This window comes from Acrocarpospora sp. B8E8, assembly GCF_039871605.1.
Classification (GTDB): domain Bacteria; phylum Actinomycetota; class Actinomycetes; order Streptosporangiales; family Streptosporangiaceae; genus Acrocarpospora; species Acrocarpospora macrocephala.
Genome location: NZ_JBDPLV010000022.1, coordinates 57,031 through 114,701, shown reverse-complemented (window position 1 = coordinate 114,701; position 57,671 = coordinate 57,031). Strand labels below are relative to the sequence as shown.

45 protein-coding genes (2 of these 45 only partly in view) are annotated in these 57,671 nt (G+C 70.0%); 27 read left to right on the top strand and 18 right to left on the bottom strand.

What is annotated here, in order from left to right; all coding sequences use genetic code 11:
• Positions 1 to 672, bottom strand: the 5' portion of a protein-coding gene (locus tag ABGB08_RS22620) for a maleylpyruvate isomerase N-terminal domain-containing protein (RefSeq protein ID WP_347593346.1). Its footprint begins 204 nt before the window's first position; only the first 672 of its 876 coding nucleotides appear in the window; the start codon lies at positions 670 to 672; its stop codon lies beyond the left edge, outside the window.
• 214 nt (positions 673 to 886) lie between these two features.
• On the opposite strand from ABGB08_RS22620, the gene ABGB08_RS22615 reads away from it, so the two are divergent.
• From ABGB08_RS22615 to ABGB08_RS22590, 6 genes are all read left to right on the top strand, one after another.
• Complete coding sequence (locus ABGB08_RS22615; RefSeq protein ID WP_347593344.1) at positions 887 to 1,810, top strand: hypothetical protein; 924 nt, start codon at positions 887 to 889, stop codon at positions 1,808 to 1,810.
• A gap of 317 nt (positions 1,811 to 2,127) precedes the next feature.
• Positions 2,128 to 2,355 (top strand): hypothetical protein, encoded by a 228-nt coding sequence (locus ABGB08_RS22610; RefSeq protein ID WP_347593342.1) that lies wholly within the window; start codon positions 2,128 to 2,130, stop codon positions 2,353 to 2,355.
• A 9-nt stretch (positions 2,356 to 2,364) separates the two neighbouring features.
• On the top strand, positions 2,365 to 3,126 hold the full coding sequence (locus ABGB08_RS22605; RefSeq protein ID WP_347593340.1) for an AAA family ATPase: 762 nt from the start codon (positions 2,365 to 2,367) through the stop codon (positions 3,124 to 3,126).
• Between the two features lie 173 nt (positions 3,127 to 3,299).
• Positions 3,300 to 5,216: a hypothetical protein gene (locus ABGB08_RS22600; protein ID WP_347593338.1), complete on the top strand. Its 1,917-nt coding sequence runs from the start codon at positions 3,300 to 3,302 to the stop codon at positions 5,214 to 5,216.
• Between the two features lie 198 nt (positions 5,217 to 5,414).
• Positions 5,415 to 6,530, top strand: coding sequence for an inorganic phosphate transporter (locus ABGB08_RS22595; protein WP_347593336.1), 1,116 nt, complete (start codon positions 5,415 to 5,417; stop codon positions 6,528 to 6,530).
• Complete coding sequence (locus ABGB08_RS22590; protein ID WP_347593335.1) at positions 6,527 to 6,730, top strand: hypothetical protein; 204 nt, start codon at positions 6,527 to 6,529, stop codon at positions 6,728 to 6,730. The genes ABGB08_RS22595 and ABGB08_RS22590 overlap by 4 nt, the downstream gene beginning before the upstream one ends.
• On the opposite strand, the gene ABGB08_RS22585 is transcribed toward ABGB08_RS22590, so the two are convergent.
• Positions 6,731 to 9,682 carry a bifunctional [glutamine synthetase] adenylyltransferase/[glutamine synthetase]-adenylyl-L-tyrosine phosphorylase gene (locus ABGB08_RS22585; RefSeq protein WP_347593427.1) on the bottom strand — a complete coding sequence of 984 codons (2,952 nt, stop codon included), beginning with the start codon at positions 9,680 to 9,682 and terminating at the stop codon, positions 6,731 to 6,733.
• 188 nt (positions 9,683 to 9,870) lie between these two features.
• A complete protein-coding gene (locus tag ABGB08_RS22580; RefSeq protein ID WP_347593333.1) occupies positions 9,871 to 10,587 on the bottom strand; it encodes a type 1 glutamine amidotransferase in 717 nt (238 codons plus the stop codon).
• 63 nt (positions 10,588 to 10,650) lie between these two features.
• Between ABGB08_RS22580 and ABGB08_RS22575 the strand changes: the two genes are divergently transcribed.
• The 3 genes from ABGB08_RS22575 to ABGB08_RS22565 are packed head-to-tail and all read left to right on the top strand — an operon-like array spanning position 10,651 to position 12,902.
• Positions 10,651 to 11,562 (top strand): alpha/beta hydrolase, encoded by a 912-nt coding sequence (locus ABGB08_RS22575; RefSeq protein WP_347593331.1) that lies wholly within the window; start codon positions 10,651 to 10,653, stop codon positions 11,560 to 11,562.
• A gap of 39 nt (positions 11,563 to 11,601) precedes the next feature.
• Positions 11,602 to 12,225, top strand: coding sequence for a hypothetical protein (locus tag ABGB08_RS22570; RefSeq protein ID WP_347593329.1), 624 nt, complete (start codon positions 11,602 to 11,604; stop codon positions 12,223 to 12,225).
• On the top strand, positions 12,225 to 12,902 hold the full coding sequence (locus ABGB08_RS22565; RefSeq protein ID WP_347593327.1) for an RES family NAD+ phosphorylase: 678 nt from the start codon (positions 12,225 to 12,227) through the stop codon (positions 12,900 to 12,902). The genes ABGB08_RS22570 and ABGB08_RS22565 overlap by 1 nt, the downstream gene beginning before the upstream one ends.
• Here ABGB08_RS22565 and ABGB08_RS22560 read toward each other — a convergent pair.
• Positions 12,880 to 17,265 (bottom strand): CHAT domain-containing protein, encoded by a 4,386-nt coding sequence (locus tag ABGB08_RS22560; protein ID WP_347593325.1) that lies wholly within the window; start codon positions 17,263 to 17,265, stop codon positions 12,880 to 12,882. The genes ABGB08_RS22565 and ABGB08_RS22560 overlap by 23 nt on opposite strands.
• Positions 17,266 to 17,434: 169 nt before the next feature.
• Here ABGB08_RS22560 and grpE point away from each other — a divergent pair, with 169 nt between their 5' ends.
• The 6 genes from grpE to ABGB08_RS22530 all read left to right on the top strand — a co-directional run bounded on the left by grpE (position 17,435) and on the right by ABGB08_RS22530 (position 27,605).
• Positions 17,435 to 17,935, top strand: a complete 501-nt coding sequence (grpE, locus tag ABGB08_RS22555; protein ID WP_347593323.1) for a nucleotide exchange factor GrpE — start codon at positions 17,435 to 17,437, stop codon at positions 17,933 to 17,935.
• On the top strand, positions 17,935 to 19,518 hold the full coding sequence (locus ABGB08_RS22550; protein ID WP_347593321.1) for an Hsp70 family protein: 1,584 nt from the start codon (positions 17,935 to 17,937) through the stop codon (positions 19,516 to 19,518). Before grpE ends, ABGB08_RS22550 begins: the two co-directional genes overlap by 1 nt.
• A 3-nt stretch (positions 19,519 to 19,521) precedes the next feature.
• Positions 19,522 to 22,008: a hypothetical protein gene (locus tag ABGB08_RS22545; protein ID WP_347593319.1), complete on the top strand. Its 2,487-nt coding sequence runs from the start codon at positions 19,522 to 19,524 to the stop codon at positions 22,006 to 22,008.
• Between the two features lie 3 nt (positions 22,009 to 22,011).
• Positions 22,012 to 23,166: a hypothetical protein gene (locus ABGB08_RS22540; RefSeq protein WP_347593317.1), complete on the top strand. Its 1,155-nt coding sequence runs from the start codon at positions 22,012 to 22,014 to the stop codon at positions 23,164 to 23,166.
• A gap of 205 nt (positions 23,167 to 23,371) precedes the next feature.
• The gene (locus ABGB08_RS22535; protein ID WP_347593315.1) at positions 23,372 to 25,714 is read left to right on the top strand and encodes a hypothetical protein; all 2,343 of its coding nucleotides are present in this window, start codon (positions 23,372 to 23,374) and stop codon (positions 25,712 to 25,714) included.
• Positions 25,715 to 25,952: 238 nt separating this feature from the next.
• A complete protein-coding gene (locus ABGB08_RS22530) occupies positions 25,953 to 27,605 on the top strand; it encodes a hypothetical protein (protein WP_347593313.1) in 1,653 nt (550 codons plus the stop codon).
• Between the two features lie 6 nt (positions 27,606 to 27,611).
• Here ABGB08_RS22530 and ABGB08_RS22525 read toward each other — a convergent pair whose 3' ends face one another.
• The 3 genes from ABGB08_RS22525 to glnA all read right to left on the bottom strand — a co-directional run bounded on the left by ABGB08_RS22525 (position 27,612) and on the right by glnA (position 31,501).
• Positions 27,612 to 29,147, bottom strand: a complete 1,536-nt coding sequence (locus ABGB08_RS22525; protein WP_347593311.1) for a hypothetical protein — start codon at positions 29,145 to 29,147, stop codon at positions 27,612 to 27,614.
• 76 nt (positions 29,148 to 29,223) lie between these two features.
• Positions 29,224 to 29,952 (bottom strand): hypothetical protein, encoded by a 729-nt coding sequence (locus ABGB08_RS22520; protein WP_347593309.1) that lies wholly within the window; start codon positions 29,950 to 29,952, stop codon positions 29,224 to 29,226.
• 187 nt (positions 29,953 to 30,139) lie between these two features.
• On the bottom strand, positions 30,140 to 31,501 hold the full coding sequence (gene glnA / locus ABGB08_RS22515; RefSeq protein WP_155356030.1) for a type I glutamate--ammonia ligase: 1,362 nt from the start codon (positions 31,499 to 31,501) through the stop codon (positions 30,140 to 30,142).
• Positions 31,502 to 31,642: 141 nt separating this feature from the next.
• Here glnA and ABGB08_RS22510 point away from each other — a divergent pair, with 141 nt between their 5' ends.
• Positions 31,643 to 32,554 (top strand): terpene synthase family protein, encoded by a 912-nt coding sequence (locus ABGB08_RS22510; RefSeq protein ID WP_347593307.1) that lies wholly within the window; start codon positions 31,643 to 31,645, stop codon positions 32,552 to 32,554.
• A 565-nt stretch (positions 32,555 to 33,119) separates the two neighbouring features.
• Entirely contained in the window at positions 33,120 to 35,213 is a 2,094-nt protein-coding gene (locus ABGB08_RS22505; RefSeq protein WP_347593305.1) for a sensor histidine kinase, read from the top strand.
• A 136-nt stretch (positions 35,214 to 35,349) separates the two neighbouring features.
• Here the strand turns inward: ABGB08_RS22505 and ABGB08_RS22500 are convergent, their stop codons facing one another.
• Positions 35,350 to 36,312, bottom strand: a complete 963-nt coding sequence (locus ABGB08_RS22500) for a DUF5937 family protein (RefSeq protein WP_347593303.1) — start codon at positions 36,310 to 36,312, stop codon at positions 35,350 to 35,352.
• Positions 36,313 to 36,370: 58 nt separating this feature from the next.
• On the opposite strand from ABGB08_RS22500, the gene ABGB08_RS22495 reads away from it, so the two are divergent.
• From ABGB08_RS22495 to ABGB08_RS22480, 4 genes are all read left to right on the top strand, one after another.
• The gene (locus ABGB08_RS22495) at positions 36,371 to 37,558 is read left to right on the top strand and encodes an MFS transporter (protein ID WP_347593301.1); all 1,188 of its coding nucleotides are present in this window, start codon (positions 36,371 to 36,373) and stop codon (positions 37,556 to 37,558) included.
• 172 nt (positions 37,559 to 37,730) lie between these two features.
• On the top strand, positions 37,731 to 39,707 hold the full coding sequence (locus ABGB08_RS22490; protein ID WP_347593299.1) for a sensor histidine kinase: 1,977 nt from the start codon (positions 37,731 to 37,733) through the stop codon (positions 39,705 to 39,707).
• A gap of 46 nt (positions 39,708 to 39,753) precedes the next feature.
• Entirely contained in the window at positions 39,754 to 41,193 is a 1,440-nt protein-coding gene (locus ABGB08_RS22485; protein ID WP_347593297.1) for a BTAD domain-containing putative transcriptional regulator, read from the top strand.
• Positions 41,194 to 41,242: 49 nt separating this feature from the next.
• A complete protein-coding gene (locus tag ABGB08_RS22480; protein ID WP_347593295.1) occupies positions 41,243 to 42,985 on the top strand; it encodes an NAD+ synthase in 1,743 nt (580 codons plus the stop codon).
• Between the two features lie 114 nt (positions 42,986 to 43,099).
• Here ABGB08_RS22480 and ABGB08_RS22475 read toward each other — a convergent pair whose 3' ends face one another.
• From ABGB08_RS22475 to ABGB08_RS22465, 3 genes are all read right to left on the bottom strand, one after another.
• Positions 43,100 to 43,708 (bottom strand): TetR/AcrR family transcriptional regulator, encoded by a 609-nt coding sequence (locus tag ABGB08_RS22475; protein ID WP_347593293.1) that lies wholly within the window; start codon positions 43,706 to 43,708, stop codon positions 43,100 to 43,102.
• Positions 43,709 to 43,737: 29 nt separating this feature from the next.
• A complete protein-coding gene (locus ABGB08_RS22470; protein WP_347593291.1) occupies positions 43,738 to 45,300 on the bottom strand; it encodes an MFS transporter in 1,563 nt (520 codons plus the stop codon).
• A gap of 113 nt (positions 45,301 to 45,413) precedes the next feature.
• Positions 45,414 to 46,595 (bottom strand): MFS transporter, encoded by a 1,182-nt coding sequence (locus tag ABGB08_RS22465; RefSeq protein ID WP_347593289.1) that lies wholly within the window; start codon positions 46,593 to 46,595, stop codon positions 45,414 to 45,416.
• Between the two features lie 159 nt (positions 46,596 to 46,754).
• On the opposite strand from ABGB08_RS22465, the gene panB reads away from it, so the two are divergent.
• Positions 46,755 to 47,594 (top strand): 3-methyl-2-oxobutanoate hydroxymethyltransferase, encoded by an 840-nt coding sequence (gene panB, locus ABGB08_RS22460; protein ID WP_347593287.1) that lies wholly within the window; start codon positions 46,755 to 46,757, stop codon positions 47,592 to 47,594.
• Between the two features lie 39 nt (positions 47,595 to 47,633).
• On the opposite strand, the gene ABGB08_RS22455 is transcribed toward panB, so the two are convergent.
• On the bottom strand, positions 47,634 to 48,314 hold the full coding sequence (locus ABGB08_RS22455) for an alpha/beta hydrolase (RefSeq protein ID WP_347593285.1): 681 nt from the start codon (positions 48,312 to 48,314) through the stop codon (positions 47,634 to 47,636).
• 138 nt (positions 48,315 to 48,452) lie between these two features.
• Between ABGB08_RS22455 and ABGB08_RS22450 the strand changes: the two genes are divergently transcribed.
• The gene (locus ABGB08_RS22450) at positions 48,453 to 49,274 is read left to right on the top strand and encodes a peptidylprolyl isomerase (RefSeq protein ID WP_347593283.1); all 822 of its coding nucleotides are present in this window, start codon (positions 48,453 to 48,455) and stop codon (positions 49,272 to 49,274) included.
• 4 nt (positions 49,275 to 49,278) lie between these two features.
• Here ABGB08_RS22450 and ABGB08_RS22445 read toward each other — a convergent pair whose 3' ends face one another.
• Positions 49,279 to 50,724 (bottom strand): PLP-dependent aminotransferase family protein, encoded by a 1,446-nt coding sequence (locus tag ABGB08_RS22445; RefSeq protein WP_347593281.1) that lies wholly within the window; start codon positions 50,722 to 50,724, stop codon positions 49,279 to 49,281.
• Between the two features lie 91 nt (positions 50,725 to 50,815).
• Here ABGB08_RS22445 and ABGB08_RS22440 point away from each other — a divergent pair, with 91 nt between their 5' ends.
• The gene (locus ABGB08_RS22440) at positions 50,816 to 51,988 is read left to right on the top strand and encodes an aminotransferase class I/II-fold pyridoxal phosphate-dependent enzyme (RefSeq protein ID WP_347593279.1); all 1,173 of its coding nucleotides are present in this window, start codon (positions 50,816 to 50,818) and stop codon (positions 51,986 to 51,988) included.
• A gap of 9 nt (positions 51,989 to 51,997) precedes the next feature.
• The gene (locus tag ABGB08_RS22435; RefSeq protein ID WP_347593277.1) at positions 51,998 to 52,915 is read left to right on the top strand and encodes a threonine/serine dehydratase; all 918 of its coding nucleotides are present in this window, start codon (positions 51,998 to 52,000) and stop codon (positions 52,913 to 52,915) included.
• Here ABGB08_RS22435 and npdG read toward each other — a convergent pair.
• Together npdG and ABGB08_RS22425 are read right to left on the bottom strand one after the other, a co-directional pair.
• On the bottom strand, positions 52,902 to 53,570 hold the full coding sequence (npdG, locus tag ABGB08_RS22430; RefSeq protein WP_347593275.1) for an NADPH-dependent F420 reductase: 669 nt from the start codon (positions 53,568 to 53,570) through the stop codon (positions 52,902 to 52,904). The genes ABGB08_RS22435 and npdG overlap by 14 nt on opposite strands.
• Positions 53,571 to 53,617: 47 nt before the next feature.
• Positions 53,618 to 54,748, bottom strand: a complete 1,131-nt coding sequence (locus tag ABGB08_RS22425) for a lipase family protein (protein WP_347593273.1) — start codon at positions 54,746 to 54,748, stop codon at positions 53,618 to 53,620.
• A gap of 271 nt (positions 54,749 to 55,019) precedes the next feature.
• Here ABGB08_RS22425 and ABGB08_RS22420 point away from each other — a divergent pair, with 271 nt between their 5' ends.
• Complete coding sequence (locus ABGB08_RS22420) at positions 55,020 to 55,610, top strand: hypothetical protein (protein WP_347593425.1); 591 nt, start codon at positions 55,020 to 55,022, stop codon at positions 55,608 to 55,610.
• Positions 55,611 to 55,612: 2 nt separating this feature from the next.
• Here the strand turns inward: ABGB08_RS22420 and ABGB08_RS22415 are convergent, their stop codons facing one another.
• Positions 55,613 to 56,548 (bottom strand): LysR family transcriptional regulator, encoded by a 936-nt coding sequence (locus tag ABGB08_RS22415; RefSeq protein WP_347593271.1) that lies wholly within the window; start codon positions 56,546 to 56,548, stop codon positions 55,613 to 55,615.
• A 74-nt stretch (positions 56,549 to 56,622) separates the two neighbouring features.
• On the opposite strand from ABGB08_RS22415, the gene ABGB08_RS22410 reads away from it, so the two are divergent.
• Positions 56,623 to 56,892 carry a hypothetical protein gene (locus ABGB08_RS22410; protein WP_347593269.1) on the top strand — a complete coding sequence of 90 codons (270 nt, stop codon included), beginning with the start codon at positions 56,623 to 56,625 and terminating at the stop codon, positions 56,890 to 56,892.
• 155 nt (positions 56,893 to 57,047) lie between these two features.
• Here ABGB08_RS22410 and ABGB08_RS22405 read toward each other — a convergent pair whose 3' ends face one another.
• Together ABGB08_RS22405 and ABGB08_RS22400 are read right to left on the bottom strand one after the other, a co-directional pair.
• Complete coding sequence (locus ABGB08_RS22405) at positions 57,048 to 57,476, bottom strand: hypothetical protein (protein WP_347593267.1); 429 nt, start codon at positions 57,474 to 57,476, stop codon at positions 57,048 to 57,050.
• A 53-nt stretch (positions 57,477 to 57,529) separates the two neighbouring features.
• On the bottom strand, positions 57,530 to 57,671 hold the 3' portion of the coding sequence (locus ABGB08_RS22400) for a hypothetical protein (RefSeq protein ID WP_347593265.1). It continues 38 nt past the right edge of the window; 142 of the gene's 180 nt are visible here — the last part of the coding sequence; the start codon falls outside the window, past its right edge; its stop codon occupies positions 57,530 to 57,532.

The window sequence follows — 57,671 nt, the reverse complement described above, 5'->3', positions numbered from 1 at the left end:
TTCGAGGGTTACCCGGCGGTCTTGGAGCACGAGGGTGACGGGGGTTGTGTGGGCGGAATGGAATTCGACCGCGATCCGGCGGCCGGGGACCGGGGGGCCGAGCAGTCCGCCCGCGTGGTTGCGCAGCATTCCGACGAGGAACAGTTCGAAGAACAGGGCGGCATCCTGGGGCGGTAACTCCCAGCGGGTTTTGGCCGCGCGGGCGATATCCCAGCCGTGGATCAGGAGTTCGTTGACCAGGTGGGCGAGGACACCGGCGATCGGGACGCGGGAATCGCCCAGCCATGGGACCGGAGCGGCGGGGTCGGCGTTCTCGGTGGCGTGCAGAATGTCGTCGATGTCGCCGGCGAGAAGGTCGTGGAGAACGCGGAGGTCCCGTTCGGTGAACTGGCGCAGGACTACGTCGTTGATCTCGGCGACGGTGTCCACCGTGGTGGTCATGATCTGGTGTTCGACGTCGGGGAACGGGTGCGCGACCTTGTCCGGTTGCAGGATCGAGGTGTAGAGGGAGGCGATGCTGCGCACGTGGGCGACGCTGTCGGCCACCGTCCACTCCGCGGTGGCCATCGCCTCGGGATCGGGCACGGATCCGACCAGCGTGAGAAACCGGTCGCCTGTCCGCCGCAGCGCATCCCGGCATGTCTGCCACTGCCCTAGCGTGATCGTCCCCACCACGACGCACCTCCAGAACTCAGCTGGAACACCAGCAGATTAACAATCGCCTTCCCATTCGGCTTTACTCAGAAGTGCGATGATCAGGACATCTGCGGATTTGCCCTTACGGGCCTGAAGCTTTCAGCTCGTAAGGGGCTGTGGATAACAACGAGCATCCACAGAATGAGGTTCGGGGGGTCAAGGGCGGTCGCGGAGATGACACCTTGCGGGGGTGATTCTGCTGCCTCTGCCGAAGTCCCTGACCGCTGCCTTTCTGGTCGTCGCGCCCAAGACCTTGCGAACTTCGCCCACCGTCGCGGTGTCCGACCTCTCGGTCGAGCAGGTGACGGCGGCGGACCCGCGTGTCATGGCTGTGGCCGAGCTGTTGTGCTGCGCCACCTGCTCGCCCGAACTCGAACCCTTGCTTCCTCTGCTGGAAAGCTCATCCCATCTCCTGGTGAGCTGCACATCGCCGCCGGGCTGGCCCTTCACCCACCTCTGGGCCGGAGCGTCCGCCGCCACAGCGCTCGCCTCCTCCCTCGGAGGCACTCCCATCGACGCGGACACCGCCCGCCCGCTCCCCTCAGCACACCCGCTTCCCTCAGCACACCCGCTTCCCTCAGCACACCCGCTTCCCTCAGCGCGCCCGCTTCCGCGTGCACCACAACCGATCACCCGCCCAGAATCCAGCCAGACCATCCCGTCCAGTCCTCCTCCGCCGGCGTCATTCAAGGACTTCGCGGTGGCATCGTGGTTGCGCGCCTCATCGGGATTCGATGCCGGAGGCGTGCGGCTCGCCACCCACGGAATGGCTCGCCTCGGCCTCCCGGAGCTTCGCGTCTTCGCCGTCCCCGACCGTCACGTGCCCACCTGGACGACCGCCCTCCACGGCCTCGCCCACATCCTCCTCACCCGCCAGCTCACCGCCATCGCCACCCACCCCACCCGAGGCAGCCACCTGCTCCCCACCGAACTCACCGTCACCACCACCGACATCACCACAGCCGAAGGCCTCACCCCACCCGTCGCGCATGGCGGCGAAGCGGGGGACGTTGGTGAGGGCCGAATGTGGTGGAGGAAGGTTGGGGTGCGTTATGAGGTCTTGCGGGGTGGGGCGCAGTTCCTCAATGTGTGGGCGTTGGATCAGGGGGATTAGAGCGTTCACCCAGCTGCGCAACAACTACGACAAGGGCGCGGCCGGGGTCTTCAACGGCACCGTTCGGCGTCGTCACCGGCATCGTCGGAGAAGACGACAGTGAAGCCGGCGGCGCCGGTCCTAGCAACGGGCCAGTGGCTCTCTTTGGTTTGTGGCATATCCTCCCCGCTCTGGGGCGGCGCCGGTCCTAGCAACGGGCCAGTGCTAACGGGAACGTGGTGCGGCGCTCGATCGATGGACAGCCGCGGACGACGCTGCTGGTCATCTACAGCATCTAGGCAAACGCGTGCCGCGCTTTCCAGCAGGAGCACGTCGGGTTGGTCTTCGACGTGGAGCGGCACGGCAACGGCCCGCAGCATCATGCTGCCGTTCTGCCCAACGGCGCTGTGCTCGAGATTGACCCAGCGGCCCTGACCGTGCCGGGGGCGCACTGCGGCTCGGCTTCGCGGTGGCCGCGGCGGCAACTGCCCTGGAACCCGGTCAACTGCCTGCTCCGCAGGCTGGCGGGCGCACCGTGGAAGGCCACGTTGCGCAGGGCTGGCTAGGCTGACCAGGTGGGCACGAACCAGCCGGGATTCGTCCGGGGACTGCGAATCGACACTCGGCAGATCGGGTCCGGCTACCCATTCGATCTGCCTGCCGTCTCCTGGCTGGTCACGTCCGGCGGCGTTGAGTTATCGCCGACGGCGACCTTCCTCGTCGGCGAGAACGGCTCCGGCAAGTCGACCCTCGTCGAGGCTATCGCGGTGGCCTGCGGCTTCAATCCCGAAGGCGGCAGCCAGAATTTCCGATTCGCGACTCGGGCCAGCGAATCCTCCCTCGCCGATCACCTCGTCCTGACCTGGGGGCTGGCCAAGCCACGCACCGGCTTCTTTCTGCGGGCCGAGTCGTACTACAACGTCGCCACCGAGATCGAACGACTCGACCGCGAACCAGGGCCGTCACTGCTGGCCTCCTACGGGGGCGTCTCACCCCACGAGCGATCGCACGGCGAGTCGTTCCTGGACCTCGTCGTCCACCGGTTCGGTCCGCAGGGCCTCTACGTGCTCGACGAACCTGAGGCCGCCCTGTCCGTACGCGGATGCATGGCTGTACTTCGCCGGATCCATGATCTGGTCGGGCAGGAATCCCAGTTCATCATCGCCACCCACTCACCGATCCTGCTCTCCCTCCCCGGCGCGACCATCTTGCAGATAGACGCTGACGGGTCCATCCAGCAGGTCACTTACGACGAAGCCCTCCCGGTCGCCCTCACGCGCGACTTTCTCACGGCGCCCGACCGCTTTCTCCGGCATCTCCTCGCCGAGGACACCTGATCGAGGGCGATGGCTGATGGGCTCGTGACTGAAGGCGATATAGACCGGGTTGCCGTCCTGGCCCCTGTCTGGTATTGACCCGAGCTTGTTCCTGAGGCTTTCGGTGGCCGCGAAATACAAGGTGTCCCAGGTCTGGATGGTTTGGAGAGCTGATTTGTTGAAATCGTTGCGGGTTGGCGGTGGACGGTGTATCAACGACGCGGGTGATCACTTTGGTTTCGTATTATGTCGACCTTGCCATCGGTCTCATTCTTGCCTTTCTGTTGCTGTCGCTTCTGGTCAGCGGGCTGAATGAAGGTCTTGTCCGGCTGCTCGGGATCCGTAGTAAATTCCTGTGGGCCTATCTGCGTGACACGCTCGATGGTGGCGAGGTGGTGGAGAAGGTCCCGCGGGTTCTGCGGTGGCTGGATGCCCGGCTCAAGGGCTTCAGCCGGTTCAGCAGAAGGCTGCGCAGCGCGCTCTCCGATCTTCTGCCACCCCCGAAGCTGATCCGCTCGCGCTTGCCCGCGACCCTTCTCGGCGTCTTCGCGAAACTCCCCTTCGGCAAGGACCCGCGCCCTGCCTTCAGCCCTTACCCGGCCCCCGTCCACAGCCCGCCCCTGGCCGCGGCCGCCGACTCCCTCGTCGCCGCCGAGGTCAAAGCCGCGGAATCATTGGCAGGTTTAGCAGAAACAGCTGATTCAGTACGAACGGCTGGTTCGGCAGGAACAGGGGACCCAGCAGGAACGACGGAGGCATCCGGAGCGACAAGCACGACATCAACGACGGGGACGCCGGTGTCCGTCGGACCGGATGGTTCCACGGGGGCGCCCGAAGCGGCGGGAACAGCGGAGCCCATCAGAACAGACGCGACGGCGGAATCACCCTTAACGGCGGGGACAGCTGGCGCGGCGGGGACGCCGGACTCCATCAGACTGGACGGAACGGCGGAGGAACACAGATCGGGAACGGCGGGGGGACACGGGTCGGAAACGGTGGGGGCAGCTGGATCGGTGGGAATGGGCGGGTCGACAGGCTCTGTGCTTCCGTCGGAGATCTTGATCGCTAGTACGCCTGCCGACCAAACGCTCGGTTCCCTTGGGATCGTGGATTCGTCGCAGGCCGCTGGCGGCGGGTTCGCCGGGGCGGTTGCGGGCTCGGCCGTCGATTCGGCGCATGGTGCGGAGCATGCCGATCCGCGGGAGCACGGTGAGTCCCTTACCGACCTGCTGCATGAGCGCCTTCAGGAAATCGACGAGGCCAAGCAGGGCAAGACGACCATCGCTGAGATTCCGCCGTCACGCTTCTCTGTGGCTCTGCTGGAAATTGCTTCCGACCGTGGGGGCATCGAACCTCTGCTCAGCCAGCTTCAAAGGCTCAAGAGCCCGCTCTACCGCCCCATGGCCGCTATCTGGGAAAAATCCGGCGGCACCCTCCCATCCCTGACCCCTGTGCCGCCAACACCGGCGACCCTCGTAACCACACCACCCGCGTCCGCTCATTCCCCTTTCACCGACTCCGGCGTGCCTACGCCCGGCACGGCAACCGCGCCCGGCGAGGTGGCCGCCGCCAGCGCGGTCGACATGGAAGCGTTCCGCAAGGGCGTCGAGGACTGGTTCGACGGCGAGATGACACGGCTCACGCTGCTCTATCGCAGATATGTCCGATGGGCGGTCGGCGTCCTCAGCCTGCTGGTCACGCTTCTGTTCAGCATGGACGCCCTGGAATACGGCAAGACCCTGCTCAACGACAACGCCTACCGGAGCGCGGTGGCCGCCTTCGCCGATCAGGGCGAACAGGCTCTCGCCCCCATCAAGGCGCAGTGCGAACCCGACAAGGACATCTACACCTGCGTCACCGATGTCCTCAGCACCCCAGCCTTCGTCAAGATCTTCGCGCACGCCCCCGTCAGCGCCGCCATCCCCCCGTCCGGCAGTCCTGCCTGGACCTGGCGCGGCGGCGACTGGTGGGACCGCCTGGTAACCCCCAGCCACTGGCCGGGCTTCCTCCTCACCCTCGTCGCCCTCCTGTTCGGCGCCCCCTTCTGGTGGGACATGTTCCGCCGGGTGACAGGTCTGAAATCCCGCTCCACCACCTCCACCACGAAGTAGTCCCCGCACGGAGACGGCTCGGCGCGGGCAGATATCGGGGGCAAGGGGGAGGGCGCAAAGGAGTGGTCATAGGGGGTGAGATCTTCGTGGGGGTCGGTTGTTTGGGGGTTTTTGGGGGGTGATATTTCGGGCTTGTGATCGCCTGGCCGCATACTTCGGGGCTGGGGTGCCAAGTAGGGCGGTATGGATGTTGGGGGCGTGCTGCTGGTGGTTGTGGTCGTCACGGCGTTGTCCTTTGACTTCACCAATGGGTTTCATGACACGGCGAACGCGATGGCGACATCGATCGCGACGGGGGCGTTGCGGCCGAAGGTAGCGGTGGGGTTGTCGGCGGTGTTGAACTTCGCGGGGGCGTTTCTGTCGTTGAAGGTGGCGGCGACGATCGCGACGGGGATCGTGGAGACGGGGGCGATCACGCTTACCGTGGTGTTCGCGGGGTTGATCGGGGGGCTCGCCTGGAATCTGTTGACCTGGTATTTCGGGATTCCGTCGAGCTCGTCGCATGCGCTGATCGGCGGGGTGGTGGGGGCGACGCTGATCGCGGCGGGGGCTTCGGCGGTCAAGGGGAAGGAGCTGGTCTCGCACGTGCTGATCCCGGCCGTGCTCGCCCCGCTGACGGCGATCGTGGCGGCCACCCTCGGCACCTTCCTCGTGTACGTCATCACCAGAAGAGTCCCGGAAGGCATCCGGAGCCAGGGGTTCAGGCTGGGGCAGATCGGATCCGCGTCGCTGGTCTCGCTGGCGCACGGAACCAACGACGCGCAGAAGACCATGGGCGTCATCACGCTCGCGCTGATCACCGGTGGGGTGATCAGCCCGGACGCGGGGGTGCCGTTCTGGGTGATCGTGGCCAGTGCGACCTCGATCTCGCTGGGCACGTATCTGGGCGGCTGGCGAGTGATCCGTACCTTGGGCAAGGGCCTGACGGAGATCGAGACGCCGCAGGGGTTCGCGGCCGAGAGCTCCTCGGCGGCGGTGATCTTCTCCTCGTCGCACTTCGGGTTCCCGCTGTCCACCACCCAGGTGTGCGCCGGTTCGGTGATCGGCGCCGGTCTCGGGAAGCGGCTGGCCGAGGTGCGCTGGGGGGTCGCCGCCCGGATGGGCGTGGCCTGGCTGATCACCCTCCCGGCGGCCGCGCTGGTCGGCGCGCTGGCGTGGGCGAGCGCGAACGGCATCGGCGGCAGCCTGGGCGTGCTCACGGTCTTCTGCGTCTCCGCAGTGCTGTCCGGCGGTCTCTACCTGTTGTCCCGCCGCGCCCCGGTCAACGCCGGCAACGTCAACGACAAGTGGACCGCGAAGGAGCGGTCGGCATGAACGACTGGCTCGACCTGGCCGCCCTGGGGCGCGTCCTGGTCGCCTCCTTGGTGGCAGGTGCGGGCCTGGCCACCGTGTTCTCCCTCGCGCTCGTCGGCTTGTCCTCCGGGAAGCTCATCGGCCGTGCCGGAGCGGGCCTGTGCCTGCTGGTGGTCGTGGCGGGTGTCGCCCTCGGCCTGCACGTGATGCTGCAGAAGTGACTAATCCTCGTAGAACACCCGCTCGACGACGAGGCGGGCGCGGCGGGTGGCGCGGCGGTAGTCGTCGATGAAGTCCTCGGAGCCGTCGGGTGGGTAGCCCAGGGTGCGGGAGATGAGGGCGCGTTCCTTGACCAGGCCGGGGATGCTGTCGGCGGCGCGCCCGCGGACCAGCATGATGGCGTCGCGGACGCGGGAGGCGAAGCGCCAGGCGTCGATGAGGGTGGTCTCGTCGCCGGGGTCGAGCAGGCCGGCGGCGACGGCGGCGCGCAGGGTGTTCAGGGTGGTGGTGGTGCGCAGGGCGGGGACGCGCCCGGCGTGCCGGAGCTGGAGCAGCTGGGCGACCCATTCCACGTCGGAGAGACCGCCGCGGCCGAGCTTGGTGTGCAGGGTGGGGTCGGCGCCGCGCGGGAGGCGCTCGGCCTCCATCCGGGCCTTGAGCTTGCGGATCTGGAGCACGGCTTCGGCGGAGATGCCGTCGGCGGGGTAGCGGAGCGGGTCGATGAGGTCGACGAACTCGGCGCCGAGGGCGGGGTCGCCGGCGCAGAAGCGGGCGCGCAGCAGGGCCTGGGCTTCCCAGTGGGAGGACCAGCGGTCGTAGTAGGCGCGGTAGGACGACAGCGTCCGTACCAGAGGGCCTTGGCGGCCTTCGGGGCGCAGGCCCGCGTCGACGCCGAGGGGTGGGTCGGGGGCGGGGAGGGAGAGCAGGCGGCGCAGTTCCTCGGCGACGGCGTGGGCGGCGTCGGTGGCGTCCTTCTCCTCGGCGCCGGGGATCGGGGAGTGCACGAACATGACGTCGGCGTCGCTGCTGTAGGAGCATTCGAAGCCGCCGAGGCGGCCCATCGCGATGACCGCGATCCGGGTGGGGAACTCGCCGCGGCGTTCCACCGCGACCTTGTTGATGGCGGCGTCCAGGGCGCCCTGGATGGTGACGTCGTTGAGCGCGGACAGGGCCTGGCCCACGGTTTCGATGTCGATGTAGCCGGCCAGGTCCGCGCCTGCCGTACGGAAGAGTTCGCGGCGGCGGAGGGCGCGGATGGAGGCGACGGCGGTTTCGGCGTCGGAACCGTGGCGGGCGACGGTGGCGGCGATCTCGGCGTGCAGCGCCTCGACGGGGCGGACGGCGAGGTCGGTAGCGGAGCCGAGCATGGCGACCGCGTCGGGGGCGTGCAGCAGCAGGCCGGTGATGTAGCGGCTGGTGCCGAGCAGGAGGGCGAGTTGCTCGGCGACGGCGGTCTCGTCGCGGAGCAGGCGCAGGTACCACGGCGTGGTGCCGAGTTTGTCGCTGATCTGGCGGAAGCCGAGCAATCCCGCGTCGGGGTCGGGGGCGTTGGCGAACCAGCCGAGCATGACCGGGAGCAGGGTCCGCTGGATCGCGGCGCGGCGGGAGACGCCGCTGGTCAGCGCGCTGATGTGGCGCAGCGCCCCGGCCGGGTCGGCGTAGCCGAGGGCTTCCAGGCGGGCTTGGGCGGCGGTGGTGGACAGGCGGGTCTCCTCGGAGGGGAGCCGGGCGGCGGCCTGGAGCAGCGGTCGGTAGAAGAGCTTCTCGTGCAGTCGCCGGACTTCGAGGGCGTGCCGCTTCCAGGTGGTCGTGAACTGGCCGACCGGATCGGTCGCCATGCCGAGGCCGCGCCCGATCCGGCGCAGGTCGGCGACGTCCGACGGCACCATGTGGGTACGGCGCAGCCGGTGCAGCTGGATCAGATGCTCGACCTGCCGGAGGAACGTGTACGCCTCCGCCAGCGCCTTCGCGTCCTCCCGCCCGACATATCCCCCACGGGACAGCGCGGCCAGCGCCGACAGGGTGGCCCGGCGGCGCAGCAGCGGATCCGAGCGCCCGTGCACGAGCTGCAGCAGCTGCACCGCGAACTCGATGTCCCGCAGCCCGCCGGGCCCGAGCTTGATCTGCCGTTCCGCCTCGCTGACCCGCACGTGCGCCTCGACCCGGCGGCGCATGGCCTGCACGTCCTCGACGAAGTTGTCGCGCGTGGCGGCCTGCCACACCATCGCGTTGACGGCCTCGACATAGACGCCGCCGAGCTCCAGGTCACCCGCGACCGGGCGGGCCTTCAGCAGCGCCTGGAACTCCCACGTCTTGGCCCAGCGGCGGTAGTACGCGAGATGGCTGTCCAGCGTCCGGACCAGGGGCCCCAGCTTGCCCTCGGGGCGCAGGTTGGCGTCCACCTCCCAGAGCGTGCCCTCGGGTGTGGTGGTGGAGCAGGCCCGCATCATGCTCTGGGCCAGCCGGGTGGCGACCTGGAGGGCGCGGGTCTCCTCGACGCCCTCCTTCGGCTCGGCCACGAAGATCACGTCCACGTCGGAGATGTAGTTGAGCTCGCGCGCGCCGCACTTGCCCATGCCGATCACCGCGAGCCGCACGTCGAGCGCCTCGGGCACCTCGGCCCTGGCGATGGCCAGCCCGGCCTCCAGCGCGGCGCCGGCCAGGTCGGCCAGCTCGGCGGCCGTCCCGGCCAGGGTGATCTCGCCGGTCACGTCCCGCCCGGCCAGGTCCAGCAGCCTGCCCCGGTAGGCGGCGCGCAGCGCGTCCATGGCGGCGGTCGCCGGCAGGCCGGCGACCGGTTCCGGCAGGTACGCGTCCGCCCCGACCGCGAACAGCAGCTCGTCGCGGGCGCTCAAAGGGTCCTCGTGCTCGTGGTGGCGCAGCTGCTCCGGGTGGCGGACCGCGTGGTCGCCGAGGGCGGCGCTGAGGCCGAAGACGGCGATCATGCGGTGCCGGAGCGCGGGGTCGGCGCGGAAGCTTCCGAGCATGCTCGGATCGCGCTCGACCAGCCGGTTCAGGGCGGTCAGCGCCAGATCCGGGTCGGCTGCGGCGATCAGATCCGCGAGCAGGTCGAGATCGCCGACCGCCTCCGGTCCGAGTTCGTCCAGCAGCCGTTCGGCCCTGGCCCCGTCGGCGAAGCCGAGTCGGGCCAGGCGCCCGGCCGTGGTCTGCATCCGGGACGCGGTGTTCACCGCCCCTTCCTCCGCCTCGATGTCCGCGACGTCAACTCGCAACTAATCTTCCTTCTCGGAGAGAACCACTCCAACATGGCGCGCCCCGTTAAGGCCATGTCGTTGACTTCGCACACGGTAACTCGCCGCCTTGTGCGCGTCGTTAGCGGTTTCTGTCCGTAATCAGGTCATCACGCGGTTTGGCCACGCACCCGCGTGGCGTGCTCGGCCACGACGGCGGCGAATGCCTCCGCGAGCGGGCGCCAATGCGCCTGCAATCGTGACCTGGCCGCGTCGACCTGGGAATTCAACTCGCCGACTGGATGGCCGGTCAAGCCGGTCGTCCATTCGCGGAAAATGTCCGGAGTGGCCTCCGGGTGGAACTGGACTGCCCACGCATTGTCGCCGAGGCGATATGCCTGATTCGGGTAGGTGTCGCCGGTGGCCAGTAATACCGCTTGTGCCGGCAATGTGGTCATCGCGTCGTAGTGGTATTGCACCGCGACCGACTGGGGCGCTGCCACGCCCGCGAAGAGCCGGTCGGCGCGGGCCTCCGGCAGCATGTGAATCGTGCCCGCGCCGATCTCCAGCCCTGGCCCGCCGCGGCGCACCTCGCCGCCGCAGGCGAGCGTCATGAGCTGGGCGCCAAGGCAGATGCCGAGCACGGGCGCACCGTCGTCGACGGTGGCCTTGATCAGGTCGCGGGTGGCCGGCAGCCAGGGATACTCCTCGTCGTCCCACGCGGAGGCGGCGCCGCCGAGCACGAGCAGCCCGTCCTGCACTCGATCGGGTACGGGTTCCCCCAGGTAGGGCCGTACGACCGCGGTTTCCACCCCGGCCAGCCACGCCGCGAAATAGCCGAGCCCGGCCTCTGCTTCATGCTCAATCACGACAACGCGCGCATCCATGGACAGATCATAAGGAAAGGCTCGACCGAGGGTCAGGGGCGGTGTCCTTTAGGTTGTCCGGGAATGCCCAGTATCGTCGAACGGACGATCGATCGTGAGGAGACGGCCATGGAGTTCGACCGCGTACCCGTGCCCGGTGGCGACCTGCGGATCGCGCGGTTCGGGAGCGGGTCCCGGCTGATCATCGCGGTGCACGGGATCACCGCGTCGCTGATGGCCTGGCAGCGGGTCGGGTCGTCGTTACCGGCGGGGTGGTCCATGGTGGCCATGGATCTGCGCGGGCGGGGGCACAGCGCGGGCGTTTCCGGGCCGTACGGGCTGCGCCGGCATGCCGAGGATGTCGAGCGGGTGGCGGAGTACGTGGGGGCGGATGAGACGAGCGTGCTCACCGGACATTCGATGGGGGCGTATGTGGCGGTGCTGCACGCGGTTGAGCGGCAGTATGCCCGGACTGTTCTGGTCGACGGCGGCCTGCCGTTGCCGCTTCCGCCGGATATTTCGGCAGATGATCTGCTGGAGCTCAGTCTGGGTCCGGCGATCGCCCGGTTGAGCCAGACGTTCGCCGATGTCGAGGCGTATGTCGGGTTCTTCAAGGAGCATCCCGCGCTGGCGGACTGGACCGCGGCGATGGAGGACTATGTGCGTTATGACGCGCTCGAAATCGAGGGTGGCGTGCGGTCGCGCGTGCGGGAGGACGCGGTTCGCACCGATGGGCGCCAGCTGCTCACCGAAGGGGAGGCGATCGGCGCGGCGCTGCGTGCCATCAAGTCGCCGCTGTATCTGCTCAGGGCTCCGCGTGGGCTGCTGAACCAGGAGATCGGGCTGATCCCCGACGCGCTGGCCGAATCCTGGACCGCCCAGCTGCCGGGGCTGCGCGACGAGGTGGTTCCGGACTGCAATCACTACACGATCGCGTTCCATGACCGGTGTGTCGGGGTTGTGGTCGATCGGTTGACCCTTGACCCAGCTATATAATTCCGGAATTGATATTGTTTATCTGGTATAAGTTCTGGTGTGGCGAGTGATCCGGAACTCATCAGCCAGTTGCTCGATCATCTGGAGGATGTCCGCGGCCGGTTGAGCGCTCCCCGGCGGGCGCGGCTCGACGGGCTCATCAAGGACCTTCAGGACGCGGGCGGCGATATGGCCGCCATCGGCGAGCTGGCCGTCGAGTTGCGGATCGAGCTCCAGCTGGCTGGGCTGCCTGAAGACCATCCGGTACGGCGTGCTCTCCCCACCGGGACCCGGCTGAATCCGGCGTTCCCGGTTGTCGACTGGGGCGATGTGATCGCGCGGCTCCAGCCGGAAGATCTGCGCAGAGTGATTCATCGGAGGCTGCTGGCGGCTCCGGCGTATCGGCTGGATGAGGTGGAGGGACACGACGATCCCGATCTCATCCGGCTGGAACGGGCGGATGGGGTTGTGCAGGTGCCCGCCTTCCAGTTCAGGGAGCGGCGGCCGCGAGCGCTGGTGTTGCGGATCAATCGGTTGCTGGAGGCTGATGAGGATCCGTGGGGGGTCGCGGGGTGGTGGCTGGGGCCGAACGCCTGGCTGGGGAGTGTTCCGGCTGAACTGCTGGATAAGCCCAGGGAGCCGGATCTGATGCTGGCGGCCCGCGCGCTCGTGGAGGGGCCCTGATGCCGGTTCCGGCGCCGCCGGCGCGTTGCCCCAATTCGCCGCGATCCCAGGTGATTCCGGCGGGTACCCGGCTGTGGCGGGTGCATGGCGCCGAGCTTTCCGCGGCGTCGTTCAATCCCACGCAGACCGATCCGCATTGGGGTGGTGGCCGCTTCGACAGTACGAAGCTTTGCGAACCGCCGTATTCCTACCTTTACGCGGCGCATGATCCGGGCACCGCGCTCGCCGAGACGGTGATGCGGGATATTCCGTTCTCCGATCGTGGCCACTGTTCGGTGCCGCGTAAGGCGATCAAGGGGCGGATGTTGTCGCAGATCGAGCTTGTCCGGGATGTCACCGTGCTTGAGCTGGTCAAACCTGATGATTTCACTGGGGTGTGCGCGAAGATCTCACTGATTCGGGCCGATGCCGCGGAGTATGGGCAGACTCGGCGCTGGGCGGACTGGCTGCGCCGGAACCAGGCGTGGGCGGAGGGGTTTCGCTGGCAGTCCAATCCCAGCATGACCAATTTGGTGCTGGTCTTCTTCGGCGATCGCTGCGACAACGGCGACGCCGTTCGCCACGTGGCTGGGAGCGGTGTCCTCCTGGATGACCCTGGCTACCTGGACGAACTGAACAAATCTCTCCGACCGTATGGTGGCTACGTGCATCCCCTCAGGAAACGCCCTGGTGGGTGAACGCGGCCCAGATCGCGGGATCCGCGAAGTCCAGCTCCCCGATCACCTCGTCAAGCTCCTGGGCAAGGTCGTCCGGCACCCGCCGTCCCGGATCCAGCATCCACCGCTGCGCCCGGGCAAGAGCCACGCTCGGCTCCCCGTCACCCAGGAAACGATGAAATATCACCATAAAGACGGCCGTGCGGACATTGTCATCGATTGCCCATCTTGATCCGACGACTCCCCGAGCACCCGCCGCGAGAAACGCCGTGGCCAGGGTCAGTGCCTCATCGTGATCCCCGTCCGACAAGTCACTAGTACAAGCAGACAGCACCACAAGCCCACCCCCCGCCCCGCCACCCCGGCCAAGCACCCGCTGCACCGGAACCTTCTCCCCATCGGCGACTTCCAACGCCGAATCCGCCGAAATCACCGAAGACCGGGCATGCCCCGCGAAGTGCACCACCGAATACCCACCCGCGACAACATCGAGCACCGCCTCCGCCGTAGCGGCCGGCACATCGCGACTACGCAACCACTTCCCCAGCCGAACAGCTCCGGGGTATTCGTGTTCAAAGAGCCGCGCACACTCCCACATGGCCCAGGCGAGATCAGGACTAGAAATCAACACAGGCGCCTGACGCGGCGGCAACACCGGCCGAACCGCAGCCGCGACAAACTGCCTGGCAGACGCCACATACGAGATCGTCGCCCGCTGACACGCATACACCCGCCCGACATTTGCCGAAATTTCCCCAGTCGGCTTGGGAGCGGGATCTCTACGCGCGTGGGGCGCAGAGGCGCGACCAGCAAGGTGGGCCGGATCCCGAGAGGCAAGATCGGCATTCCCGCCAGACAGATGCCCAGCATCTTCGGACACGGCACCGGCAGCCCCACCGGACACGCGCACCGCATCCCCGGACACAACACCGGCGGCCCCGCCTGACAAATGCCCGACATCACCAGACACCGCACCGGCAATCCCACCGGGCACGCGCACCCCATGCCAAGGGACGATTCCGAGGGTTCCTCCTGGGACCAGGACGATGGACGGTTCGTCTTCGCTGATTTCCTCGAGGATTGTCGTCATCGCCGCTTCGCCGGCCCAGTCGCAAAGGTCGATCAGTGCCTGGCGCCACCTGAGTTCGGCCCCGGAAACCCCGTTGACCAGCTCGTTCTGGGCTCGCTGGTAACGATCGACGGGGCTGTTGCGACCGGCGTCGAGTTGCGGCAGCACGGTCGTCGTGACCGTTCCGTTCGCCAAGACGGTCAGTGCCCTGCCTGGTCCGAATTCGCTGCGAGGGAGGAGATAGACCAAGGCGTGGCGGTTGGCTTCGCGGAGGGTTTGCGCGATTTCCGCTGGGCCTGGTGGGGTGAGGAGCGCGGCCAGAGAGGTGTCTTCGATGGCGGCGAGGACGCGATGCCGGAGGTCGCCCGGAATCATCAGGCCAGGGGTTCTGATCCGGCCTTCGGGGCCGAGTTCGACGGCGGCGGTTTCCCAGGGGCACGTGGCCGTCCCGGTGCTCAGGTGGGTTTGCCATTCTTCGGCCAGGGAGTCGTGGCCTTGGTCGCGGAGTAGAGCGGGCAGGGCGTCCGCGGCGGTGGCGGAATGAAGGACCATGGCGCGGCCTAGTTCGAGCGCCTCGATCGCCGCTTCCGGCCAGCCGTCGGCGAGAGCCCAGTGCACGGTTTCCAGGGTGTCGTCGCGGGCGGCCTTGGACATGGCCAAGCCACGTTCCGCGCCGGTCTGCAGGAGCACGTCGGCGAGGCGTTCGCGGAGCGCGCGCAACCCCGTGTCGACGGCGCGAGGGTCGCCTTTGAGGCGGTATGCCTGGGCGAGATCAACAAGCAGGATGGGGTAGACGCCGTCCAGCGGACCGGTTCTCCGATCCCGGATGACCGCTTCCAGATGAGCGATGCCCTCGTCCAGATCGCCCCGCTGCCCTCGAATACGAGACCGCTGGATGAGCGCGCTGCCCAGAACGTAGCGATGCGCCCCGGTTTCACCCACGTAGCTGTCCGGGGCGGCGACGACTTCGGTGAGGGTCTGGATGCCCTGATCGAGCAGACGCCGATCACCAGCGGTCAGACCCTTCATGACGGCAGCCAGCCCAGCCTGCCCACGCAACGCCCGCCCATAAAGCCCATCGGCACCAAATCCAGAACCAAACACTGACCCAGAACCGGAGCCCAACCCGGCCCACGAACCAACCGACCCCGATTCCAAGCCAACCGACCCCGGCTGAGCCGATCCCAACCCAGAACTGGACTCCGACCGAGCCGACCCCGACCCCGAACCAACCGACCTCCACCCCGACGAAGCCGCCCCCAGCCCGGAATCGGAGCCCGAGCCAGCCGAACCCGAGTGAGCCGACCCCGACCCAGAACCGGACTGCGACCGAGCCGACCCCGAACGAGCCGACCCGAGCCCAGATCCCAGCCCGGACCCGGCTGCCATCAGTTGGTCGAGGGCGGTCGAGATCGTTCGGGGATCGCCGCTGGTGAGGCCGTGCACTCCATGGGCCCAAGCTCGGAGGGAATTGACCATGGGCAGTTCCGGATGTCCGGGTGGAGTCAGTGCGGCGATCCGGTCCAGGCCGGCGATCATTTGGGCGGCGGTTCGCGGGTTCTGTCGTTGGAGGTACTGGTTGAAGCGCACCAGGACGCGTAGCAGCCACGCCGCCCGGCGGTCGAGCGTGCCTGGGGCGTACTCGGGGGTGTTCATGGCCGCCAGGACGGTGTCGACCTCGTCGAGATAGTGCCCGGCCGCGTCGAGGAGTGCGAGGTCGCGGGTCGTGCCGTACCGGTCGGTCATGGCGGTCGCGGCGATGAAGAGGAGCGGGACCCGCAGGGGATCTTCGGGGCGGTAGGCGTCGATGGCCTGGCGGAGGTGGGTGATGCCCTGGTCGTAGTCGGGGCCGGAGCTGTTTCTGGCCGCGCGGGCCACGTGGGCGCTGCCGAGCACGACGTGCACGGAGGCGGCGTCGATCCCGAGGCCGGCGGGGTCGATCATGGAGGGCAGGTCGGTGAGCACACGGTCGAGGTCGGCGCCCATGGGATCCACGCGCAACGTGGTCAGCACCGCGCCGGACAGCAGCACGAAGGTGCGGGCCCGGAGCGGGTTACCTTCGGGCATCTCGGCGATGGCGGTCACCAGCAGCTCAACGGCCTCCTCGCAGTCGCGCTTGACCGCGAAGGCCGCTCCCCGCTGCCCGATGGCCGCGCCGAGCCGGCTGAGCAGCCACGGCCGCAGCATGTCCCCGTCAGGCAGCCCCGCGAGGACGGCCCTCAGCTCCTCAATGCGCGCGTCCAGCTCTTCGCCCGCCCCAAGAACCGGATCCATCTCCTCCTGAAGCACGGCCGACAAGCTCACCATCTGCGTCCGCCGCGGATCGCTGGCCGGAAGCCGATCCGCCATGGCCCGCACGGTGGCCGCCGCCCGCAGCGAGTCCCCGCCGTTGATCCCCGCCTCGGCGAGCGTGACCATCGACAACAACGCCGCGACGTCCTGATCGGCGGGATTCAGCTCGGCGGCACGTTCCAAATGCGCTCGCGCCTCCACGATCCGGTCGATGTTGGCGGGCAGATTCATCGCTTCCGTCGCCCGTACCGCCATGCCGAGATCGAACTCCCCCGGCGGCGGCGCGAAGCCGCGTAGCAGCAACTCCCCCAGATACCTGTGCGCCCGGGCCTCCAGCGGAGTCCCGGCCACCCCTGGCTCGGTGAGTGTGCGGCGCACCCAGTCGGCGGCGGTGTCCGCGTCGCCGCAGGTGTCGTACGACAAAGCCAGGTTGCGCCCCAGCTCGACCCGCAAGCTGTCATCCTCGACGAGCCCATGCGCCGAAGCCATCAGTTCGATGGCCCGATCGATCTCCCCGGCGTGCGCGGATGACGTCGACGCCCGGAACCCGACCGCCAGCCCGAGCCTGGCCCGGACCTCCGGATCGTCCTGAAGATCGAGAAGCTCCTCCAGGCAGGCGATGATCCGGCCCAGCGGCCGGGGCGCGGGCTGGTCGCCCTCCTGCGTCAGATACTCGATCGCCAGCTGATACAGCAACTCCCCCCGGCCCTCGTCACCAGGCGGCAGCAGCGTGAGCGCCTCCTCCAGGTAGCCGGTCGCGTGCGCCCCATCGGCCGGATCCTGGGTGAGCGCGAACGAGCACGACCGCGCCAGCCCGGCCAGTTGCAGGGCGCCCGCGCCCCGATCCCGCGCCAGGATCCATTCGGCGTGCTCCAGCAACTCCCGCACATCCGCCGGTTCCAGGTCCTCGGTCTCGGCGAGCAGGTCCACCAGCGCCCAGGCCAGCTCCCACCGCCCCACACCCTCGTCGGCCGTCCCCCGCCGCACCCGCAGAGCCGCGACCCGCGCCGCGAATTCACTCACCGTTCCGCCCTCCCGAGATAGAGCGAACTCTAGTCCTCCCTCCCCCCCAGAGGCATGGGTAACTAAAATTGACCTATCCGCTATATGCCACTAATCCGGATTTATATTGCGCGAGGTTGGAAAATTGCTGACACTTGCGCCGTGGTGTCCCCAAGGATCAGGACCCGGCATGCTGCCTGAGCAGGACGAGGAAGTTGATCTAGAGAACGGCTTGGCACGGCTCACCGAGCAGGTGTCCCGCGAGCACGAACGGGCCGCGCACCGCGAGCAGATCATCGACCGCCTGCACGCCGAGAACCAGGACCTGCGCCGCGGCCTGCTCCAGGAGGCCCTCACCCCGGTCCGCTCCGGCCTCTACCGCCTGTACGACACGGTCACCCGCGAAGCCGCCCGGCGCGAAGGAGCCGACCCCGTCGTCCCCCTGCTGGAGGCGATCGCCGAGGAGGTGGCCGAAGTCCTCGCCCGTACCGGCGCGGAACGCCTGGAGGTATCCCCCGGCGACCCGTACGACCCGGCCCTGCACCGCCCGCTCCGCACCGAACCCGGCGAGGACGGCCGGATCGTCGCCGTGGTCTCGGACGGGTTCCGGCTGGCCGAGCAGGACCGCGTACTCCGCAAGGCCGGTGTCGTCATCGGCAGGAACGTTCAGCAAAGCGAGGAGAACGATTGATGGCTGTGCACGGGATCGACCTCGGCACCACCTACTCCTGCATCGCCAGTGTGGACGACGTGAGCCGCCCGACGGTGCACCGCAACCAGGAGGACACCGACACCACGCCCTCGGTCGTCTTCTTCGAGACCCCCGACAACGTGGTGGTCGGCCAGACGGCTAAGGACAGCGCGGTCATCGAACCCGATCTGGTGGTGAGCCGGATCAAGCGCGACATGGGCCACGAGGTCACCCGGACCATGCACGGCCGGCCGTACACGCCGGAGGAGATCTCCGCGTTCGTGCTGCGCAAGCTGGCCGAGGACGCGCGGACGGCAACCGGGATCACGGTCGGCGACGTGGTCATCACCGTCCCGGCGTACTTCGGGGCGGCCGAGCGGGACGCGACCCGCAAGGCGGGGCAGATCGCCGGGCTGAACGTGATCGACATCATCTCCGAGCCGATCGCCGCCGCGATCACCTACGGCGTGCTCAACCCGGGCCAGGACGCCCGCATCCTCGTGTACGACCTGGGTGGCGGCACCTTCGACACGACCGTCATCGCCCTGGTGGACGGCGACATCGAGGTCGTCTGCACCGACGGCGACCACGAGCTGGGCGGCGCCGACTGGGACGACCGGCTGGTGGAGCATTTAGCCGAGCGGTTCCGGCAGGAGCACCCGGACGTGGCCGACCCGCTGGACGACAAGCAGACCGAGCAGCAGCTGCGCCGCGACGCCGAGGAGCTGAAGAAGACGCTCACCACCCGGACCAAGCACGTGGTCCGGGTCATGCACGAGGGCCGGGTGGCCAAGGTCGAGATCACCCGGGAGGAGTTCGAGGGCCTCACCCGCGACCTGCTGGACCGCACGATCGACATCACCCGCAAGACGCTGAACACCGCGCGGGCCAAGGGCGTGGAGGGGTTCGACCACTTGGTGCTGGTCGGCGGCTCGGCCAAGATGCCCGCGGTGACCGAGGCGCTGACCAAGGAGCTCGGGGTCGCGCCGCGGCTGCAGGACCCGGATCTGGCCGTGGCGAAGGGCGCCGCGCTGTACGCGTTCGAGGAGACCTACCGGCGGCTGCTCAGCGCCGGTGACCGGGGCGGGGCCGAGGAGATGGCCGCGCGGGCGGGCCTGTCCGACGGCCAGCGGCAGCAGATCGCCGGGCGCACCATCAAGACGGTCGCGTCCCGCGCGTTCGGCATCAAGGCGACCGCCAGCAACACCCGCCGCGAGTACGTGGCGCATCTGGTCAACGCCAACGACCCGCTGCCCGCCGACGTCACCGAGGGCTTCGCCACCCTGGACGACTTCCAGACCCGGGTGGCCATCGAGGTCATGGAGCAGGCGGGCGCGGTCGCCTCGGACGCCATCGAGGACAACAACAAGATCGCCGAAGGGGATCTGAAGATCCCGCCGGGCAAGCCGGCCGGGTTCCCGATCGAGGTCACCTTCTCCCTGGACACCTCCGGCCTGCTGCACGTCACCGCCAGGGAGGACGAGAGCGGGGAACGGCTGGAGCTGAGCGTGCAGATCGGCGGCATGTCCGAGGAGGAAGTGGCGGAGTCGCGGGCGGCGCTGGCCCGCGTCCAGGTGAGCTGAGCCATGCCCTTCGACGAGCGACGGTATCTCCAGGAGGTGCTCGACCCGGCCCGCGAGGCCGGTTCACCCCCCGAGGACCTGCGGCTGCGCTACCAGCTCCGCCAGGACATGTCCCCGGCCGAGGTGGCCGAGACCGTCCGCCAGGTACGGCAGTGCTGGCGTCGCCAGCGCCAGCTGCTGAAGTTCCGCAAGCTCGTCGACCGGCTTGAATCCGACCATGCCGGATATGCCCCCATCTTCGAGGCCGCCGCGAACGGCGACACCGGGCCGCTGATCGCGGCGCTGCGCCAGGCCGGGGAGCGGGATCGGCGGCGCGTCACCGACCTGCGCAGGCGGCTGGACGACGCGGCCGGACGGCTGCGGCTGCTGGCGCCGGACGTGGTGGCGGGGATCGCCCGTTCGGCGGGGGTCGAACGGCGGGAGGCCGACGTCCTGGCGGGTCAGCTCGGCATCGAGATCCGGGAACCCGATCAGCTCCCCGATATCCCGCCTTATCCGGGTTACGCCCGGGCGCGGGAGGCCCTGGACACGCTGCGGAAGCGGCATCTGGCGGAGTTCGTCCTCGGCGAATCCCAGTTCCGGATATTTGCCCCGACGGGGGATTTGGGGGAGCGGATTCGGGAGGTGGAGGCGGACTGGCAGCGGCGTACCCGGGGGTCGTGGACGATCTCGGCGGACACGGTGCTGGCGGCGTTGCGGGGGGTCGATGATCCTGGCGCGTTGCTGCGGTATGACCTGGTCGCCCGGGTGCGGGAGCGGGTGCGCGAGCATCCCGGCGACGAGACGCTGGTGCGGTTCGCGGTGGAGGATCTCGGGCTCGATCCCGGTGAGGCGCGGCGGCTGGTCTTCGCGGTGCGCCAGGAGGGCGGCGGTCCGAGCGGGCCGCGGGCGCGGCTGCGGGAGCTGGTGGACGCGGGCGAGATCCAGGCCGCCGCCGACCTCGCGGCGACCCTGCCGGAAGGCACCGAGCTGGGGAACGAGATCGCGGCGCGGCTCGCGGCGGCGGTGAAGCTCCGGGATCAGGCGCTGACCGCCACCGACCCGGACGAGGCGTGGATCCTGCTGGCCGACGCGCTGCGCCGGGTCCCCGACCTGCCGGGCGCGGCGGGGCTGCTGGCCCGCCTGGCCCCCCACCCCGCCCGCGACGTCCGCGCCGAACCCCACGACGACACGGTCACGATCACCTGGCAGCCGTCCCCGTCCCGGGCGGGCGAGATCACCTACGAGATCCGGCGCGACGGCGTCCCGCTCCGGGCCGGGCCGGTCGCCGGCCGGTTCGTGGACGAGACGCCGCCGGTCAACGTTCCGCTCCGGTACGCGGTGGCCGCCCGCCGGGGCGAGGCCACCGCGGCCCCGGCCTCCGCTGCCGTGGTCGTGGTCCGGCCCGAGCCGCGCGACCTGCGCGTCACCGCCGGGGACGGCGTCGTCACCGGCCGCTGGACCACCCCGCGCGAGGCCGTCGGCGTCGTGGTGCTCCGCGACGGCCAGCCGGTGACCGTGGACGGCTCCGCCTTCCGCGACCGGGCCGTACGCAACGGCACCGGGCACCACTACCACGTCTACGCGGTCTACCCGACGCCGGACGGGGCCGGGGCTAGCACGCCTGGCCTGCACCGCACGGTCACCCCGCATGCCCGGCCGGAACCGGTGCCCGAGCTATCGATCACGCCTGCTCCGCAGGGCATGCTCCTGCTCACCTGCGCGGAACCGGCCAGCGGCGTGCTGGAGTTCCGGCTGTTGAAGGGCGCGCCGCCCTGGCCGTACGGGACGACGCTGGCGCTGGCCGAGATCGAGGGCACAGGCAGGGCGCTGGCGACGACGCCGGTGGCCGAGGGGCACCTGATCAAGCCGGAGACCGGGGTGGTGCTGGCGCTCACGATCGCGGGGGATCTGGTCACCGTCGGGGCGTACCGGGAGCATGTCAATCTGACCGCGCCCGCCTCGGTCACCGCCGAGCGGCGCGGGGGCACCGTGCTGGTCGGTCTTGACTGGCCGCCCGAGGTGCCCGAGGTCGAGGTCGGGTGGGCGGCGGAGCGGCTGCTGGTGAGCGCGGCGGCCTATCGCGCGCAGGGCGGGATCCGGCTGGACGCGCCCGAGGACAAGGCGATCACGATCGAGGTCGTGCCCAGCGCGCTGCTGCGGGGCGAGCGCGCGCGTGGCCCGGCCGTCCGCGTCGAGCTGCCCGCCGCGGTTCCGGTCCGGTATGACCTCATCGCTGAAGGTCCGCCGTGGAAGCGGACCTTGACCGTCGAGGTGTCCGCCGACCGTCCGGCCCGGGTGCCGCGCCTGGTGCTGGTGCTCAAGCCGGGGCTCGTGCAGCCGCTCACCGCCGCGGACGGCCGCGTGCTCGGCGAGTGGACCGACCTCACCACCCCGGCCCGCCTGACGCTGCCGGCGCCCCGGCAGGCCAAGCCGTACTGGCTGCGATGTTTCGCCGAAGGGGACGTCGCGCTGCTCGACCCACCGGTCCGCCGCATGAAGATGGGGTAAACCTTGATCACATGCCCGTACTGCTTCGCGCGCGTCGCGGAGAACCGCATCATGTTCCGGTGTTCCGGTGGCCGGGGAGGGTGCGAGGCACGGGCGGACGAGGTGCTGGGACGGCATCGCGGCGGGGTGCCGCCGGCCCTGCCTCCGGTGTTCTCGGTGCGCAGGCCGGGACGGCGGGCGAGCTGCCCGGAGTGCGGCCGGGAGACCAGCCGCCGGGCGTGCCCGGACTGCCACAGCAGGCTGGCCGCCGAGTACTGCGCCAATCCCGGCAAGATCGTGGCGCTGGTGGGGGCGAAGGGGTCGGGGAAGAGCACGTACATCGCGGTCCTGCTGCACGAGCTGATGAACCGGGTCGGCGCGGAGCTGGACGCCTCGCTGACCCCGTGCGACGACCGGACCATCGAACGGTACCGCCAGGAGTTCGCCCGCCCGCTGTACGGCGAGCATCGCCTGCTGCGCGCCACCCAGTCGGCGGTCACCGACCGGGGCCGGGATCCGCTCGTCTACCTGCTCACCCGGACGATCCGGGGGCGGCTGCGCACCCGCGCCGAGTCGCTCACCCTGGTGCTGTTCGACACGGCGGGCGAGGATCTGCGCAGCCGGGACGTGAGCGAGCTGCACCTGCGCTACCTGCGGGCGGCGGACGCGGTCATCTTCCTGGTGGATCCGCTGGAGCTGCCGGGGGCGCGGGCCGCGCTGAACGGGACCGCGCTGGCCCGCAGCGGCGGGCTCGACGACGATCCGGACAGCGATCCGCTGAACGTGATAACCCGGGTGACCGAGCTGCTGCGGCAGTCCCGCGGGCCGCTGACCGTGCCGGTGGCCGTGGCGCTGAGCAAGATCGACGCGCTGCGTCCTTCGCTGGCCCGGCAGTCGGCGCTGCACCGGGCCAGGGTTCCGTCCGGGGCCCTGGATCTGGACGATCGGGAGGCCGTGCACGAGCAGGTGCTGGCGCTGCTGGAGGAGTGGCAGGCCGGGGTGGTCGGGCGGTACCTGCGGCAGAACTACACCGACCACGCGCTGTTCGGCCTCTCCGCGCTAGGAGCACCGCCGGACGCGGAGTCGGTCGGCTCTGGCGGCATACGGCCCTATCGGGTGGAGGATCCGCTGCTGTGGTTGCTTTACCGGTTCAAGATGCTCAATGGGACCAGGAGTTGAGGACTTTGCTACACTCTCAGGAAGCACAACGTCGCCCAGAGTTGCGGGGAGACGAAAAACGCCTGTGGAGCCGGTGTAAGACCCACGCTTGGTGGGCGGTCGGCGGTGAAGCGGGAACCCCGGAAACGGGGAACGCCGGACCGCAAGGTTTCGGCTGCCGGTATGGGTATTCATTAATACCTACTCACTGGTAACGGTAGTCGAAATGGCCTGGCAGCTGCACTACACCTCGGCCGAGTTGGGCCCGACCGGGCGGTCTGGGTTCCAGTTCGTGGCTGCGACTCCAGGACCCGCAGGGTTGGCGGAGCGGGCGGCGGCGCACATGACGTATCGGCCGCCGCCGAACGCTCCGCTGGCCCCCACGCCATCCGAGATGCGGATATTTCCGGTTTCGTTGACGTATGAGTCGGGGGTTCTGTCGAGGTGTGTCTATCTCGGGCGGGATTACTCGGGGCGGTATGGCAACTTTCTCGGGCATGCGCTGGTTCTGCGGGAAGGTGACCTGGTCGGGTCGCGGCCGATCGAATTCTGGGGGGCGCCGTTCTGGGCTGATTCTCCCGCTGAGGGGGATCTGGAGGAGTTGACCGAGCTCGCTCCGGGGTCGGCTGTGGATCCGGAGGCGCTGGGCGGGTGGCTGGCCGCCGGTGGGACCGACGCCTATGAGCGGCTTCGCGAGTTGCTGGAGAGCGTGCGGAAGGTGCTGACCCGGGGGCACGGGCGGCTGGTGCTCGTCGCGGCGGACGCCGGGGACATCGAGGACATCGTCCGGTGGATCGCGGTGATCTCGTTCTCGCTGCCGTGGGCGGCGGCGGCGCGGCTGTCGTTCTCGACCTACAGCGCCGATCCGGCCGCCACGCATCAGATGATCGTCGGGACTACGCCGGATGTGTGGATTCCCTCGGATATCGATGCGAGTGTGGTCCGGTTGGATGAGCCGCCTGCCCCGGTGCGTACCGGGCGATTCGCGGCGACGGCGGTGGGCTTCTGGCGCCGTACCGACCTGGACGGGCTGGACGCGCTGGGCGAACTCGGCGACGCGGAGCCGGAGACGGCGGCGGCGCTGATCGCGCTCTGCCGGGGGGACGGCACGGTGGCGTCGGAGGAGCAGGACGCCATCATCACGCTGGTCGAGAACGGGTTGCCGGACTGGGCGTGGCGAATGCTCGGCCGCCGGGCGGGGTTGATCGACCGGCCGCTGGCGGCGGCCATCGCCGAACACGGACCGCCGGAGGCGGCCGACCCGTGTGCCGCCCGGTGCGCGGCTTTGGCCATGCGCGATCCTGAGCTGCCGATTCCGGCGCGGGTGATGCGGGCGCCGTACCTGGCCGCCCTGACGGCGGCGGCGGGCACCGCGCTGGGCGAGGCGCGCGCGCCGCTCCTCGTGGTCGCGGTGCTCCGCGTCGCCGACGTGTACGGCCTGCGCCTCGACCCCGAAGCCGTGGAACACGCGGCCAGGGCTACGATCCATGCGCGCTCCTCCGACCCAACGGACGCCACAAACCCGGCAGTCCCAACGGGAGCCACAAACCCGACGGGACCTACTAGCCCGTCGAGAGCCGCGAACCTCGCTGGAGCTACGAATCCGGCGGAAACCACAGCCCTGGGGCAAGCCGCAGACCTGGCGGGAGCCATCCAGCGCACCCCGTCCGATTGGCGCGAAACCCTCATAGCCGGATTTATCACCGGATTGGAGGACGCGTCCGTTGAGGTACGCGACCGGCTGCTCACCCCCGAGGTCAGCGCGCTGATCGCGGACCGCGGCTGGCGGGCCGCGCCTCGAACCGGCGCCCTCGTGCTGCGGCGGGAAGTCGGCGCAGGACGCCGGGACCGCGTAGACGCCACCATCGAGCTTCTCGGCTTCACCGACGACCGGGAGGAAACCCTCAAATCCCTCTGGGAGAAGCAACCCACCGCCGCGGAATGCGCCCGCCTGATCGAGGCGCTCGGCCCGGAGATGGACGCGTCCCCCCAGCTCAGCGAGCTTCCGGCGCGTGCCTTCCTGACCGGCGGCTTGAAGGGCCCGGAGGTGCTGAAACTCGCCGAAAAGGTGCGGGACGGCCTGTCCGGCTACCCCGCCGACGACGCCGAGGCCACGCTCATCGCCGCCCGTCTCACCGAGGCACCCACCCCGGTCGAAGCCGCCCGCGCGATCGACGCGCTGACCGAGCTCACCCGGGAGGGCCACCCCGACCTGATGCCGATGACCCGAGCCGCCGCCGCCAAGGCCCTCGCCGGAAAGGACCCCCGGTTCCGCACCACGGTGGTGAAATCCGTGACCGAGCCCGCGCGGCGCTGGCTGATCAACGCCTGGCTCACCGCCAACCGCAACCGCGACCAGCAGATCGCCCTGCTGGAGATCGCGATCCGGCTCCGGATGGCCGGAGTGATCATCCCCCGCCTGGACCAGTGGGCCCGCTCCCAGGTCATCAACTGGTCGATGTTCAGCTCGGTCGAAGCCCATTTCAAACGGGACGCCGAACTCGCCGCCGGCCTCCGCGAACTCACCGGCCAGAAACGCCGCCGCATCTTCGGCCGAGGCGACGGCTGATGCCCACACCGATCCCGACGAAATGCTACTTCGCGGAGAGAAGCCGCTTAACGGTGATAAGCCGCTTCACGGCGGGCAATCGCTTCGCAGTGAGCCACTTCGTGGCGAGCAGTCGCCTCGCGGTGAGCCACTTCGCGGAGAGAAGCCGCTTCATGGTGATAAGTCGCTTCACGGCGGGCAGTCGCCTCGCGGTGAGCCACTTCGTGGTCAGCAGTCGCCTCGTGGTGAGAAGTCGCTGATGTGGTTCTTCGCGGTTCTGGTGTGGATCGTCGTGATATGGGTGGCGTTCCCGATCGCGTTCGCGCTCACCCTGGCCGCGACGATCCTGGGCGCGGTAGGGATCTACTTCCGGCAGGCGGGCGCGGTACTGCTGCCGGACGTGGCCGAAGGTCACTCCCCCGTCGAGCGTCCCCGCCAGGATCGTGATCCCGCCTACCGCCACTACCTGGTGACCCAGGTATGGCGGGACTGGTGGGCGATCACGCGTACCGCCCTCCCTCAGATCATCGTCACCGCCGCCGACGCCATCCGCGCCGCCACCGGCGCCCTCATGGGCGAAGCGCGCGGCTTCTTCCTGTTCCCGCTCTGGCTGGCCATCTGGGCCGGAGTGCTCCTGGCCGTGCTGCCCCTGGCCGCGCTCGGCCTGCTGATCATCGCCGTGTACGCGCTGACGGTCGCCGCGGGCATGCTCGCCTGGCTGGCCTGCGTCACCGTGCTGCGCGCCCTGGAACAGCTGTTCATGCTGGTCCGGCGCATCCTGCAGGCCTGCCCGTACCCGGGGTGCTACGCGAAGATCACGCTGCCGGTGTACGCGTGCCCGTCCTGCGGGGAACGGCACCGCGCGCTCACCCCCAACCTGAACGGCGCGGTCCGGCACGCCTGCCGCTGCGGCGCCCGGCTGCCGACCACGATCATGCTCGGCCGGCACCGGCTGCAGGCGCACTGCCCGGACTGCGACCGGCAATTACCGGCCCGGATCGGCCGGGTCCGGGTCGAACCCGTGCCCTTCGTGGGCGGGCCGGACGCCGGGAAGACCACCTTCATGGCGCTGGCCGTGGACGCGCTGCTCACCGGCCTGCGCACCGAGTTCGTCGACCAGGGCGACGAGCTCACCTTCCTCCAGCTCAAACGCCAGCTCGCCACCGGCCACATGATCAAGACGGGGACGCAGCTGCCGAAGGCGGTCATGCTCGACGTCACCCTCCCCCGCGAGGGCAGCCGCATCCTCTACCTGTTCGATCCGTCCGGCGAGCACTACACCGGCGCGAGCAAGGTCGAGGCGATGAGCTACCTGGCGCACGGGGAGGCGCTGCTCATCGTGGTCGATCCGTTCGCGCTGCCCGCCGTACAGGACAGCCTGGTGAGCGGCGATCGTGAGCTGCTGGCCGCCGGTGGTCTCACGCTCGCGCGGGAAGATCCGGCCGACACCGTCCATCGCGTACGCAACGAGCTCGCGGGCCGCGCAGACGGCGGGCGGCAGCGCCGGATCGCGGTCGTCGTCACCAAAGCCGACCTGCTCCGCCAGACCGCCACCGGCGAAGGCGCGGCGGACGACCCCGCGAGCTGGCTGGCCGCCATGGGCATGGGCAACCTGACCCGCGCCCTGGCGGCCTCGGGGGCCAAGGTCCGCTACTTCCTCTCCGGCATCCCGGCGAACCCGGCGGAGATCCTCACCCTGCTCACCTGGCTGATCGGCCTGCGCCCGCCCGGGAGAACCCCGTCCAAACCGGCCCGCCCGCAGCGGGCCTGGCTCCCGTCGACCCGCCCCCCGGACCGCCCGCCGCTCAGCTACACCCTCGCCCGCCGCCTCATCTTCACCGTCACGATCGTGCTCTCGCTGACGGCCGTCTCCCTGCTCGGTTATGCCGGTTGGACGGCCTGGTCGGGATGATTCGCACTACGACGACGGCCAGCCGATCTCGACGGTGAAGACGGTCGTGACGTTGGCGGCGGGGACGACGCCGACGGGGGTGCGAGCGGTCACGACGACCTCGTAGGTGCCGTGCGGGGTGTTCGGCTGCGCGACGAGCGTCAGCGTGGCGGTGTCCCCCGCCGTTATGATCTTCGGGCTGACACTGGCGCCGACGCCGGTCTGGGGCAAGGCGGCGATGCTGGGCGGGGGCTCGCTGACCACGGCGGTCAGATCGATCCGCTGTTCCGATCCGTTGAGCGCGGTGGTGATCACCTGGGCGGTGAGCGAGCCGCCCGGCTCCAGCCGGGGGAACTTGGAGACGATCTCGACCGTGTACGCGGGCTTGGGCACCTCACGCACCGCCAGCGAGTGACGGAAGCCCGCGCTGATCCCGGAGACCACCGCCAGCCCGGGCACCGGCACGGGGATCAGCGTGCTGGCCGGGGTGTCGGTGCCCAGCTGCCCGAACTCGTTGTCGCCCGAGGCCCACGCCGTGCCGTCGGCGAGCAGCGCCAGGCTGTGGAGGTATCCGGCGGAGACCACCCGCACGTTGAGGCCCAGGTCGCGCACCTTGGCCGGGCGCAGCTTGCCCTCGGTCGTGCCGATGCCCAGCTGGCCGTGGGAGTTGTCGCCCCAGGCGAACAGCCTGCCGTCGCTGCGGATGGCCAGGCTGTGCAGCCCTCCGGCGGAAAGGTCGAGGGCGTTGCCGGAGAACACCAGGACCGGCAGCGGACGCGAGAGCTGGGTGCCGTCGCCGACCTGGCCGTCCCAGTTGTAGCCCCACCCCCATACGGTCCCGTCCGTACGCCGTGCCAGGGCGTGGTAGTGACCGGCGTCGACCTTGTTGACCCCGGTCAGGGTGGGCAGCTGGGCGGGGAACGGCTGGTCGGTCCAGGTGCCGAGGCCGAGCTGGCCGATGCTGTTCTCGCCCCAGCCCCAGACGGTGCCGTCGGCGCGTAGCGCCAAGCCGAAGTCCATGCCGGCCGAGACCTGCTTGACGCCGCTCAGCGCGGTCGCCTGGACGGGGCTGAACCGCCGCTGGGTGGTGCCGTCGCCCAGCTGGCCCACGTAGTTGTTGCCCCAGGCCCAGACCGCGCCGTTAGAGGTCACGGCGAGCGTGAAGTCCTCCCCGGCGGCGACGTCCACGACGCCGATGAGCCCCGGCACCCGGACCGGGGACAGCCGCCGCTGGGTGGTGCCGTCGCCCAGCTGGCCCACGTTGTTGTTGCCCCAGGTCCACACGGCGCCGAGGGAGCCGATGGCGACGCTGTGCCCATTCCCGGCGGACACCTTCGTGAAGCCGTGCCCGGCGCCGTCCACGGCCACGGGGGTGGACGCCTGGGGCGCGGTGGCGCCGCCGTCGCCGACCTCACCGTTCTGGTTCTGGCCCCACCCGGCGGCGTGGCTCCACCCTGTTCCGGTGACGGCCTGGGCGCTGAGGGCGGGCCCCACCACGGAGGCCGCCACCACGGTGCCGGCGGCTAACCGTGCGAGCCAACTTCGGCGGAGGATACTAGACATCTGACATCCGATCATTGCGTTGCGTATGAGTCGGTGCAGCATCCAGGCCGCCGCTAGCAAGTCTCTTGCAAACCCCTTATTCGTCAGGCAGCAGGTACCGCCAGGAGACCACGAAGACCGCCCCCGACCCGCTCTTGAAGAGCGACTGCCTGTTCTCGAATCCCGCCGGGATCGCCTTGACAATCGCGCCCGCCGCGTCGCCATCAAGATCCTTCTTCCAGACGGGATCCACCGCACCGGACGGCTCTGGCACTCCGGCGGGCCACGCCAGCACCTTGCCCTCCGCTCCCGGCGCGGTCTCGGCGACCATCCGAACCCGGGTGGCGACGTAGTCCGTACCCTCCGACGTGCCCCGGGTCGCCAGCCCGTCCATCAGCTTCTTCGCCTCTACCAGTTCCTTCGGATAGAAGAGGGCCACCTGATCCAGCGCCGGAACCCGCACCTCCTGCATTTTCCCGTCCTTCCCCCGTACGCCGAGGACGGTGTCCGGGATATCCGTCACCATGGGCGCGTCCGGCTTGGGCGTCGCGGTCGGCGGCTGCCCCTTCAGGAACCTCTCCATCGACGCGACCGTCTCCCCCAGCTGCGCCTCGGTGAGCTTGAACGTCTTCCCGGCGTCAACGATCACCTGCCCATCGCTGTACACCACCACCCGCGGCGGCCGAAGCGTGTTCGTCGTCGGAGTGACAAACCCACCCTCCGCCCCCCACAAGGCGACCGCCTGCACCTCCTCAACCGCTACCGCCGTAGTCTCCGACCCCGCCCCACCACAGGCCGCGACCAGCGCAAACACCGCCAAGCCCAACGCCACTCTGTATCTCATGCCCCAGAAACGTAAGCCCGGCTCATGTGGTTCAACCCCCTGACCAGTCGTTATCGCCCCCGAGCCAGGCCCCACACCGCGTGACGCGTCGAATCGTCATCGTGATGAAGGCAGGGCCATGGAGGCAGCTCACGTGAGAGCTGCCCACACGGAGACCGACTGGGCTGCTTTACAGCACGGGAAGGTAGCGGCCGAGTTCGAATTCGGTGACCTGGCGGCGGTAGTCGCGCCACTCGGCGCGCTTGTTGCGGAGGAAGAAGTCGAAGACGTGTTCGCCCAGGGTTTCGGCGGCCAGTTCGCTGTGTTCCATGACGGAGATGGCTTCGTCGAGGGATTGCGGCAGCGGCTGGATGCCGAGGGCGCGGCGTTCGCCGCTGGTGAGGGCCCAGACGTCGTCTTCGGCACCGGGGGGCATCTCGTAGCCCTGTTCGATGCCGCGCAGGCCGGCGGCGAGGATGAGGGCGTAGGCGAGGTAGGGGTTGCAGGCGGAGTCGAGGGAGCGGAACTCGATGCGGGTCGAGCCGCCCTTGTGGGGCTTGTACATGGGGACGCGGACCAGGGCGGAGCGGTTGTTGTGGCCCCAGCAGATGTAGGAGGGGGCTTCGCCGCCGGCGCCCGCGATGGCTTCCGCGCCGCCCCACAGGCGCTTGTAGGAGTTGACCCACTGGTTGCACACGGCGGTGATCTCGGCGGCGTGCTTGAGCAGGCCTCCGATGAAAGAACGGCCGATCTTGGAGAGCTGGTAGTCGGAACCGGGCTCGTAGAAGGCGTTGCGGTCGCCCTCGAACAGGGACATGTGGGTGTGCATGCCGGAGCCGGGGTACTCGGTGAACGGCTTGGGCATGAACGACGCCCAGACGCCCTGCTCCAGCGCGACCTCCTTCATGACCAGCCGGAACGTCATGATGTTGTCGGCGGTACTGAGCGCGTCCGCGTAGCGGAGGTCGATCTCCTGCTGGCCGGGCGCGCCCTCGTGGTGGCTGAACTCGACGGAGATGCCCATCGACTCCAGCATCATGATCGCGTTGCGCCGGAAGTCGTGGCCCGCGCTGTGCGGGGTGTGGTCGAAGTAGCCGCCCTCGTCGATCGGCTCGGGGCGCACGCCCTTCTCCGGCTTCTCCCTGAGCAGGAAGAACTCGATCTCCGGGTGGGTGTAGAAGGTGAAGCCCATGTCGGCGCACTTGGCCAGGGCGCGCTTGAGCACCCAGCGCGGGTCGGCGTGCGACGGGGAGCCGTCGGGCATCAGGATGTCGCAGAACATCCGGGCCGCCCCGGGCGTCTCGCTGCGCCACGGCAGGATCTGGAAGGTCGACGGGTCGGGCTTGGCGAGCATGTCCGACTCGTACACGCGGGAGAAGCCTTCGATGGCGGAGCCGTCGAAGCCGATGCCTTCGGCGAAGGCGCCTTCAAGCTCGGCGGGGGCGATCGCCACTGATTTGAGGAAGCCGAGGACGTCCGTAAACCAGAGTCGGATGAACCGTATATCGCGCTCTTCTAGCGTGCGGAGGACGAATTCCTGCTGGCGGTCCAAGGCGCTACCTCACGGAATGGACATCTCTGGGCATCTACCAGTGTGCCCTTTCTGTGTTTCACATGCGTTACGCGCCCGCCGTGCGGACTCTCCGTCGCGCCTCGCGGACAACGCGTGAACATTGTCCTAGCGTGTGATCACATGAGCGCTGAGCTGCGGATACCGTCCGCTGCGGCCATTCTTGTCCCGCTTGCCGAGCTGTTCCCGCCGTTGGGGTGTTCGTCCCGGCCGTGCGACGGGACCGCGCTCCGCGCCTGGGCCGCCCCGTACGGCCTGCCCACCGATGCCGGATTCCACCGCCTCGCGGCCCGCCTGATGCCCGAGGACCGCCTGCTGTCCCGCTGGCTGACCTGGACATTCGCGTACGACGACTGGTGCGACGAGGGCACCGGCAGCAGGGACGGCCGGGTGCTCGACCGGATGCAGGCCCGGCTGCGGGAGACCATGCGCACGGGGCACGGGTCCGCCGAGCCGCTCGTCGCGTCCTTCGCCGACCTGTGGCGGTCGACGGCGCCGCGGATGAGCCCGGCCTGGGCGCGCAGGTTCGCCAACCGCCTGGAGCTCCATGCGGACGCCTGCCGGGTGCAGGCCGTCAACCGGACGTACGGGCGGGTGCCGACGGCGGGCGAGTATCCGGCGCTGCGCCGCCACGCGTTCTGCGGGTTCGTCACCGACCTGCTGGAGCCGTGCCTGCGGATCGACGTGCCGGGACGGCTGCACACCTCGCCGCCGTGGCGCACGCTGGTGGACGCGTCCTCGGACGTGATCGCCTGGTGCAACGACATCGCGTCGCTGGCGAAGGAGCAGGGCGATCCGCACAACTACGTGCGGGTGGCGGCCGAGCGGATCGGGGTGCGGGATCCGGCGGCGTGGGTGGCCGACCGGATCGCGGAGCGGGTGGAGGATCTGCGGGACGCCGCGCTGGCGCTGCCGGGGACGTGCGCGGAGCTGGGCGTGCCCGCCACGGTGGCGCCGGTGGCGGTGTGCCTGCTGGCTGGTCCGCGGGCGCATGTGGAGTGGCTGCTGGAGTCGGCGCGATATAGATCTACTTGACATCCTCCCCGGCGTGAACGCCCGGGATTCCCCACGTCGCCATGGGGTCCTTACTGCTTCTGCTACGCCGCGTGAGCGTCGTAGGCTGCGGGCGGTGCCAGGGTCGGAATTGCCTCACCTGGTCTTACCTACTCTCCACAGTCGTTTTGGGTGTCCGCCAGCCCGGCGGCCACCATGTTCACATCCATCCCCGCCCTAAAGGGCGAGGCCTTCTGCGGCTTCTCGGTAACGTAATCGATTGCTCGCTCTATCACGCACCGAGCCCGTCCCGCCAGGCCCCAGCAGGCCCTCATGTTCTGGTCAGCTTCTCGGCCGTAAACTGAAAGGATCCAGCTCGCAGCTCCTCACCGTCGACGGCTTCAACGTTCAATCCCGCCACTACATGACCTACAGTAACAGCACAACCACAAATAGGGAAGCCATTCCCCTCGGGCCTGAACGCCTTTGGGTTCCTGGCTAGATCCTGCTGAACCACCCCCGCACTACCTCCGTCATACGGAGGAAAGCGTGACAATCGGTCTTTGATCGGGCATCTACCCGAACGCGATACGGTCCGCGCGACCGTATGACCGACCGGGGGGCGACCGAGATGGCGGCGGAAGCCGGCACGGCAGCACGCAAGGCACCTTTCACGGCTCCGGACGTGAGCGCGGGCACAGCACCAGATGGACGAACGGCCCGGCCCGCGCCCGACGGCATGCCCTACACCGGGCCGGGCTCGTGCTGGCTGAAGGTGCCCGCATGCTGGGCCCGGGCCACCGCCATCAGCATCGCCGTGGTCTCCATCGCGCTGGAACTCGCCGACATCTGGATCACCGCCCAGCTCCCCCAGCCGACCTACACCCCGCTCCCCTTCGCCCCCGAAGACGTGGCCGGAACCGCGTTCCCCGTCTTCGGCGCGCTGCTCGTGATCCGCCGCCCGCGCCTGGTGATCGGCTGGCTGCTCTGCCTGGGCGGGCTCGGCTCCGCCACCAACATCACGGTCTCGAACCTGGCGTTGCTGATCGTGCAGGAGGGCGGCCACCCGGCAGTGTTCCTGCTCTGGCTGTTCGCCTCGGCGGTCTGGAGCCTCACCACCTACGCGCTGGGCATCCTGCTCCCGATGCTCTACCCGACCGGCCGCCTGCTCTCCAACCGCTGGTGCGTGCCCGGCGGATTCGCGGCGCTGGTCCTGATCGCGGACTGGGCGCGGGTGCTGATCGGCCCGTCCACCCCCAGAACCGGCCACAACCCGTTCGCGGTGGCGGCGTTCGCGCCGTACTACCACGACGCCAGGCTGCTGCTCTCCGCGCTGATCAAGGTGGCCCTGGTGCTGGCCTTCTCCTCGCTGGTCGTCCGGTTCCGCCAGGCCGGTCCGGACGAGCGGCGGCAGATCCTGTGGCCGTCGCTGGCCATCTCCGGCCTGGTCGTGCCGTGGGCGATCGGCGACCCGGTCTGGTGGACGGTGTCGCTGACGATCCCGCTGATCCCGGCCGCGGTCACCGTGGCGGTGCTGCGTTACCGCCTGTTCGGCATCGACACCCTGGTCACCCGGGCGCTGGTCGGCGGGGGCCTGGTCGGCACGATCGCGGGCGTCTACGTGCTGGCCACCGCCGTCTCCAGCTTCTTCCTGGCCGGGGTGGACCAGCTGTTCGGCCTGGCCGCCGCGCTGGTGGCGGGCGCGTTCTTCCACTCGACGCGGCGCGCCCTGCAACGCCTGGCCGACCGCGCCCTGTACGGCACCCGCGGCGACCCCATCGCCCTGGCCGACGGCCTCAAGGCCCGCCTCCAGCAGACCGACCCGGTGCACGGCCTGCTGGCGGCCCTGGAAACCCTCAAGGACGGCCTCGCGGTGACCGGCGCCGGGGCAGAGGTCGACGGCGCGACCACCGCCGCCGGGGAGCTCCGCCAGGTCTCCCGCGCGGTCCCGCTGATCTGGCACGGCCAGCCGGTGGGCACCCTGCTGATCGGCCCGACCGGCCGCCGCAGGTTCCCGGCCGCCCACGACGAGCGCGTGATCGCCGCCCTCACCCCGTACGTGGCGGACGCGGCCCACGCCATGCGCCTCACCACCGCCCTGCAACGTTCCCGGGAGCGCATCCTGACCGCGCGCGAGGAGGAGCGCCGCCGCCTGCGCCGCGACCTGCACGACGGCCTCGGCCAGACGCTGACGATGATGGCGATGACCCTCAACATGGCCAGGGTCAGCCTGACCCGCTCCCCCGACGTCGCCGACACCCTGCTGAAGGAGCTCCGCTCCGGCATGGACGCCGTCTCCGGCGACATCCGCGAACTCGTGTACGGCCTGCGCCCGCCCGCCCTGGACGATCTCGGCCTGGCCGGAGCCGTGCGGCAACTGGCGGTCGACGGCCCGATCGTGGAGATCGCCGGAGACCTGGACGGACTGCCCGCCGCCGTGGAGGTGGCCGCCTACCGAATCGTCCAGGAAGGCCTCACCAACATCCGCAAACACGCCCAGGCGACCTGGGCCAAGGTCACCCTCCGCCGCGAGAGCGCCCTGATCGTGGAGATCAGCGACGACGGCGTCGGCCTGCCGGACACCGTCAACCCGGGCGTCGGCCTCGGCTCGATGCGCGAACGCGCCGCCGAACTCGGCGGCACCTGCACGATCACCTCCACCGCGTCGGGCACCACAGTGACCGCGAGGTTGCCCCTCTGACAGGGTGATCCGGGTTGCTCACCGTTATCCGACGCCGTTTACGTCAGCGATGGTTCTCGCCGCACCGGCGCCAACAGCGGCAGCGGCGTTCTGTCGGGTCATCCAGGCTGTTGGTATTCCAGGTTCCAGCCACCGGCTAGACCCCGGATACCAGGGCATCTCCAACCGCGGTTCGGCGGTAGAGGACCTCGCGGCCGATTCGCTGGCGGGTGACCAGGCCGCCGTCGGATAACACGGTCAGGTGCTGGCTGACCGCGCCCGCCGTCAGTTCCATGCGCCGGGCCAGCGCGGACGTGGACGCGGGGTCGACCAGCGCGGTCAGGATCTGCGCTCGGGTTCTTCCGATCAACGCCGACAGCGCCCCCGGCGTGCACGGGACCCCGGCCGACCAGAGATTCCCCGACCCCCGCGCCGGATATATCAGCATCGGCTGGTACGGCTCACACAACACCGCCACATCCGGCCACCGGAACACGCTCGGCACCAGCACCAGCCCGTCCCCCGCGATGTCCCCCGAGTATTGATACGGCCGCGAGGCCACCAGCCGATCCCCATGCCAGACCACGGCGGGATGCAGATCCGCGAACAGCTCCCGCACCCCGCCGCTCGCTAACCGCCTGGTCCGCCACATGACGTCGGCTTCCAGCAGCCCGTGCACCCGGGGCCAGAACTCGGCCAGCGCCAGCGTCCAGAACGCCTCCAGCGCGTCCGCCACCCGCCGCACCCCTTCCGCCGGATCCCGCAGGAAGCGCTGGATCGCGACCGGGTCGACGGGTTCCACCCAGCCGACCTCCTCGGCGGCCTTGTCCGGCGGCGTGAGCCGTACGCGCTGGAGTTCGGCCGTGAAGTCGGGCAGCGGCGTATCCGGCGGCGGAGTCAGGAAATCAGGGAAATATCCGTCGGGCGGGACCAGGGCCAGCAGGTCGGTGAGGTCGAAGGAGCGCAGGCGGGGCCGTACGATCCGCAGCCAGGGCAGGTGGATGGAGTGCCGGGCCGGGGTGCGGAGCACGCGCAGGCTGGACACCAGCTCCCAGAGCGGCGAGAACGCGAACCTGAGCCGCGCCACGTCGTCGGGGCGAAATCGCCATTCGATGGCCATCTTTTAGCCTCCGCTAAAAGATTCGCATCCCCCGGGGCCGGTTGTCCAAGGTTGACGGGTGACCATCACCGCGCCTCCCACCTTCCTGCAATCCAAGATCGGCGGCTTCCCCCGGCCGTTCTGGGTGCTGTTCGGCGGCACTGTCGTGAACCGGCTCGGCACCATGGTGGAGCCGTTCTTCGGGATCTACCTGACCCAGGCCCGCGGCATGTCCCTGGCCGTGACCGGCCTGGTGCTGTCGGTCTTCGGCGCGGGATCGCTGTTGTCACAGCCGCTCGCGGGCTGGTTAGCCGACCGGCTCGGCCGCCGGGTCACGCTGACCGGCGGCATGCTGGCCTCCGCCGCCACCATGCTGGCGCTCGGCTACAGCACCAGCGTGCAGGGCATCGTGGCCGGGATGTTCGTGCTGGGCGTGGTGGTGGACGCCTACCGCCCGGCCTCCCAGGCGCTGGTCGCCGACCTGGTCTCACCGGAGGACCGGCCGCGCGCGTTCGGCTTGCTGTTCTGGGGTCTCAACCTGGGTTTCTCGGTCGCGATGATCACCGGCGGCTGGCTGGCCGAGGCGGGTTTCCTCTGGTTGTTCTGGATCAACGCCGTCACCTGCACGATCTTCGGTGTGCTGGTCTGGCGGGCCATCCCGGAGACCCGCCCGGCGGCGTCGCAGCGCCAGGGCGGCTTCCGCGAGGTGTTCCGCGACCGGCTGATGGTCGCCTTCGTGGCCATGAACCTGGCCTACACCTGCGTCTACCTCCAGGCGTTCTACACCCTCCCGCTGGCCATGAAGGACCTCGGCACCAGCGCGTACGGCTGGGCGATGGCCGTCAACGGCCTGCTGATCGTCTTCGTGCAGCCGCTGACCAACACGTGGCTGGCCCGGCGCGACAACAGCAACGTGCTGGCGGCCGGCTTCGCCATCGTCGGCCTGGGTTTCGCCCTGACCGTATTCGCCTCCACCGCGTTCGGGTTCTCGCTCACCGTCGCCGTCTGGACGCTCGGCGAGATCCTCACCGCGGGCATGGGCGGCGCCATCGTCGCCGCGCTCGCCCCGGCGCACCTGCGCGGCCGCTACTCCGGCCTGTACGGCTTCTCCTGGTCAGTGGGCGCGTTGATCACCCCACTCCTCGGCACCCGGCTCCTAGAGGTCGGCCCGGCGGTCCTGTGGTCAAGCGTGGGCACCCTCGGGTTGGTGGCCGCCCTCGGGCAACTGGCCCTGGCCCCCGCCATCCGCCGCAGGTCGCTGTGTTGATGGCCGATCCTCCGGATCGGCGGGCCCGCCCGCCTTCAGCCTGTGTCTTCCCTCGTCTCTCCAGTCGCTACGCTCCCTGCGTTCCTCAGTCCAGACACAGGCGCGGCCGAGCCTGGTGACCGCACCATAATCAGGCCATAATCTCCCCCAACGGGTGATTTACGGGGAGAACATGCGACGGGCACGGCTGGCGGCGTGGGCGATGGCGGCCGGGGGGGTGGTCATCGTGCCGACGGCCGTGGTCATCCAGATCGGCCTGCCGCCGGAGTGGATGCCCACCCTGCCCGCGACCCCTGACTACGCCGCCGGATTCGCCTTCCCGCTGGTCGGCGCGTTCCTGCTGGCGCACCAGCCGAAACTGAAGATCGCCTGGCTGATGTACGCGGGCGGGATGTGTTCGGCGACCTGCGTGCTCCTGTCGGTCCTGACGTACCGCGTGGCGGCCGACGGCGATCTCACGCTGGCGGGACTGCTGATCGACCTCGCCGCGTTACCGTGGACGCTCGGTGGCTGCATGCTGGCCGTCCTCGTCCCGCTCTTCGCCCCCGACGGGCGGCTCTCGTCCCCGCGCTGGCGCCCGCTGGTGCCGATCGCCCTGACCGGAGCCCTGGTGCAGGCGTTCCTGCTCATCACGGCCAGGAAACAACGATTCCCCAACCCCCTGGCCATCGATCTTTTCCAGCCCTACCACCATGTGCTGTACAACGCCGTCTACGTGCTCATGAACGTGTGCATCGTGGCCGCGCTGGTGTCCTTCGCCGTCCGGCTGCGCCGCGCCGACCCGGTGACCCGGCGGCAGATCGCGTGGCCGCTGTTCACCTTCGCCATCTACGTCGTGTGCCTGCTGCTGGGCCCCAAGTTCTGGGTGATCGGCGCGCTCTGGACCGGCCTCATCCCCATCGCGATCATGGTGTCGGTGCTGCGCTACCGGCTGTTCGGCATCGACACGGTGATCAGCCACACCATCGTGGCCGCCGGGCTGATCACCGTGGTCAGCGCCGTCTACTTCGGCGTCGGCGCCGTGTCCAGCCTGCTGGTCTCCAGCTACCACCAGATCGCCGGGCTGGCCGCCGCCCTGTTCGCCGGCGCGTTCTTCCAGCCGCTGCGGCGCGCCCTGCAACGCCTGTCCGACCGCGTGCTCTACGGCCGGGTCGGCGACCCTCGCCTGCTCGCCGACCGCCTCATCCAGGAGGTACGGCAGGCCGACCCCGCCGGGGCGCTCGGCGCCGTCGTCGCCGTGGTCCGGGACGGCCTGGCCGTGGCCGGGGCGGCCATCGAGGTGCTCGACGGCCTGCGGGTGGACAGCGGCACGGTCGGCGAGCACCCCCGCGCGATCGACCTGGTCTGGCACGGCGAACCCGTCGGCCGCCTGCTCCTGGGGCCCTGCGGCCCGCGCCGGTTCGCCGTCTCCCACGACGAGCGGGTGATCGCCACACTGCTGCCGTACGTGGCGGACGTGGCGCACGCCGCCCGGATGGCCGCCGACCTGCAACGTTCCCGCGAGCGCATCCTGGCCGCCCGCGAGGAGGAGCGCCGCCGCCTGCGCCGCGACCTGCACGACGGCCTCGGCCAGACGCTCGGCGCCATGGCCATGACCATCAACATGGCCAGGATCAGCATCAACCGCTCCCCCGGCACCGCCGACGACCTGCTCCAGGACCTGCGCACCGGCATGGACGCCGTGGCCGGCGACATCCGCGACCTGGTGTACGGGCTGCGCCCGCCCGCCCTCGACGATCTCGGCCTGACCGGCGCGGTGACCTCGCTGAGCACCGAGACGCTGCCCCCGGTGATCAAGGTGGAGGTGGTGGCCGACGAGCTGGGCGAGCTGCCCGCCGCCGTCGAGGTCGCCGCGTACCGGATCGTGCAGGAGGCGCTCACCAACGTGCGGCGGCACGCCCAGGCGGGCAGGGTGCTGATCCTGCTGGCCCGGGAGGAGGACCAGCTGGTGGTGCGCATCGAGGACGACGGCGTCGGGCTGCCGGCACACCGGCGCGCCGGAGTGGGCACCGCCTCGATGCGGGAGCGCGCCGCCGAGCTGGGCGGCACCTGCGCGATCACCTCACCGGACACCGGCGGAACCCGGGTCGAGGCCCGGCTGCCGGCCGTCGCCGACCTGGTGGAGCCTGTCCCCGGCCAGGCCTCCTGAACAGATCATTGTGTTCAGAGCCGGAAGCTTTACGCTTACCCATGCGATGGTGATATTCCGTGCGCTGGGCCCGTTCCAAGCGGTCTCAGGCGATCAAGTTCTCGATCTCGGGGGGCAGCGGCAGCAGGCCGTGCTCGCCCGGCTCCTCGTGGCGGGCGGGCGGGCCATTCCGGTGAGCACGCTCATCGACGAGCTCTGGCCGGGCGCGCCCCCGGCCCAGGCGCTGTCCACGATCCAGGGGTACGTGTCACGGCTGCGCCGCGCCCTGGAACCGGACCGCGCGCCGCGCGAGGAGGCCGGGATCCTGGTCTCCGCGCCGCCCGGCTACGCGCTCCGCGCCGACGTGGAGCGGGTCGACGCCTGGCATTTCGAGAGCCTGGTCAAGCGGGACGGCGAGGATCTGGAGGAGATCACCAGACGGCTGGACACCGCGCTGGCGCTGTGGCGGGGCCCCGCGCTGGCCGAGTTCGCCGACCTGCCGTGGGCCCAGGCCGAGTCGCTCCGCCTGGACGAGCTGCGGCTGATCGCCGTCGAGCGCCGCGCCGACGCCGCCGTGCGGCTCGGCAAGACCGCCGCCCTCATCCCCGACCTGGAGGCGCACGCCTCGGGCTATCCGCTGCGGGAGGAGGCGTGGCGGCTGCTCGCGGTCGCGCTCTACCGGTCCGGGCGGCAGGCCGACGCGCTGGGCGCGCTCCGCCGAGCCAGGCAGGTGCTCAGGGACGAGCTGGGCCTGGATCTCGGGCCCACGCTGCAGCGGCTCGAGCAGGACATCCTCGCCCAGGCGTCCCATCTGGACGCGTCACCGGCCGCCACGGTCACGGTCCGGCCCGCCGCGCCGGGAACGGCGTTGCGGGTGGTGGTGGCCGACGATCAGGCGCTCGTCCGCACCGGCCTGCGGGTGGTGCTGGACAGCGAGCCGGAGCTCGAGCTGGTGGCCGAGGCGGAGAACGGCGAGCAGGCCATCGCGGCCGTGCGGCTGGCCAGGCCAGACGTGGTGCTGATGGACATCCAGATGCCCCGGCTTGACGGGCTGGCCGCGGCCCGGCGGATCCTGGCCGGGGAGGACCCGCCGAAGGTGATCATGATGACCACGTTCGGCACCGACGACAACCTGTACTCGGCGCTGCGGGCCGGGGTGAGCGGGTTCGTGCTCAAGACCTCGCCGCCGGAGCAGCTGATCGCGGCGATCCGGGCGGCCGTGGCCGGCGACGCGCTGATCGACCCGGCGGTGACCACGCATCTGATCGCGGCCTTCGCGGGCCGCCAGGATCCGGCCGCCCCGGCTGGGCTGTCCGACCCGGACATCGATCTGGTCCGGCTGGTCGCGCGCGGCTTCACCAACCGGCAGATCTCGGTCACCCTCGCGGTGCCGGAGCAGGTGGTCGCGGAGGAGGTGAACCGGCTGCTGAAACGTCTCGAGCTGCTGGACCGGGCGCAGCTGGTGGTGCTGGCCTACGAATCTGGTCTGGTCAGCCCGGGATCCTGAACTTATCGTCAGGTTGACGACAATAAATCAGGGGCCGTACCCTGGTCGCGTGGCCCAACTCCGTATTGCCCTCGCCCAGACCAACCCTGTCGTCGGCGACCTCGCCGGAAACGCCGACAAGCTGATCGGGTGGACCCGCCGAGCCGCCGACCGCGGCGCGCATCTGGTGGTGTTCACCGAGATGTTCCTCACCGGATATCCGGTGGAGGATCTCGTGCTGCGGACCTCGTTCGTGGACGCGTCCATCGCCGGGCTCGAGGCGGTCGCCGCCCGGCTCGCCGCCGAGGGGCTCGGCGAGCTGCCGGTCGTGGTGGGTTATGTCGACCGGGCCGGGCTGACGCATCGGGTGGGGCAGCCGAAGGGGGCGCCGCTGGACGCCGCCGCGGTGCTGCACCAGGGGCGGGTGGTGATGCGGACGGCCAAGCATCACCTGCCGAACTACGGCGTCTTCGATGAATACCGATATTTCGTGCGCGGGGATCGGCTGCCCGTCTTCCGGTTGCACGGGGTGGATGTGGCGGTGGCCATCTGCGAGGACCTGTGGCAGGAGGGTGGTCCCGTCTCGGTGGCGCGGGAGGCGGGGGCCGGGCTGCTGGTGGTGCCGAACGCCTCGCCGTACGAGATGAACAAGGACGACGTGCGGTTCGCGCTGTGCGCCCGGCGGGCCAGGGAGGCGGGGTGCGCGCTCGCCTACGCCAACCAGGTGGGCGGGCAGGATGAGCTGATCTTCGACGGGGACTCGCTGATCGTGTCGGCCGAGGGGGAGCTGATCGCGCGGTCCGGGCAGTTCACCGAGGAGCTGCTGGTCACCGATCTGGAGCTGCCGGCGGGTTCGGGTGAGCCCGGGGAGTTCCAGGTGGACGCCGAGGACGGGACGACGATCACGGTCGAGCGGGTGGTCCTGTCGGAGGAGCCGCTGGCGTATCCGGCCGAGCCGCCGGTGATCGAGGAGCGGCTCGACGACCGGGCCGAGGTGTATCAGGCGCTGGTCCTCGGGGTGCGCGACTATGTGGCCAAGAACGGGTTCCAGTCGGTCATCCTCGGGCTGTCCGGCGGCATCGACTCGGCGCTCACCGCGACCATCGCGGCCGACGCGATCGGGCCGGACCGGGTGCACGTGGTGCTGATGCCGTCGCGCTACTCCTCCGACCACTCCGTCGAGGACGCCGAGGAACTGGTCCGCCGCCAAGGGCTCCAGTCGCGGGTGGTGCCGATCGCCGACGTGGTCAACGCGTTCGAGAAGGAGATCGAGCTGACCGGCCTGGCGGCCGAGAACCTGCAGGCGCGGGTGCGCGGCATGCTGCTGATGTCGCTGTCCAACCAGCACGGCCACCTGGTGCTCACCACCGGCAACAAGAGCGAGCTGGCGACCGGCTACTCCACCCTGTACGGCGACTCCGCCGGCGGCTTCGCCCCGATCAAGGACGTGCCCAAGAGCCTGGTGTGGGAGCTGTCCAAGTGGCGGAACACGCGGTCCACGCCGCCGCCCATCCCGGAGAACTCGATCACCAAGGAGCCGAGCGCGGAACTGCGGCCCGAACAGCGGGACACCGACTCGCTCCCGCCGTACGAGGTGCTCGACCGGCTCCTGGACGACTACGTGGAGCAGGATCTGGGGCGGGAGGAGCTGATCGCGGCCGGGCACGATCCCGAGCTGGTGACCCGGGTGATCCGGCTGGTGGACACGGCGGAGTACAAGCGCCGCCAGTACCCGCCGGGTCCGAAGATCAGCCCCAAGAACTTCGGACGCGACCGGCGCCTGCCCATCACCAATCGGTGGCGGGAAGGCTGATGGCTTGGCCGCGCCTGTGTCTGGACTGAGGAACGCAGGTCGCGGAGCGGCCGGAGTGACGAGGGAAGACGCAGGCTGAAGGCGGCCAAGCCCGCCGTGCCGGAGGCGCGGCCATCAACACTGTGAGAGGAAGCCGCGCAGAGCCTCGTCGACGATCCTGGACGCCAGATCGTCGGCGAGGGGCGTGTTGTTGTGGGCCGCCCCCTTGGTGTACCAGAGCATGGTGCCGCTGAGCATGCCGATGGCCAGCTCGATGTCCAGGTCGGGGCGGAGCTCCCCGGTGGCCACACCGCGTTCCAGCACGGCGCGCATCGCGGCCCTGCGGGGCTCGATGGCGGTCTTGTGGAAACGTTCGTACAGGTTCGGGTGGCGGTCGGGTTCGCTCATCGCGATGTTCATGATGCAGCGGGTGCGCAGGGTGAGCGTGTCCTGCCGCATCACGTCCAGGTAGGCGACCAGGTCCTCCCGCACCGTCCGGCCCTCGACCACCGGCAGCGGGGCCTTGAGGGTGGCCAGTGCGTCCCCGACCAGCTCCTCCTTGTTGGCCCAGCGCCGGTAGATCGTCGTCTTGCCGACTCCGGCGCGGGCCGCCACGGCCTCGATCGACAGCTCGGACACCGAGGTGCCCTCGCCGATCAGATCGAGCGTGGCGTCCACGATCGCCTTCTCCGCCCGCTCACTCCGGGGACGCCCCGCGGGCCTGGCGGTTCCCATCACGGTCATCTCGGAGCCTCCTCTCGCGTTTGTGAACGTTAAACTACCGCCGATTCCCGCTCCACGTCGGCGGCGTGGGCCGGGGCGTACTTCGCGCTCTTGCCCGGCATCCAGCGAGCGACCACGAGCGCGCCGATCAGGGCGACCAGGGCCGAACCGGCCGCCGCCCAGTGAATGCCGGTCACGAACGCGTCGTTGGCCGCGTCCATCAGCGCCGCGCCCTGGGCGCCCATGCGCTCGGTCACGGCGGCGGCCCCGGCGATGGACTCGGTCACCGCGTGCGCGGCCTCCGGCGGCAGGCCGGTGACCTGGCCCTCCATGTTCCCCCGGTAGCTGGCCGAGAGCGCGGCGCCCAGCACGGCGATGCCGAGCGTGCCGCCGACCTGGCGGACCACGTTGCTCATCGAGGAGCCTACCCCGGCCTTCTCCCGCGGCAGCGCGTTCATGATCGCCGTGGTCGAGGTGGGCAGGATGTTGGCCATCGCCGCGCCCTGCACGAACCCGAGCACCAGCAGGATCCACAGCGGCGTGTCAGCCTCGGCGAACACGTATCCGGCCAGCGCGACGGCGATCACCAGCATCGAGACCGAGCCGACCACCTTGGCGCCGAACCGCTCCACCATCCGGGCGCTCTGCGGCGAGAACACCAGCTGCGCCACCGCGAACGGCAGCACCAGCGCGCCCGACTCCAGCGGCGAGAAGCCGCGGACGATCTGCCAGTAGAACGCCAGGAAGAACAGCACGCCCATGGCCGCGAAGAACACCAGGCCGACGGTGATGATCGCGGTGGAGAAGCCCGCGTTGCGGAAGTTGCGCACGTCGAAGGCCGGGTGGTCGATACGGCTCTCGTACCAGACGAAGGCGGCCAGGATGGCCAGGCCGATCGCGGACGGCACGATGACCGTGGCGTCGGCGGCGGTGCCCAGCTCGGTGATCCTGACGATGCCGTAGACCAGGGCGACCAGGCCCAGGATGGACAGCAGCACGCCGACCGGGTCGAGCGCGGCCTTGTGCGGGTCCTTGGAGTCGGGCACCAGCGAGGAGATCAGCACGATCGCGAGCAGCACGATCGGCACGTTGATCAGGAAGACCGAACCCCACCAGAAGTGCTCGAGCAGCAGGCCGCCGGTGATCGGGCCGATCGCGACGGCGATGCCGACGCCGCCCGCCCAGACGCCGATCGCCCTGCCGCGCTCGTGGATCGGGAAGACGTTGGAGATGATCGCCAGGGTGGCGGGCATGATCGCCGCGCCGCCGATGCCCATCAGCGATCTGGCCACGATCAGCTGCATCGGATCCTGGGCGTACGCGCTGGCCAGCGAGGACAGGCCGAACAGGATCATGCCGATCAGCAGCATGCGCTTGCGGCCGTAGCGGTCGCCGAGCACGCCGAAGGTGAACAGCAACCCGGCGAACACGAGCGTGTAGGAGTTCATGGCCCACTCCAGCTCGCTCTGGGTGGCGCCCAGGCCGTGGACCGGGTCGGCGATCGTCTTGATCGCCACGTTCAGGATGGTGTTGTCGAGCACCACCGCGAGCAGGCTGAACACCATCACGCCGAGGATCTGCCAGCGGCGCGGGTGACCAGTGTCTGGTTCCACGATTCCCCCCAATTACGATACGATCTAGTTTCGCAACGACACCGTATCGTATGTTCTTTACGATACGCAACGGTTCCGTAAAGCAATCTTCAAGGGCAGGGCATTCCCCTAGATCAGACAAGCACCGGCTCGGGCGCCTTTCGCCAGATCGGAGCGGCCGCGGCGACCACGGCCAGGCCGATCAGGCCGGCCCCGGCGAACGCCCAGCTCGGACCCGCCCCGTCGATGATGGCTCCGGCGATCGGGCCCGCGACGGCGATGCCGATGGTCAGGAAGGTGCCGTGCAGGCCCATCACCTCGCCGCGCACCGCCGTGGGCGCCCACCTGTTGACCATGTTGACGGTGGCGGACTGGGAGGGCGCGCAGAGCAGGCCGCTGGGGATGAGCGCCAGGCAGAGCCACCACCAGCCGCCGCCCACCAGCCCGACCGGAACGGTCAGCGCGCTGAGCGCGGCGATCATGCCCAGCGGCGAGAAGCTGCGCGAAAGGCCGCCGTAGACGAACCCGCCGACCAGCGAGGAGAGGCACCAGATGCTGATGACCGGGCCGATCCAGCCGGTGGCGCCGCTGTCCTCCAGCGTCGCCACGATGGCCAGGTCGGTGGCGGTCAGCACGAAACAGAGCGTGGACCCCATCGCCAGCACGGTGAGCAGCCGGGGCGTCAGCCACTGCCGCCGGGGGATGTGCTCGCCGGTCTCGGCCGCGAGTTCGGCGGCCGACCGGGTGGGCGGGTTCAGCGCGAATAAGGCGAGACCCGAGCAGAGGAAGCCGACGCCGATCACCGCCATCGCGGTGGTGCTGGACAGCGCGCTCACCCCGGCGGCCGCCACCGCCGGGCCGATCATGAACGACATCTCGGTGGCCATCGAGTCCAGCGCGAACCCGGTCCGATGGCTCTCGGCGGGCACCATCGCCGCCAGGCACTGCCGGATCACCCCGAACACCGGCAACATCAGCAGCCCGTTCACCCCCGCCAGGACCAGCAACGCCGGGTACGGCAACGCCCACGCCGTCACCCAGAACAGGAACTGCGCCAGCATGGTGACCACCACCACCGGCCGCACCCCGCGCCGGTCGATGAACCGGCCCGTGATGGGCGAGCCGAGCGCCATGCCGATCGTGGCCGAGGCGCCGACCAAGCCGGCCTGGGTCCAGGTCATTCCGAGCGACTTCACCGTGTGCAACGTCAGCACCAGGCTGGTGGCCGTGTGCGGGATCCGGGCGAGGAGCCCGACGAGGAGCAGGTTCCGCACGCCGGGCTCGGTCAGGACCCGACGGTAAGGTTCAATTTCCATTTTTGCGACTTACCTCCGCATGGCATTGTGCCGTGCGGCACCGACAGGTTCGCCGCTGGATTACCGGGGCGGCGTGGGGTGTTCCCAGCTGGTGACGGCATGCAATGATCTGACTGTCCGGGGACGCCACTGGGGCGCCACGAGACCATGGAGGTAGCCATGTCCTCTGCTAGTTCTGTAAGCGCGCTCTATGGCGGGAACGCCGGGCGCAGGGTCACCGTCCGCGATATCGGCGCTGCCAAGGCGCGGCACGAGCGCTGGCCGATGGTCACCGCGTACGACGCGATGACCGCGCGGGTCTTCGACGAGGCGGGCATCCCCGTCATGCTCGTCGGCGACTCGGCCGCGATGGTGGTCTTCGGTTACGACTCGACGCTCCCGGTGACCGTCGACGACCTCATCTCCCTCACGGCCGCCGTCGTCCGGGGCTCGTCCCGGGCCATGGTCGTGGCCGATCTCCCGTTCGGCTCCTACCAGGCCTCACCCCAGCAGGCCCTGGAGTCGGCGACCCGGTTCATGAAGGAAGCCGGAGCCCACGCCGTCAAACTGGAGGGCGGCACCCGGGTTCTCCCCCAGATCGAAACCCTCGTCTCGGCCGGCATCCCCGTCATGGGCCACCTCGGCCTCACCCCCCAGTCGGTGAACGTCTTCGGCGGTTATCGCGTTCAGGGCCGCGGCCAGTCTGGTGACGAGCTCATGGCCGACGCCAAGGCCCTCGAACACGCGGGCGCCTTCTCCGTCGTCCTCGAATGTGTCCCCACCGACTTGGCCAACCGTGTCACCGCCGCCCTCTCCATCCCCACCATCGGGATCGGCGCGGGCCCGGGCACGGACGCGCAGGTCCTCGTCTGGCAGGACCTCATGGGCCTGACCGAGCACCCCGCGAAGTTCGTCAAGAAGTACTCGGACCTGGCGGGCGAGATGCACCGCGCGGTCCGCACCTTCGCCGACGAGGTAGTCAACGGCGCGTTCCCCACCGCCGAACACAGCTACAGCTGACAAGCAGCGCCGTGGCCCGGAACATCTCCGGGCCACGGCCTACTGCGACGCGCTGATCAGCCACTCCGCGACCTCGTCCGGGGCGACGACCTGATGGAGGTGCTCGCCCGGGATGCGCGTGACCGGCCAGCCACGCTCATCGGCCTCCTTGGCGGCTCGCGCATAGGGTTCGCCGAACCACAGGTACGCGCCGCGCACATGATCCCACTTGGCCGGCACGGGAATCTCCTGGTCGTAATACGCCAGCGGAAGCCGCGGCTGCTCGGCGACGATCTGACGGCGCGCCGCCTCATCGGGCACCAGTTCGGCGACCGCCTCCTCCGGCCACCAGTCCGTCCAGCGCGGCAGGATGCCGTCCGGATCGGCCATCGAACCAAGGAAGACCAGGTGCTCCGGCTCGGCCGCCCGGGTGGAGCCGGTCCGGGGCGGCAGGGCCGCGTCCACGAACAGGCAGATCGTGATCTGCCCGCGCAGGGCCTCCACCACCAGCGGCACGAACAGGCCCGCGTTGCTGTGCGCCACGATCGCCAGCGGCCCGAACGGCGCCGAGGCCACCACCTCGTCCACCACCCTCGGCCAGTACGGCGGAGCCCCCACCCCGACATCGACCAGCGAGGGCACGACCGCCGCCCGCCCCCGGGCCCGTAACGCGGCGGCGACCGGCGTCCACGTCGAAGGCCCGACGGAGGGACTGTGCACCAGCACGAAGGTCGCGTCCATTACCCCAGCATTCACCCGAGATCGTCCCTCTAGCGCGGACATCCTCTTAGCGCGAACGGCTTACACGGAACGAACAAGATCACCGCTAGCGTTGCGCACCGAATTGGCTACGTACCGTATAAGCGGAAGGTAAAATCCGTGTTTGACAGCAAGCGTTTAGCCGTCCTCGGCCTGGGGCTGGCCCTGGCGCTCGTGACCGCCTGCAGCGGCTCCGACGAAACTGCCCCGGTCGCGGCCGAGTCCGGCGCTCCCTCGTCGCTGCCGCCCTCGGCGGTTCCCTCCGCGGTCCCGTCGGAGATCCAGGAGGCGAGCCCCGCGCCGCCGGTCAACCCGGCCAAGGCCACCTGCGACTACCGCAAGGACGACACCGGCAGCCCGGAGCGCTTCGTCGGCTTCCCGCCCAAGAAGCCCACCAAGGCCGCGTTGAACGCCAAGACCATGACGATGCGCACCAACCACGGTGACATCGTGATCGAGCTCACCCAGAACACGCCGTGCACGGTGAACTCCTTCGCGTTCCTGGCCGGCAAGAAGTACTTCGACGACACCGTCTGCCATCGCCTGGTCACCGCCGAGACCAACGGCGTGGACATGCTCCAGTGCGGCGACCCGCAGGCCAAGGGCGACGGGAAGAACCCGACCGACGGCACCGGCGGGCCCGGCTACCTGTTCCCGGATGAGAACCTCGGCCCGCAGTACGTGCGCGGCGTGGTCTTCATGGCGCAGGGCGGGGACGCGGCGAACTCCAACGGCAGCCAGTTCGCGATCTCCACCGCGAATGAGACCGCGCAACTGCCCGCCGCCTACACACCGTTCGGCGTGGTCGTGAAGGGCATGGAGATCGTTGACAAGATCGTCGCCGGGGGCGTGCAGACCACCCAGAGCGACATTCTCAGCGACGAGGGCGGCTCCAACGCGCCGAAGATTCCCGTCAAGATCAAGACGATCGTGCTCAGGTAGCGTTTCACACCACCAAGGGGTGGAGCGAGGCGCGGCGGCGGGTGCCGTCGTACTCGGCCCAGGCGGCGGCGAGCCGGGTGACCGAATCGGTGAGTTCGGCCTCCGGATGCACGAATGGCAGGCGGAGGTGGTCCACGTGCTCGCCCGCCGGATCGAAGGACGGGCCAGGCGGGACGGCGACACCGTGGCGGGCGGTCAGCTGGGCGAAGGCGCCGGCGTCGCCGCGCGGGAGCCGTACCCACAGGGTCTGGCCGCCCAGGGCGGGCTGGTGGGACCAGGTGGGGAGCAGGGCGGCCAGTTGGGTGCGCAGGTGGTCGTGGCGGTGTTTGAGGGTGGCCACGCGGGCTTGGCGTATCTCGTCCAGGTCCCTCAGGAGGGCGACGGCGGCGAGTTGGGCGAGGACGTCGCCGCCCAGGTCGTGGATGGCGCGCAGGCGGGCCAGCCGGGAGATCACGGGGGTGGCCGCGCGGATCCAGCCCACCCGGATGCCGCCCCAGATCAGCTTGCTGAGAGAGGCGACGGTGATGAGCTGCTCGCCTTTGGCATACGCGGCGAGAGGGAGCGGGATCTCGCCGTCGAAGCAGAGCTCGGCGGGGACCTCGTCGTCGATCACCGGGACGTCAGCGCCGGCCGCCCATCCGGCCAGGCGGCGCCGGGCCAGCGGAGGCATGATCAGGCCGGTCGGGTTGTGCGCGGTCGGGATCACGTACGCGAGGGCGGGCTTGCCCACCTCCGGCTCGCGCGGGGACAGCACGCCCCGGTCGTGGGCTTCGGCCAGGTCGCACGGGGAGAGCAGGGCCCCGGCGTCGCGGAAGATCTCGATGGCGCTCGGGTAGGTCGGGCTCTCGATCCTGACCGTGTCCCCCGGCGCCACCAGCAGCGCGGTGATCAGCGAGATGGCCTGCTGGCCGCCGTTGGTGACCAGGATCTGGTCCGGGCCGGTGGGCAGGCCGCGGCGGCTGTAGTACTGGGCCAGCGCCCGCCGCAGATCCGGATATCCAGCCGGATGGTAGCCAATATCGTGGCGAACCCTGCTTAACCGTGCGATCGCCTCCTGGTACGCCTCGATCAGCTCCGGCGGCGGCTCGATCGGCGCGGCGCAGGTCAGCAGCGTGACCCCGTCCGGCGGGTCGAGCACGTGCAGCAGCAGCGGGTTCGACACCCCGTCCGCCGCCCGGGTGGCGGGCAGCTCCGCCTCGGCGACCCTGGTTCCGCTGCCCTGCCGCCGGATCAGCCGCCCTTCCTGCTGCAGCAGGTCGTAGGCCGCCACGACCGTCCCCCGGCCGACGGCCAGCCGCCGCGCCAGCACCCGGTCGGGCGGCAACGCCGACCCCGGCGGCAGCAGCCCGTCGTCGATCAGCGCCCGGAGCCGGATCGCGAGCAGCAGATACAGCGGCCCTCGCCCGGACGCCCAGCGCCCCAGCCACCCGACAATCCGCTCGACGTCCATCCGCGCACTTCCCTTCATTGGTTCGAGAAGCGGACCAATTCGGAGCCATTGGATCTGACATCGGACGGGGTTTCAAGTAATCCTTGGCGTTATGAGTGCTTTTCGACCGGAAACGCGGCTTGTTCACCTGCCGAAGCCGGTGCTGACCGGAAGTTCGCCGATCTCAGTGCCGATCTACCAGACGTCGGGATTCGAGTTCGAGGATCCCGCGGTGTTCGCGGACGGGATGACCCGCCCGGACGGCGCGTTCGTCTACGCGCGGTACTCCAACCCGACCGTACGGTCCCTGGAGGACGCCGTCGCCGGCCTGGAAGGAGGCGTGGCGGCGGTGGCCGCGGCCTCCGGGATGGGCGCGATCAACATGGTGCTGCTCGGGTTACTGCAGCCGGGCGACCACGTCATCGCGCAGCACGCGCTCTACGGCGGCACCGCGCACATGCTCGACGATCTCGTCGAGCGGTTCGGCATCCAGGTCAGCCACGTGCCGGAACACGACCCGGCGGCGGTCCGCGCGGCCATCCGGCCGCGGACCAAGCTGCTCTACCTGGAGACCATCGCCAACCCGATGACCCAGGTCGCGGATCTGCCCGCGATGTGCGCCGCCGCGCGCGAGGCGGGCGTCCTCACGGCGGTGGACAACACCTTCGCCTCGCCGATCCTGTGCCGTCCGATCGAGCACGGCGCCGACATCGTCCTGCACTCGACCACCAAGTACCTGGGCGGCCACGCCGACATCATCGGCGGCCTGGCGGTCTTCGCCGACGACGCGCTCTACCGGAAGATCTGGTCCTACGCCTGCACGCTCGGCGCCACCCCCGACCCGTTCGCGGCCTGGCTGACCCTGCGCGGCATGCAGACGCTCGCGCTGCGGATGGAACGCCACTGCGCCAACGCCCGCGTGCTGGCCACCCGCCTGGCCGGGCACCCGGCGGTCGCCGCCGTGCACTGGCCCGGCCTGGCAAGCCACCCCTCCCATGAGATCGCCGCCAAGCTCCTCCCCGACTTCAGCGGCGTGCTCTCCTTCGACCTGCTCGGCGGGCGCGCGGCGGGGGAGAAGTTCATGAGCTCGCTCCGGCTCGCGCTTCTCGCCCCCTCTCTAGGTGGCGTCGAAACCCTGATCCTCCACCCCGCCAGCACCTCCCACCGCCACCTGGACGAGGAGCAGCTGGCCCAGGCGGGGATCGGCGCGGGAACCGTCCGCGTGGCGGTCGGCATCGAGCACGCCGAGGACCTCTGGGCCGACATCGCGCAAGCCCTGGACTAGAGTTCCCCGATGGCGGTCACACGAGCGGACGTGGAGCGGGCGGCAGATCGGATCGGCGGGTATGTGCTGCGCACGCCCGTCATCGAGGTCGAACCCGGGCGATGGCTCAAGCTGGAATGCCTCCAGCACGCGGGCTCCTTCAAGGTCAGGGGAGCCTTCAACCGGCTCCTCGGCGCCACCCCGCCCGCGGCCGGGGTCATCGCCGCCAGCGGCGGTAACCACGGCCTCGCGGTCGCCTTCGCGGCCCGTCGCCTGGGCGTACGCGCGGAGATCTTCGTCCCCGAGGTGTGCGCGCCCGTGAAGATCGCGGGCCTGCGCGCCCTGGGCGCGGAGGTCGTCGTCGGCGGGGCGATCTACCAGGAAGCCCTCGAAGCCTCCTGGAAACGCGCCGCCGAGACGGGCGCCGTCGAGATCCACGCCTACGACCAGCTCGACGTCGCCGCCGGTCAGGGCACGGTGGCCCTGGAACTCCTGGAGCAGCTCACCCAGGTGGACACGGTCGTGGTGGCCGTCGGCGGCGGCGGCCTGGTGGCCGGAATCGTCGCCGGTCTGAACGGCCGGGCCCAGGTGATCGCCGTGGAACCGGAACGTATCCCGACCCTGCACCGTGCCCTGGCCGCGGGCGAGCCCGTCCGCGTCGAGGTCAGCGGCGTCGGCGCGGACGCCCTCGGCGCGAGCATGCTCGGCCGCATCCCGTACGAGACCGTGGCCGGACGCGTCACCAGCGTCCTGGTCTCCGACGAAGCCATCGTCGAAGCCCGCCACGCGCTCTGGCACGACCACCACATCGCGGTCGAGCACGCGGGCGCGGCGGCCCTGGCCGCCCTCCGCAGCGGGGCCTACACCCCCGCGCCGGGCGAGCGGGTGGCTGTGATCGTCTGCGGTTCCAACACCGATCCCGCGACCCTGGCCGTCACACGTCGGTGACGCGGAGCCCGGCGTGGGCCTTGTAGCGGCGGTTGATCGAGATCAGGTTGGCGGTGAAGGCCTCGATCTGGTGGGCGTTGCGGAGGCGTCCGCCATAGATGCCGCGGACGCCGGGGATGCGGGCGGCCAGGGCCTGGACCAGATCCGTGGCCTCACGGTCGTCGCCGAGGACCAGGACGTCCAGGTCGATGGTGGCGACGGCGGGATCCAGGAGCAGGACCGCGGACACGTGGTGGAAGGCGGCCACGACCCGGCTTTCCGGCAGCAGCGCCGCCGCCTGCTGGGCCGCGCTGCCCTCCTCGACCACCAGCGGGTACGCGCCCTGCTTGTCGAAGCCGAGCGGGTTGACGCAGTCCACCACGATCTTCCCGGCCAGCTCCCCGGCCAGGGCCGACACGGTCGCCGCGTGCCCCTCCCAGGGCACCGCCACGATCACCACGTCGGCCGCCGCCGCGACCGCCGCGTTCTCGCCGCCCGCCACGAGTCCCGCGCCGCTCAGCTCGGCGGCGGCCGCGTGCGCCCGGTCGGCGTCGCGCGAGCCGATCAGCACCCGGTGCCCGGCCAGGGCGAACCGGTGCGCCAGGCCCTTGCCCTGGTCACCGGTGCCGCCCAGGATCGCGATCGTCAGTTCCGAAATATCATTCCGCTCAACCATGGGCTAGATCATGCCAGGCCCCCCACCGGGACCTGTCAGCCGTCCCCTCAGCAGTTGCTGATCGCCGGGAGGCCGAGCACCCGGGAGGCCAGCCAGGCGATCGCGAGCGGGCCGCCCTCGACCGCGCCCAGCACGTGGCTGCTCGCCGGAACCGACGTCCACAGCACGTTGGCGCCCTTGGCGCAGTACTCGCGCCGCAGCGTGCGGCTGACCGCGATCGGGATGATCTCGTCGCCGGTGCCGTGGTAGACGAACATGGGCACGGACGGCTTGCTGGCGCCGAGCCGGTTCTCGGCCAGCCTGGCCTGCCAGTCGGGGCGGTGCATCACGTCGGTCGTGGTCAGGTCGGCCAGGTGGCGGCCGGCCAGCTTGGATCTGATCTCGTCCACGCAGTCGTCGCGGGCGTCGTCGAACAGGGCCGCGCCCTCGGGGGTGAGGTAGCTCTCCAGGGCGAGCTCGGGGTAGGCCGCGTCCAGGCCGACGCCCGCCGCCGCGGCCAGGCCGAAGTCGGGGCCGCCGTCCACGTTGTCGGCCACCGCCTGGAGGTCGGCCGGGACTCCGCCGGCGGCGACGCCCTTGAGTTTGAGCTCAGGGGCGTACGAGGAGTACAGCTGGGCCGCCCACCCGGCCGACGAGCCGCCCTGCGAGTAGCCCATGATCACGACGGGACCGCCCGCCGCCACGTTCGCGCCCGGGGTTCTGGTCGCCGCCCGGATCGAGTCGAGCACGGCCTGCCCCTGCGAGCGGCCCGCCATGTACGTGTGATCGCCCGGCGTGCCGAGCCCCTCGTAGTCGGTCACCGCGACCGCCCAGCCCTTGAGCAGCAGCAGGCTCATGAACGCGAGCTCCAGCTCCGTCCCGTTGGCCATCGCCTGCGAGGGGGCGCACTGGTCGCCGAGGCCGTGGGTGCCGACCGCGTACCCGGCGACGGGACGTTTCCCGAACGGGTAGGACGCCTTCGGAACCAGCAGCGTGCCGGACACGATGGTGGCGGCGCCGGTCGCGGAGGTCGAGCGGTAGCGCAGGTGCCAGGCCTTGACGGGAACTTCCAGCAGCCGGCCCGGCGCGAGGTAGACGGTGGTCGGAGTGGCCTCGACGACGTCGCCGGGGGCGGCCGCGGAGGCGGGAGCGGGGAACAGGGGTAATACTAATGAGAAAGTTGCTAAATGGGCTGCCACTACGGTCCTGACCAGGCGCGACAGTGGGGTGGCAGACTGATGAGCAGGTTTCTCATTAGTCAGGAGGGAGCCGATGGCGAGCACGGCGGATCTGACTCGAACGTGCATGGTGAGGCCGCCCTTCAAGGCTTCACTGCTCGGTGGACGGCGCCGTGAGCTTGATAGTTACCCGGCAGTAGCCCATGGTCAAGAGGGCACGGCCGGGAAAAATGTGACTCGTGCCACCGGCAATGTGGCCGAACCCCGCCGCACGGCCGTGACCTGGGGCACGATGGAACGCATGGACGCCGCCGCGGTCAGATTCCTGCGGGAGGCCCTCGCCTCCACCGACTGGGTGGCCCGCACCCGCGAATTCGGCCGCACGCTCCGCGCCACCCGCTCCCCCGGCGGCCTGCTCCTGGTCGGCACCCCCGACGAGGAACCCTGGCACCTGACCGCGCACCTCAGCGACGAAGCGCGCCTGTCCGGCCTGGGCCAGCTCGCCCCCACCCTGCTCCGCTGGTCCCCTCCCCCGGACGCCCCCGCCCACCTTCGCATCGGCCTGGACCGCCTGACCGCCGCCACCCGGGGCGAAACCCTCTTAGTCGTGGCCGAGGATCAGGCCCCCGTCCCCTTGCTGGAACGCGTCGACGACGCCCGCAGAACCGGCGCCACCATCCTGGCCCTGGACGGCGGCGACGCCGATCTCGCGTCCCTGGCCCACGACGCCCTCTCCGTCCCCGAGATCGGCGCCCCGCTCTCCTTCGACGGCGCCCAGCACCTGATCAGCATGGCCGCCGCCGAAGTCCCGCACCGCGCGTCCCTGCGCGAACGCCTCGCCCGCCTCGCCGACCGGGTGACCGGGCCCCGGACCGCCGACTGACCTCAGGCGTCGCTCAGATCGGTGACCCGCTTGGTCAGCCGCGCCGCGACCTCTCTGAGGGATTCGATGACCACGGCCTGCACGGGGTCGGGCTCGCCGGATCTGGTACGGCTCACGCGGGTGAGCGCCTCGATCCGCCGCGACCCGACACCGTGGATGCCAGTGATCACGACATGCCCCTCGGGGACGTCCAGCAGCGCCAGCGAAGGCACGATCGCGACCCCGTGACCTGCCGAGACCAAATCCAGAGTGGGCGGGAACTCCGAGATCACGTGCACCCGGCGCGGGGTGAAACCGTGGAACTGGGCGAGCCGGTCCAGGGCCTGGCCGCAGGCCTGGTGCGGGACACCCGCCACCCAGGGCAGATCGGCCAGGTCGGACACCTCGCCGGGCGGGACGATGCCCGGCGGGGCGACGATGCGGTACTCGTCGTCGTAGAGGCGGTGGCGGGTCATGGACGGGAGGGCCGGGGCGGGCTGGCTCATGTCGCGTTCGGTGACCAACAGGTCGACGCCGCCCAGGCGGAGTTCCTGGAGGGCGGGCTGGCCGTACAGCTCGTGGATCACGGGGGTGATGAGCGGGTGGCTGCCGGCCAGTTCGGCCAGGGCGGGGACGAGCAGGTGCCGGATGACGGTGGGGAAGGCGGCGATCGTGACCGGGCCCGCCAGGCGTTCGGTGAAACGGTTGAGCTCGTGCCGGGCCTCGGCGAGCTGTTCCTCGATGCGCTCGCCGTAGGCGGAGAGCACCCGCCCGGCCGGGGTGACCGAGATCCGGCGCTGGGAGCGGTCGATCAAGGCGATGCCGACCTCGCGTTCCAGCTGGGCGAGCTGCTGGGAGATCGCCGACGGGGTCAGGTGCAGGGCTTCGGCGGCCTTCATGACGCCGCCTCTGCGGGCGACTTCGTGCAGAATGCGCAGCCGGCGGGGGTCGATCTCCATACAGTAGAGCTTACGCTGGACTTAAGTTTTCTTCACTTGCGCTACAGCGCCACACTCCCAGATGATTGACACAAATGTCTACATTTATCACCATTCTTGGCACGGCCGGGGCGATCGCCCTGCTGATCGCATACGGCATGGTCTCCTCGTCGCGGTTGTCCGGCGACGGAGTCGCGTACCAGGCGATCAATCTGGGCGGGGCGCTCACGCTGGCGATCAACAGCGGCTATCACGGCGCCTGGCCGTCCGCGATCCTCAACGTGATCTGGACCGCCATCGGAGCGCTGGCCATCGGAAAGTTCATCGCGAAGCGCGCGGCCGCGCGCCCGGCGAAGGGAACCTGACATGGGCCTGCCGGCCGCGGGCATCCCGATCGTCGAGCACCTCACCAACCTGGGCGCGCTCCCGCTGTCCGGTGCCACGCCGCCCCTCCCGTGATCGCCGGCGCAAGAGCCACCCGACCTTCCGCATCAAAGGTCTCGGCTTCAGGCCGGCCCGATCACGGTGAGACGTGGGGCGCCGCGGACATCGCGTTGATGTCGTAGCCGTCCCCGACCACCCGCCAGCCGCGCAGGTCACGGCTGTGCGGCACGGCCTGAAAGCGGCGGATGCCCTCATGGGCGGCGACGACGGCCAGCCCGGAACCGCGCGCGTCGATCACGGCCTGATCGGCGTGCCTGGCGGCGCGGCTCAAGGCCATGGCCACGGCGGCGCCGGTGTCGCCGGTGGCGAGCACCACGAAATCGGTGGGCACCCCGTCGACCAGGGCGTCGGGGCGGTTTCCCAGCCGCCCGCGCGCCCCGGGATCCGCGGCCCCGACGGCGATCACCTCGTGACCGGCCGAGACCAGGAATTCGGCGACCCGCCGTTCGGCGTCGGAAAAACGACGAGCCCGCTCGTCCACCTGGCTCAGCCCGCTCTCCCCCACCCATCCAGCTTGGCAGTTAACCGATGGGAATGTCCCCTATTTCCGGTCAAGGATCAGTCGTCGCCATCGTCCTGGTCCTGGGCCTGCCACGCCTTGTTCCGCTCGGCCGCCGTCTTCAGGGCGTCCGCCGCCTCCACCTCCGAGGCGTACGGACCCATCCGGTCCTTGTTCGGGCAGCCCTGATCGGGCTCGACG

Excerpts from the sequence above, each read along its gene's own strand:
- ABGB08_RS22590 (WP_347593335.1), top strand. The coding sequence starts at position 6,527 with ATGAACGACTGGCTCGACCTGGCCGCCCTGGGGCGCGTCCTGGTCGCC.
- ABGB08_RS22585 (WP_347593427.1), bottom strand. The coding sequence starts at position 9,682 with ATGCAGACCACGGCCGGGCGCCTGGCCCGACTCGGCTTCGCCGACGGG.
- ABGB08_RS22580 (WP_347593333.1), bottom strand. The coding sequence starts at position 10,587 with ATGGATGCGCGCGTTGTCGTGATTGAGCATGAAGCAGAGGCCGGGCTC.
- ABGB08_RS22575 (WP_347593331.1), top strand. The coding sequence starts at position 10,651 with ATGCCCAGTATCGTCGAACGGACGATCGATCGTGAGGAGACGGCCATG.
- ABGB08_RS22565 (WP_347593327.1), top strand. The coding sequence starts at position 12,225 with ATGCCGGTTCCGGCGCCGCCGGCGCGTTGCCCCAATTCGCCGCGATCC.
- grpE (WP_347593323.1), top strand. The coding sequence starts at position 17,435 with ATGCTGCCTGAGCAGGACGAGGAAGTTGATCTAGAGAACGGCTTGGCA.
- ABGB08_RS22550 (WP_347593321.1), top strand. The coding sequence starts at position 17,935 with ATGGCTGTGCACGGGATCGACCTCGGCACCACCTACTCCTGCATCGCC.
- ABGB08_RS22545 (WP_347593319.1), top strand. The coding sequence starts at position 19,522 with ATGCCCTTCGACGAGCGACGGTATCTCCAGGAGGTGCTCGACCCGGCC.
- ABGB08_RS22535 (WP_347593315.1), top strand. The coding sequence starts at position 23,372 with ATGGCCTGGCAGCTGCACTACACCTCGGCCGAGTTGGGCCCGACCGGG.
- ABGB08_RS22530 (WP_347593313.1), top strand. The coding sequence starts at position 25,953 with ATGTGGTTCTTCGCGGTTCTGGTGTGGATCGTCGTGATATGGGTGGCG.
- ABGB08_RS22525 (WP_347593311.1), bottom strand. The coding sequence starts at position 29,147 with ATGTCTAGTATCCTCCGCCGAAGTTGGCTCGCACGGTTAGCCGCCGGC.
- ABGB08_RS22510 (WP_347593307.1), top strand. The coding sequence starts at position 31,643 with ATGAGCGCTGAGCTGCGGATACCGTCCGCTGCGGCCATTCTTGTCCCG.
- ABGB08_RS22505 (WP_347593305.1), top strand. The coding sequence starts at position 33,120 with ATGACCGACCGGGGGGCGACCGAGATGGCGGCGGAAGCCGGCACGGCA.
- ABGB08_RS22500 (WP_347593303.1), bottom strand. The coding sequence starts at position 36,312 with ATGGCCATCGAATGGCGATTTCGCCCCGACGACGTGGCGCGGCTCAGG.
- ABGB08_RS22490 (WP_347593299.1), top strand. The coding sequence starts at position 37,731 with ATGCGACGGGCACGGCTGGCGGCGTGGGCGATGGCGGCCGGGGGGGTG.
- ABGB08_RS22485 (WP_347593297.1), top strand. The coding sequence starts at position 39,754 with ATGGTGATATTCCGTGCGCTGGGCCCGTTCCAAGCGGTCTCAGGCGAT.
- ABGB08_RS22475 (WP_347593293.1), bottom strand. The coding sequence starts at position 43,708 with ATGACCGTGATGGGAACCGCCAGGCCCGCGGGGCGTCCCCGGAGTGAG.
- ABGB08_RS22465 (WP_347593289.1), bottom strand. The coding sequence starts at position 46,595 with ATGGAAATTGAACCTTACCGTCGGGTCCTGACCGAGCCCGGCGTGCGG.
- panB (WP_347593287.1), top strand. The coding sequence starts at position 46,755 with ATGTCCTCTGCTAGTTCTGTAAGCGCGCTCTATGGCGGGAACGCCGGG.
- ABGB08_RS22455 (WP_347593285.1), bottom strand. The coding sequence starts at position 48,314 with ATGGACGCGACCTTCGTGCTGGTGCACAGTCCCTCCGTCGGGCCTTCG.
- ABGB08_RS22445 (WP_347593281.1), bottom strand. The coding sequence starts at position 50,724 with ATGGACGTCGAGCGGATTGTCGGGTGGCTGGGGCGCTGGGCGTCCGGG.
- ABGB08_RS22440 (WP_347593279.1), top strand. The coding sequence starts at position 50,816 with ATGAGTGCTTTTCGACCGGAAACGCGGCTTGTTCACCTGCCGAAGCCG.
- ABGB08_RS22435 (WP_347593277.1), top strand. The coding sequence starts at position 51,998 with ATGGCGGTCACACGAGCGGACGTGGAGCGGGCGGCAGATCGGATCGGC.
- npdG (WP_347593275.1), bottom strand. The coding sequence starts at position 53,570 with ATGGTTGAGCGGAATGATATTTCGGAACTGACGATCGCGATCCTGGGC.
- ABGB08_RS22420 (WP_347593425.1), top strand. The coding sequence starts at position 55,020 with ATGGAACGCATGGACGCCGCCGCGGTCAGATTCCTGCGGGAGGCCCTC.
- ABGB08_RS22415 (WP_347593271.1), bottom strand. The coding sequence starts at position 56,548 with ATGGAGATCGACCCCCGCCGGCTGCGCATTCTGCACGAAGTCGCCCGC.
- ABGB08_RS22410 (WP_347593269.1), top strand. The coding sequence starts at position 56,623 with ATGTCTACATTTATCACCATTCTTGGCACGGCCGGGGCGATCGCCCTG.